Annotated in this window: 57 protein-coding genes (2 of these 57 cut by a window edge); 5 read left to right on the top strand and 52 right to left on the bottom strand. The window is 37.5% G+C overall.

The annotated features are described in order from the left end of the window. The 22 genes from sucC to VF726_RS11335 all read right to left on the bottom strand — a co-directional run. Positions 1 to 60: the beginning of an ADP-forming succinate--CoA ligase subunit beta gene (sucC, locus tag VF726_RS11440; RefSeq protein WP_016086604.1), read on the bottom strand. The gene continues 1,101 nt to the left of window position 1, outside the view; 60 of the gene's 1,161 nt are visible here — the first part of the coding sequence; its start codon is at positions 58 to 60; the stop codon falls past the left edge of the window. Between the two features lie 193 nt (positions 61 to 253). After that, positions 254 to 1,027, bottom strand: a complete 774-nt coding sequence (gene rnhB / locus VF726_RS11435; RefSeq protein ID WP_429599464.1) for a ribonuclease HII — start codon at positions 1,025 to 1,027, stop codon at positions 254 to 256. Between the two features lie 51 nt (positions 1,028 to 1,078). After that, the gene (ylqF, locus tag VF726_RS11430) at positions 1,079 to 1,969 is read right to left on the bottom strand and encodes a ribosome biogenesis GTPase YlqF (RefSeq protein ID WP_016135245.1); all 891 of its coding nucleotides are present in this window, start codon (positions 1,967 to 1,969) and stop codon (positions 1,079 to 1,081) included. Between the two features lie 20 nt (positions 1,970 to 1,989). Further along, positions 1,990 to 2,541, bottom strand: coding sequence for a signal peptidase I (lepB, locus tag VF726_RS11425; RefSeq protein WP_440168091.1), 552 nt, complete (start codon positions 2,539 to 2,541; stop codon positions 1,990 to 1,992). 101 nt (positions 2,542 to 2,642) lie between these two features. Next, positions 2,643 to 2,987 carry a 50S ribosomal protein L19 gene (rplS, locus tag VF726_RS11420; RefSeq protein WP_001186516.1) on the bottom strand — a complete coding sequence of 115 codons (345 nt, stop codon included), beginning with the start codon at positions 2,985 to 2,987 and terminating at the stop codon, positions 2,643 to 2,645. A 146-nt stretch (positions 2,988 to 3,133) separates the two neighbouring features. Further along, the gene (gene trmD, locus VF726_RS11415) at positions 3,134 to 3,868 is read right to left on the bottom strand and encodes a tRNA (guanosine(37)-N1)-methyltransferase TrmD (protein ID WP_440168088.1); all 735 of its coding nucleotides are present in this window, start codon (positions 3,866 to 3,868) and stop codon (positions 3,134 to 3,136) included. Next, positions 3,868 to 4,383, bottom strand: coding sequence for a ribosome maturation factor RimM (gene rimM / locus VF726_RS11410; protein WP_166702027.1), 516 nt, complete (start codon positions 4,381 to 4,383; stop codon positions 3,868 to 3,870). The genes trmD and rimM overlap by 1 nt, the downstream gene beginning before the upstream one ends. A gap of 120 nt (positions 4,384 to 4,503) precedes the next feature. Next, positions 4,504 to 4,731 (bottom strand): KH domain-containing protein, encoded by a 228-nt coding sequence (locus tag VF726_RS11405; RefSeq protein WP_087958605.1) that lies wholly within the window; start codon positions 4,729 to 4,731, stop codon positions 4,504 to 4,506. Between the two features lie 14 nt (positions 4,732 to 4,745). Further along, a complete protein-coding gene (gene rpsP / locus VF726_RS11400; RefSeq protein ID WP_000268750.1) occupies positions 4,746 to 5,018 on the bottom strand; it encodes a 30S ribosomal protein S16 in 273 nt (90 codons plus the stop codon). A 100-nt stretch (positions 5,019 to 5,118) separates the two neighbouring features. Then, on the bottom strand, positions 5,119 to 6,468 hold the full coding sequence (gene ffh / locus VF726_RS11395; protein ID WP_000863461.1) for a signal recognition particle protein: 1,350 nt from the start codon (positions 6,466 to 6,468) through the stop codon (positions 5,119 to 5,121). 12 nt (positions 6,469 to 6,480) lie between these two features. After that, positions 6,481 to 6,813, bottom strand: a complete 333-nt coding sequence (locus VF726_RS11390; protein WP_000891062.1) for a putative DNA-binding protein — start codon at positions 6,811 to 6,813, stop codon at positions 6,481 to 6,483. Between the two features lie 133 nt (positions 6,814 to 6,946). Next, positions 6,947 to 7,936: a signal recognition particle-docking protein FtsY gene (gene ftsY / locus VF726_RS11385; RefSeq protein WP_440168082.1), complete on the bottom strand. Its 990-nt coding sequence runs from the start codon at positions 7,934 to 7,936 to the stop codon at positions 6,947 to 6,949. Positions 7,937 to 7,951: 15 nt separating this feature from the next. Further along, positions 7,952 to 11,521, bottom strand: coding sequence for a chromosome segregation protein SMC (gene smc, locus VF726_RS11380; protein WP_440168080.1), 3,570 nt, complete (start codon positions 11,519 to 11,521; stop codon positions 7,952 to 7,954). A 146-nt stretch (positions 11,522 to 11,667) separates the two neighbouring features. Continuing rightward, a complete protein-coding gene (gene rncS, locus VF726_RS11375) occupies positions 11,668 to 12,405 on the bottom strand; it encodes a ribonuclease III (protein ID WP_001146870.1) in 738 nt (245 codons plus the stop codon). 58 nt (positions 12,406 to 12,463) lie between these two features. Then, positions 12,464 to 12,697 carry an acyl carrier protein gene (gene acpP / locus VF726_RS11370; protein WP_000786062.1) on the bottom strand — a complete coding sequence of 78 codons (234 nt, stop codon included), beginning with the start codon at positions 12,695 to 12,697 and terminating at the stop codon, positions 12,464 to 12,466. Between the two features lie 69 nt (positions 12,698 to 12,766). Then, positions 12,767 to 13,507: a 3-oxoacyl-[acyl-carrier-protein] reductase gene (fabG, locus tag VF726_RS11365; RefSeq protein ID WP_166702023.1), complete on the bottom strand. Its 741-nt coding sequence runs from the start codon at positions 13,505 to 13,507 to the stop codon at positions 12,767 to 12,769. Next, positions 13,507 to 14,451 carry an ACP S-malonyltransferase gene (fabD, locus tag VF726_RS11360; protein ID WP_440168075.1) on the bottom strand — a complete coding sequence of 315 codons (945 nt, stop codon included), beginning with the start codon at positions 14,449 to 14,451 and terminating at the stop codon, positions 13,507 to 13,509. The genes fabG and fabD overlap by 1 nt, the downstream gene beginning before the upstream one ends. Positions 14,452 to 14,465: 14 nt before the next feature. Beyond that, positions 14,466 to 15,458: a phosphate acyltransferase PlsX gene (gene plsX / locus VF726_RS11355; protein WP_000684108.1), complete on the bottom strand. Its 993-nt coding sequence runs from the start codon at positions 15,456 to 15,458 to the stop codon at positions 14,466 to 14,468. Continuing rightward, complete coding sequence (gene fapR / locus VF726_RS11350; protein ID WP_000747352.1) at positions 15,455 to 16,048, bottom strand: transcription factor FapR; 594 nt, start codon at positions 16,046 to 16,048, stop codon at positions 15,455 to 15,457. Before fapR ends, plsX begins: the two co-directional genes overlap by 4 nt. A gap of 88 nt (positions 16,049 to 16,136) precedes the next feature. After that, complete coding sequence (gene recG / locus VF726_RS11345) at positions 16,137 to 18,185, bottom strand: ATP-dependent DNA helicase RecG (RefSeq protein WP_440168072.1); 2,049 nt, start codon at positions 18,183 to 18,185, stop codon at positions 16,137 to 16,139. Positions 18,186 to 18,474: 289 nt separating this feature from the next. After that, complete coding sequence (locus VF726_RS11340; RefSeq protein ID WP_440168070.1) at positions 18,475 to 20,151, bottom strand: DAK2 domain-containing protein; 1,677 nt, start codon at positions 20,149 to 20,151, stop codon at positions 18,475 to 18,477. Positions 20,152 to 20,173: 22 nt separating this feature from the next. Continuing rightward, a complete protein-coding gene (locus VF726_RS11335; RefSeq protein WP_000021109.1) occupies positions 20,174 to 20,536 on the bottom strand; it encodes an Asp23/Gls24 family envelope stress response protein in 363 nt (120 codons plus the stop codon). 376 nt (positions 20,537 to 20,912) lie between these two features. On the opposite strand from VF726_RS11335, the gene rpmB reads away from it, so the two are divergent. After that, the gene (gene rpmB / locus VF726_RS11330) at positions 20,913 to 21,101 is read left to right on the top strand and encodes a 50S ribosomal protein L28 (RefSeq protein ID WP_000124776.1); all 189 of its coding nucleotides are present in this window, start codon (positions 20,913 to 20,915) and stop codon (positions 21,099 to 21,101) included. A gap of 73 nt (positions 21,102 to 21,174) precedes the next feature. Here the strand turns inward: rpmB and spoVM are convergent, their stop codons facing one another. The 17 genes from spoVM to VF726_RS11245 form a co-directional block, all read right to left on the bottom strand. Next, positions 21,175 to 21,255, bottom strand: coding sequence for a stage V sporulation protein SpoVM (gene spoVM, locus VF726_RS11325; protein ID WP_001213599.1), 81 nt, complete (start codon positions 21,253 to 21,255; stop codon positions 21,175 to 21,177). Between the two features lie 66 nt (positions 21,256 to 21,321). Further along, a complete protein-coding gene (locus VF726_RS11320; protein WP_440168065.1) occupies positions 21,322 to 22,002 on the bottom strand; it encodes a thiamine diphosphokinase in 681 nt (226 codons plus the stop codon). A 99-nt stretch (positions 22,003 to 22,101) separates the two neighbouring features. Then, a complete protein-coding gene (gene rpe, locus VF726_RS11315; protein WP_087958595.1) occupies positions 22,102 to 22,746 on the bottom strand; it encodes a ribulose-phosphate 3-epimerase in 645 nt (214 codons plus the stop codon). 2 nt (positions 22,747 to 22,748) lie between these two features. Continuing rightward, positions 22,749 to 23,630 (bottom strand): ribosome small subunit-dependent GTPase A, encoded by an 882-nt coding sequence (gene rsgA, locus VF726_RS11310; RefSeq protein WP_063221142.1) that lies wholly within the window; start codon positions 23,628 to 23,630, stop codon positions 22,749 to 22,751. Positions 23,631 to 23,898: 268 nt separating this feature from the next. Continuing rightward, entirely contained in the window at positions 23,899 to 25,872 is a 1,974-nt protein-coding gene (gene prkC / locus VF726_RS11305; protein WP_440168062.1) for a serine/threonine protein kinase PrkC, read from the bottom strand. 8 nt (positions 25,873 to 25,880) lie between these two features. Further along, positions 25,881 to 26,633: a Stp1/IreP family PP2C-type Ser/Thr phosphatase gene (locus tag VF726_RS11300; RefSeq protein WP_440168060.1), complete on the bottom strand. Its 753-nt coding sequence runs from the start codon at positions 26,631 to 26,633 to the stop codon at positions 25,881 to 25,883. Positions 26,634 to 26,637: 4 nt separating this feature from the next. Beyond that, positions 26,638 to 27,726 (bottom strand): 23S rRNA (adenine(2503)-C(2))-methyltransferase RlmN, encoded by a 1,089-nt coding sequence (gene rlmN / locus VF726_RS11295; RefSeq protein WP_001978968.1) that lies wholly within the window; start codon positions 27,724 to 27,726, stop codon positions 26,638 to 26,640. Between the two features lie 4 nt (positions 27,727 to 27,730). Further along, positions 27,731 to 29,065: a 16S rRNA (cytosine(967)-C(5))-methyltransferase RsmB gene (rsmB, locus tag VF726_RS11290; protein ID WP_440168058.1), complete on the bottom strand. Its 1,335-nt coding sequence runs from the start codon at positions 29,063 to 29,065 to the stop codon at positions 27,731 to 27,733. Continuing rightward, positions 29,062 to 30,006: a methionyl-tRNA formyltransferase gene (gene fmt, locus VF726_RS11285; RefSeq protein WP_440168056.1), complete on the bottom strand. Its 945-nt coding sequence runs from the start codon at positions 30,004 to 30,006 to the stop codon at positions 29,062 to 29,064. The genes rsmB and fmt overlap by 4 nt, the downstream gene beginning before the upstream one ends. A 23-nt stretch (positions 30,007 to 30,029) precedes the next feature. Further along, entirely contained in the window at positions 30,030 to 30,500 is a 471-nt protein-coding gene (def, locus tag VF726_RS11280; protein ID WP_048530546.1) for a peptide deformylase, read from the bottom strand. Between the two features lie 11 nt (positions 30,501 to 30,511). Further along, on the bottom strand, positions 30,512 to 32,917 hold the full coding sequence (gene priA, locus VF726_RS11275) for a primosomal protein N' (RefSeq protein ID WP_440168054.1): 2,406 nt from the start codon (positions 32,915 to 32,917) through the stop codon (positions 30,512 to 30,514). Next, the gene (coaBC, locus tag VF726_RS11270; protein ID WP_440168052.1) at positions 32,914 to 34,119 is read right to left on the bottom strand and encodes a bifunctional phosphopantothenoylcysteine decarboxylase/phosphopantothenate--cysteine ligase CoaBC; all 1,206 of its coding nucleotides are present in this window, start codon (positions 34,117 to 34,119) and stop codon (positions 32,914 to 32,916) included. Before coaBC ends, priA begins: the two co-directional genes overlap by 4 nt. A gap of 172 nt (positions 34,120 to 34,291) precedes the next feature. Next, positions 34,292 to 34,504 (bottom strand): DNA-directed RNA polymerase subunit omega, encoded by a 213-nt coding sequence (gene rpoZ, locus VF726_RS11265; RefSeq protein ID WP_429606839.1) that lies wholly within the window; start codon positions 34,502 to 34,504, stop codon positions 34,292 to 34,294. A 2-nt stretch (positions 34,505 to 34,506) separates the two neighbouring features. After that, positions 34,507 to 35,124, bottom strand: coding sequence for a guanylate kinase (gene gmk / locus VF726_RS11260; RefSeq protein WP_001257740.1), 618 nt, complete (start codon positions 35,122 to 35,124; stop codon positions 34,507 to 34,509). A gap of 13 nt (positions 35,125 to 35,137) precedes the next feature. Continuing rightward, entirely contained in the window at positions 35,138 to 35,401 is a 264-nt protein-coding gene (gene remA / locus VF726_RS11255) for an extracellular matrix/biofilm regulator RemA (protein WP_001251456.1), read from the bottom strand. A gap of 67 nt (positions 35,402 to 35,468) precedes the next feature. Further along, positions 35,469 to 36,344 carry a YicC/YloC family endoribonuclease gene (locus tag VF726_RS11250; RefSeq protein ID WP_440168048.1) on the bottom strand — a complete coding sequence of 292 codons (876 nt, stop codon included), beginning with the start codon at positions 36,342 to 36,344 and terminating at the stop codon, positions 35,469 to 35,471. Between the two features lie 99 nt (positions 36,345 to 36,443). Then, positions 36,444 to 39,167 (bottom strand): calcium-translocating P-type ATPase, SERCA-type, encoded by a 2,724-nt coding sequence (locus VF726_RS11245; RefSeq protein ID WP_440168046.1) that lies wholly within the window; start codon positions 39,165 to 39,167, stop codon positions 36,444 to 36,446. Between the two features lie 103 nt (positions 39,168 to 39,270). On the opposite strand from VF726_RS11245, the gene VF726_RS11240 reads away from it, so the two are divergent. Together VF726_RS11240 and VF726_RS11235 are read left to right on the top strand one after the other, a co-directional pair. Beyond that, positions 39,271 to 40,980: an Rqc2 family fibronectin-binding protein gene (locus VF726_RS11240; protein WP_440168044.1), complete on the top strand. Its 1,710-nt coding sequence runs from the start codon at positions 39,271 to 39,273 to the stop codon at positions 40,978 to 40,980. 342 nt (positions 40,981 to 41,322) lie between these two features. Next, entirely contained in the window at positions 41,323 to 42,393 is a 1,071-nt protein-coding gene (locus VF726_RS11235) for a M24 family metallopeptidase (RefSeq protein WP_440168042.1), read from the top strand. 42 nt (positions 42,394 to 42,435) lie between these two features. Here the strand turns inward: VF726_RS11235 and VF726_RS11230 are convergent, their stop codons facing one another. Both VF726_RS11230 and VF726_RS11225 read right to left on the bottom strand, forming a co-directional pair. Further along, positions 42,436 to 42,804, bottom strand: coding sequence for a YoqO family protein (locus VF726_RS11230; RefSeq protein WP_440168040.1), 369 nt, complete (start codon positions 42,802 to 42,804; stop codon positions 42,436 to 42,438). Positions 42,805 to 42,819: 15 nt separating this feature from the next. Next, on the bottom strand, positions 42,820 to 43,185 hold the full coding sequence (locus VF726_RS11225) for a YoqO family protein (RefSeq protein ID WP_440168038.1): 366 nt from the start codon (positions 43,183 to 43,185) through the stop codon (positions 42,820 to 42,822). Between the two features lie 166 nt (positions 43,186 to 43,351). Here VF726_RS11225 and VF726_RS11220 point away from each other — a divergent pair, with 166 nt between their 5' ends. Beyond that, a complete protein-coding gene (locus tag VF726_RS11220; RefSeq protein WP_440168036.1) occupies positions 43,352 to 44,737 on the top strand; it encodes a hypothetical protein in 1,386 nt (461 codons plus the stop codon). 165 nt (positions 44,738 to 44,902) lie between these two features. Then, complete coding sequence (locus VF726_RS11215) at positions 44,903 to 45,154, top strand: YbeF family protein (protein ID WP_088313483.1); 252 nt, start codon at positions 44,903 to 44,905, stop codon at positions 45,152 to 45,154. Positions 45,155 to 45,269: 115 nt separating this feature from the next. Here VF726_RS11215 and pyrE read toward each other — a convergent pair whose 3' ends face one another. The 11 genes from pyrE to VF726_RS11160 form a co-directional block, all read right to left on the bottom strand. Further along, positions 45,270 to 45,902 (bottom strand): orotate phosphoribosyltransferase, encoded by a 633-nt coding sequence (pyrE, locus tag VF726_RS11210; protein WP_000711449.1) that lies wholly within the window; start codon positions 45,900 to 45,902, stop codon positions 45,270 to 45,272. Further along, on the bottom strand, positions 45,899 to 46,615 hold the full coding sequence (gene pyrF / locus VF726_RS11205; RefSeq protein WP_000083496.1) for an orotidine-5'-phosphate decarboxylase: 717 nt from the start codon (positions 46,613 to 46,615) through the stop codon (positions 45,899 to 45,901). The genes pyrE and pyrF overlap by 4 nt, the downstream gene beginning before the upstream one ends. Then, positions 46,600 to 47,529, bottom strand: a complete 930-nt coding sequence (gene pyrD / locus VF726_RS11200) for a dihydroorotate oxidase B catalytic subunit (protein WP_029443129.1) — start codon at positions 47,527 to 47,529, stop codon at positions 46,600 to 46,602. The genes pyrF and pyrD overlap by 16 nt, the downstream gene beginning before the upstream one ends. Continuing rightward, positions 47,526 to 48,305: a dihydroorotate oxidase B electron transfer subunit gene (pyrK, locus tag VF726_RS11195; RefSeq protein ID WP_000983359.1), complete on the bottom strand. Its 780-nt coding sequence runs from the start codon at positions 48,303 to 48,305 to the stop codon at positions 47,526 to 47,528. Before pyrK ends, pyrD begins: the two co-directional genes overlap by 4 nt. Continuing rightward, positions 48,302 to 51,520 carry a carbamoyl-phosphate synthase large subunit gene (carB, locus tag VF726_RS11190; protein WP_440168031.1) on the bottom strand — a complete coding sequence of 1,073 codons (3,219 nt, stop codon included), beginning with the start codon at positions 51,518 to 51,520 and terminating at the stop codon, positions 48,302 to 48,304. The genes pyrK and carB overlap by 4 nt, the downstream gene beginning before the upstream one ends. After that, the gene (locus VF726_RS11185) at positions 51,505 to 52,602 is read right to left on the bottom strand and encodes a carbamoyl phosphate synthase small subunit (RefSeq protein WP_000828678.1); all 1,098 of its coding nucleotides are present in this window, start codon (positions 52,600 to 52,602) and stop codon (positions 51,505 to 51,507) included. Before VF726_RS11185 ends, carB begins: the two co-directional genes overlap by 16 nt. Beyond that, complete coding sequence (gene pyrC, locus VF726_RS11180) at positions 52,599 to 53,885, bottom strand: dihydroorotase (RefSeq protein ID WP_001108374.1); 1,287 nt, start codon at positions 53,883 to 53,885, stop codon at positions 52,599 to 52,601. The genes VF726_RS11185 and pyrC overlap by 4 nt, the downstream gene beginning before the upstream one ends. Beyond that, positions 53,869 to 54,783: an aspartate carbamoyltransferase gene (gene pyrB, locus VF726_RS11175; protein WP_440168028.1), complete on the bottom strand. Its 915-nt coding sequence runs from the start codon at positions 54,781 to 54,783 to the stop codon at positions 53,869 to 53,871. The genes pyrC and pyrB overlap by 17 nt, the downstream gene beginning before the upstream one ends. Positions 54,784 to 54,931: 148 nt before the next feature. Next, positions 54,932 to 56,215 carry a uracil permease gene (gene uraA, locus VF726_RS11170; protein ID WP_440168026.1) on the bottom strand — a complete coding sequence of 428 codons (1,284 nt, stop codon included), beginning with the start codon at positions 56,213 to 56,215 and terminating at the stop codon, positions 54,932 to 54,934. Between the two features lie 146 nt (positions 56,216 to 56,361). Beyond that, entirely contained in the window at positions 56,362 to 56,904 is a 543-nt protein-coding gene (pyrR, locus tag VF726_RS11165) for a bifunctional pyrimidine operon transcriptional regulator/uracil phosphoribosyltransferase (protein ID WP_001156490.1), read from the bottom strand. Between the two features lie 203 nt (positions 56,905 to 57,107). Continuing rightward, a protein-coding gene (locus VF726_RS11160) for an RluA family pseudouridine synthase (RefSeq protein ID WP_001980601.1) crosses the window boundary here: on the bottom strand, positions 57,108 to 57,671 show its 3' portion. The gene runs 345 nt beyond the window's last position; the window shows 564 of its 909 coding nt (coding positions 346–909); the start codon falls outside the window, past its right edge — the gene reads right to left on this strand; its stop codon occupies positions 57,108 to 57,110.

Here is a 57,671-nt window from a genome sequence, read left to right as displayed (position 1 = left end):
CGGAACGCTAACCCCATAGCTTCTAAGGACTGCCTTACCTTGGTACTCATGGATATTCATGGTCCCATCCTCCCCTGTTTTCCTGTTTTACTCGAAAAGTTTTTTAATGTTTAAAAAACATTACATTGCCATTGTATAAGATGATTGGCACGCTGTCTACAATAAAGTGTCAGAAAACTGAAATCGCTTTATTCTTTTTTGAAAATAGTAATGTTTATATGTCAAAATAAAAAATAAGCTGCGAAAACACAGCTTATTTTTGAATCATATCTTTAATTGGTGCAAACGATTTTCGATGTTCTTCTAATATTCCATGCGCTTCAATCGCTTCTAAATGTTGTTTTGTGCCGTATCCCATATGTTGTTCAAATCCATATGCAGGATACTTTTCTCCAAGCTCTTTCATCATACGATCTCTCGTTACTTTCGCAATAATAGATGCAGCTGAAATAGAGATGCTTTTCGCATCACCTTTAATGATGGATGTTTGCGGAATTGGTGTAGGGAGTTTCATCGCATCAATTAATAAATATTCTGGTGTACAAGATAAATTCGCAACAGCATCTAGCATTGCTTGTTTTGTCGCTTGATAAATGTTTATCTCATCAATCACTTGCGGTGATACAATTCCAACTCCAATGGCAATTGCTTGTGCTTTAATCTCATCATAAAAACGCTCTCGCTTCGCCTCACTCAGCTTTTTCGAATCATTTAACCCTGGAATATAAAAATCTTCCGGAAGGACAACAGCTGCCGTCACAACAGGCCCAGCTAGCGGTCCACGACCTACTTCATCTATACCTGCGATATATGTGAGACCTTTTTCACGTAACGCATTTTCATACTTAGACATTTCTAAAAATTTTTCTTTTTCCTTTTGTGCTAACTCTTTTTGTTTATACCACTTCAAAATGAGCTTTTGCACCCCTTTTCGCTCATCTTTCATTAAAATTTGAAAACGGTCGTCCTCTTCACTTATAATTTCTTGTAGTAAATGTTCCGCTTCTTGAATAGTCACTTTTTGCATTCATGCCACTCCCTTTATATACAAAAAAGAAAAGACGTACAAACGCACGTCTTATACTTCTTCTACTTTTTCTACATCTTCTGTTTGCTCTGCAAACTCTTCTGGTGTTTCAAACGTCATTTTTCCAAGTTTGCCACCTCGAAGCTCACGAAGTACAAGTTCAGATGTTTTATCATAATCAATCATTCCGCCGCCCATTAAACAGCCTCTATTTTTTCCAATTGCATCGAATAACTCCACAATATCTTCTGGGATCTCATTTAAATTATATCGCTCTTTCAAACGTTCTGGATAATGTTTCTCCATAAAACGTAGTGCGTAAACAGCAACATCTTGCAAATTTAAAATTGAATCTTTAATTGCGCCCGTTGTCGCTAATCGAAGACCCACTAATTGATCTTCAAATTTAGGCCATAAAATACCAGGTGTATCTAACAGTTCCATTTCTTTCCCAACTTTAATCCATTGTTGAGCTGTTGTCACACCAGGACGATCTCCTGTTTTAGCAATATTTTTCTTTGCTAATTTATTAATTAAAGTAGATTTACCAACATTCGGTATACCTACGATTAATGCACGAATCGCTCTCGGTCTAATACCTTTTGCAACCATTTTATCAAACTTCTCTTTCACTAACACTTTACAAGCCGCTGCAATTTCCTTCATACCTTGTCCAGCTTGTGCGTTAATTGAAATTGCCATATGACCTTTTTCTTTAAAATATGCGATCCATTGTTTTGTTAAACGATCATCCGCCATATCCGCTTTATTTAAAACAACAAGCCTCGGCTTATGTGTAATAATCTCATCAATCATCGGATTTCGAGAAGATAAAGGTAATCGAGCATCTACAAGCTCAATTACAACATCAATTAACTTTAATTTTTCTGTTACTTGGCGTCTAGCCTTTGCCATATGTCCCGGGAACCATTGGATTACCATGTTGCCACCTTCTTTTTCTTTTATTTCACAATACGAGCGTCTTTTAACGGCCAATATAGTATATTTGCTTTTCCGATTACTTGGTCCATTGAAATTGTACCAATCGAACGGCTATCTTTACTAAAACGACGATTATCACCTAAAACAAATAACTGACCTTCTGGAACAGTTTTCTTCCCTGTCATTTCTTCAAGAGTAAAATCATATGTAAGCGGTCCATCAGCAAGTTGCTTTTTCTGCTTGTCTAAATACGGCTCCTCATAAGCCTTTCCGTTTACATACAGTTTATCATTACGATACTCTATTTCATCGCCTGGAAGGCCGATAATACGCTTAATATAATCCTTATCTTCCGTTGCTCGGAATACAATAATATCAAATCGTTTCGGGTCTCCTATGTGATAACCAATTTTATTGACAATCATTCGATCGCGATCATGTAAAGTAGATGCCATCGATACTCCATCTACGAGAATTGGCGCAAAGAAAAACTGTCTAATAACACCCGCTAATACAACAGCAATCAAAATTGCCTTAACCCATTCCCAAAGTGAACTCTTTTCTTTCTTCATGCATTTCCCCTCCACGATTATGTAAGCTGCTCGTATTATATCAAAATTTTATATAGATTGGAAAAAGGGAGCTTGTGCATTTACAAGCTCCCATACATGTCTTATCGAATTTCTTTAATACGTGCTTTTTTACCGCGAAGGTTACGTAAGTAGTATAACTTAGCACGACGTACTTTACCACGGCGAAGTACTTCGATTTTCGCGATTCTTGGCGTGTGAACTGGGAATGTACGCTCAACACCTACACCGTAAGAAATCTTACGAACTGTGAATGTTTCACTGATTCCGCCACCACGACGTTTAATTACAACACCTTCGAAAAGCTGAATTCTTTCACGAGTTCCCTCAACTACTTTTACGTGTACACGTAAAGTGTCTCCAGGACGGAATGAAGGAAGGTCAGTTTTTAATTGGCCTTTTGTAATTTCTGCGATTAATTGTTGCATATTAAATTCTCTCCTTTAAACAGATGCTCTTATAAAGTCTTAATAAATTACAGCGGAACATCGTTAATACGGCCACTGATTTCAGCAGCACAATTGTTATAATAGCATATTGCTAGGACTGTTGCAATAGAAAATATATCAAGCCCTTATTTGCCTTCTTTAATCTGTTCTAGCCATTGCTTTTCTTGCTTAGACAATTCTCGTTCTTCCAGTAAATCCGGTCTACGCGTGTACGTACGACGTAGTGATTCTTTATGTCGCCATTCATCAATATTTTTATGATTTCCTGACATTAATACATCCGGTACCTTCATTCCACGAAAATCAGCTGGGCGTGTATAATGAGGGTGCTCTAATAAACCTGTACTAAACGAATCCTCGACTTGCGAAGCATGATTTCCTAGCACCCCTGGCAAAAGACGTACGACACTATCAGTGATAACCATAGAGGCTAACTCTCCACCTGTTAATACGTAGTCGCCGATAGAAATTTCATCTGTTACGAGATGTTCGCGAATTCGTTCATCGTACCCTTCATAATGACCACACACAAAAATAACATGCTCTTCTTCAGCAAGCTCTTCTGCCTTCTTCTGCGTAAAACGCTCTCCTTGTGGACACATTAAGACAACTCTCGGTTTACGTTCTGTTTCCTTCGTTAACTCTTCCACTGCATCAAAGATAGGCTGAGGGGTTAGCACCATCCCAGCACCACCACCATACGGATAATCATCTACGCTATTATGCTTACTCGTTGTATAGTCGCGGAAATTGACAACACGAAGCTCTACCGCTTCTTTTTCTTGTGCTTTCTTTAAAATTGAAGATCCAAACACACCTGTAAACATATCTGGAAACAATGTTAAAATGTCAATTTTCATTATAGCAGCCCTTCCATTACATGAATGGTTACTAATTTATTCTCAATATTAACTTGAAGTACAACATCATCAATATAAGGAATTAACAGATCTTGACCTTTTGGACGTTTAATTACCCAAACATCATTTGCACCAGGAGATAAAATTTCTTTTATTGTTCCTAACGCTTCTCCTTCTTCCGTTACAACGTTGCACCCAATAATCTCATGATAGTAGTATTCACCTTCAGCTAGTTCGCCTAACTGCTCTTCTGGTACTTTTATTAAAGAACCTTTAAACTTCTCTACTTCATCTACATTGTTGTATCCTTCAAGTGTTAATAAATCAAACGTCTTATGTTGACGATGAGAAGTGACCTTTACCGGAAGGTAGTCTGTACCTTTCTCATCGCTTATGTATAACGTGTTTCCTACTTTATATCGCTCTTCTGGAAAATCAGTACGAGAAATAACACGAATTTCTCCTCTTACGCCATGAGTATTTACAATTTTCCCTACGTTAAACCATTTTGTCATAAATAGTATGTCACCCCTGGTTTCTATATAAATTAAGCATCTCCATTTCATATATGGAACATGCAACTTCTCTTTAAATGTTAAAAAAGGGAGAGGAATAACTCCTCGCCCTTTTTACGTTTATTGAATTTCCAGTGTTACTTTTTCATCATTATGATGTCCCACTGAATACAAGAGCATTCGAATTGCTTTCGCAACTTTCCCTTGCTTTCCAATGACTTTTCCAACATCCTCAGGATGTACAGTTAATCGATACTTGATCTCTCCGTTGTAAAGTTCCTGTGTAACATTTACATCTTCAGGATGATCGACAAGAGGCTTGACAATCGTCTCGACTAACTTCTTCATAGTCATTGCCTCAATTACTTACCTTGTTTAGATAAGTGGAATTTCTCCATGATACCTTGGTTAGAGAATAAGTTACGAACTGTATCAGATGGTTTAGCACCATTTCCTAACCATTTTAATGCTGCTTCTTCGTTGATCTTAACTTCAGCTGGTTGAGCAACCGGATTGTAAGTACCGATTTCCTCAATGAAACGTCCGTCACGAGGAGAACGAGAATCTGCAACAACTACACGATAGAAAGGAGTTTTTTTAGCTCCCATACGTTTTAAACGAATTTTAACTGCCATTTATAAAGCACCTCCGAATTTATTTCACACAGATAATTATATTAGCAAAAAGACTATTGCTTTGTAAAGTATTTTTTCTTAACAGAGCCATCTTTTTTCCTTACATGAATGGAAACTTCAATCCACCTAGTCCTTTTTTCTTACCTTTTTGCATTCCAGTCATCGTTTTCATCATCTTTTTCATATCATCAAATTGCTTGATTAAACGATTGATTTCTTGTACCGTTGTACCGCTACCTTTGGCAATGCGCTTTTTGCGACTAGCATTGATTATTTCCGGTTGTTCTCGTTCTAATTTAGTCATAGAACGAATAATTGCCTCAATATGCCCAATTTGTTTTTCATCAACTTGCGCATTTTTCAGCCCTTTAATTTTATTTGCACCAGGAAGCATTCCTAACAATTCATCAAGCGGTCCAAGTTGACGCACTTGTCCAAGTTGTTCTAGGAAATCGTCAAGCGTAAACGAAAGCGTACGCATTTTTTGCTCAAGTTCTTTTGCTTTCTCTTCATCAACTGTAGCTTGCGCTTTTTCAATTAATGTTAAGACGTCTCCCATCCCTAAAATACGGGATGCCATACGTTCTGGATGGAACGCTTCAAGTGCATCTAGTTTTTCACCCATACCAGCAAATTTAATTGGTGTATTTGTAACAGCTTTAATAGATAATGCCGCACCACCGCGCGTGTCACCATCTAATTTCGTTAATACAACCCCAGTTAAACCTAACTGTTCATGGAAACTTTGTGCAACATTTACCGCGTCTTGTCCCGTCATCGCATCGACAACAAGGAAAATTTCATCCGGTTTCGCAACTTCTTTCACTTTCGCTAATTCATCCATTAGTTCTTCATCAATATGCAGGCGACCTGCTGTATCGATTAAAACATAATCGTGATGATCTTCTTTTGCTTTTGCAATCGCTTGTTTCGCAATTTCAACAGGACTTACTTGATCTCCTAAAGAGAATACAGGCATGTCCAATTGCTTCCCTAATGTTTCAAGCTGTTTAATCGCTGCAGGACGGTAAATATCCGCTGCAACAAGCATTGGTTTACGATTATGCTTTTTACGAAGCAAATTCGCAAGCTTACCTGTCGTCGTTGTTTTACCTGCACCTTGCAGACCAACCATCATAATAACAGTCGGTGGCTTATTAGCAACAGCAATTTTGCTTTGCTCTCCGCCCATAAGTTCTGTAAGTTCTTCCTGTACGACTTTAATTACTTGTTGTCCAGGTGTCAAACTTTTCATTACATCTTGTCCGACAGCACGTTCAGACACACGCTTTACAAAATCTTTTACTACTTTAAAGTTAACGTCTGCTTCTAAAAGAGCTAGACGAACTTCTCTCATCATTTCTTTCACATCGGCTTCAGAAACTTTTCCTTTGCCGCGGATTTTTTGCATCGTCTGTTGAAGTCGGTCGGCTAATCCTTCAAATGCCATATTGCCGCCCTCCTAATCTAATTTTTCGATAGCTTCAACAACTTGTTTCATTTCTTCATTCACATGCTCTTCTTCGCTGATTAGCTGTTTTAGCTTTGCAACAAGTCGCTGTCGCTCTTGAAACTTTTGAAGTAATACTAATTTTTCTTCATATTCTTCAAGCATCGCTTCAGTCCGTTTAATGTTATCATACACGGCTTGGCGACTTACATCAAATTCTTCCGCAATTTCACCAAGAGATAAATCATCTAGATAATAAAGCGACATATAACTTCTTTGTTTTTGCGTTAACAACGATTGATAAAAATCAAATAAATAGTTCATTCTCGTTGTTTTTTCGAGCATGTTGGATCATCCTTTGTTAAGTGATTTCCCTTTACATGAATTAGTTTACATGGAGTACAAAAGAGTGTCAAGTTTTTTTCTTAACATCACATATTTTTATAGAAAAAGAAGCGGAAAATACCGCTTCTTTCACTTATACTTCTTCCGTTTCTACTAAGTTCGCAAATAAACCATACACATATTGTTCTGGATCGAACTGTTGCAGATCATCCATTTGCTCTCCTAATCCAACAAATTTCACTGGTACATCCATTTCGTTACGAATCGCTACTACAATACCACCTTTAGCAGTTCCATCTAACTTCGTTAAAACAATACCTGTAACATTTGTTGCTTCACGGAATGTTTTCGCTTGACTTAAACCGTTTTGTCCTGTTGTAGCATCAATAACAAGTAATACTTCATGAGGAGCTCCTGGTACTTCACGCTCAATTACACGCTTTACTTTCTCTAACTCTTTCATTAAGTTCACTTTATTTTGTAAACGCCCTGCTGTATCACATAGTAATACGTCTACGTTACGTGCTTTTGCAGCTTGTACAGCATCATACATAACCGCGGCTGGATCAGACCCTGATCCTTGTTTAATCACTTCTACGCCAACGCGATCGCCCCATACTTCTAATTGTTCAATCGCTCCAGCACGGAACGTATCTCCTGCCGCTAATAAGACAGACTTACCTTCTGATTTAAACTTATGAGCCATCTTACCAATTGTTGTCGTTTTACCTACACCATTAACACCAACAAACAAAACAACTGTCAAGCCATCTTTTTGCATATTAATTTCATTAGTAAAATCGCTGTCGCCTTTATAAATTTCTATTAGTTTTTCTGAAATAACAGCTTGTACTTCTCTTGGATCTTGAATGTTACGGCGTTGTACTTCTTCTTTCAATTGATCGATTAATTCCATCACTGTTGAAACGCCAACGTCCGCACCGATTAAAATTTCTTCTAATTCTTCAAAGAAATCTTCATCTACTTTACGGTAACGAAAGACTAAATCATTTACTTTATCCGCAAACGAATTTCTCGTTTTTTCTAATCCTTGTTTAAACTTCTCTGTTACCGTATCTGTTTGTTTCGAAATTTTTTCTTTTAGTTTTTTAAAAAAGCTCATACTGTCCCATCCTTCCTATTTGCTTGCAACTAGTTCTTCTCCATCATCTAAACGAACCGAGACAAGTTTAGATACCCCCGACTCTTGCATTGTTACACCGTACAATACGTCAGACTCTTCCATTGTACCTTTTCTATGTGTAATTACAATAAACTGTGTCTCATCACTAAATTTCTTTAAATACTGGGCAAAACGGGCAACGTTTGCCTCGTCAAGAGCAGCCTCTACCTCATCTAGTACACAGAATGGGACTGGGCGTACTTTTAAAATACCAAATAACAGCGCAATTGCTGTTAAAGCACGCTCTCCACCTGAAAGTAAACCTAAGTTTTGCAGTTTCTTCCCAGGCGGTTGCGCTACGATATCAATACCCGTATTTAATAAGTCCTCTGGATTTGTCATGACTAAATCCGCTCTACCGCCTCCGAATAATTCAGAGAATACCGATTGAAACTCCATTCGAATTCCTTCAAACGTAGTAGAAAAGCGTTTTTTCATTTCTTCATCCATTTCAGTGATCAGTTGGTGCAATGTCGTTTTCGCTTCTTCTAGGTCTTCTTTTTGCTCTAGTAAGAATGTATGACGCTCCGCTACACGCTCATACTCTTCAATTGCGCCTAGATTTACTGTACCTAGTTCTTCGATGGATAGCTTAATTAGTTTCACCTTTTTACGTGCATCCTCGGCAGGCATCACCATTGTATACTTCAGTTTTGCCGCTTCAAATGAAATCGTATATGTTTCACGTAAATGTTGTAATCTATTTTCTAACTCTACATCAAGTCGGTTAATTTTAACTTCTTGATCTTTCAACATCTCAAGAATGTATTTATGTTTACCTGTTGTTTCTTTCAAATTACGCTCTAAATGTTCTACTCTCTCTTGTAACGATACACGTTGTTCTCGACGAGAGCGAATTAACTCTGAAGTTTGATTACGATCATATGCTTTCTTCTCAATCATATTCGTAATTTGCTCTTCACCACTTGAATTCGATGTCATTTCTTGTTTTAAGAATGCTAAATCCTCTTTTGTTTTGAGAAGCGTTGCATCCGTTTCTTCTTTTTCCTTCGTCAATCGTTCAACTTTTTCTTTTTGATTAGATAAGCGTTGTTGCTTTTCAGCTGCCAACACTTTTAATTCAGTCATTTCTTTTTGAACTTTTTCTTTCGAAGAATGCTGCTCGCTTTTTTGTTTTGTTAAAGCTGCGATTTTGCTATCTAATTCCGTAATCTCAGCTTGAAGAGTCGCTAAAATCTTTTCTAACTCTTCTTTACGCCCTTGCATTTTCACTTGATCTTGCAAGAACCCTTCAATCTCTAAATCATAAATAGATAAACGATCATTAATACGATGTTCTTCTAATTCCAAGCGACTAATTTCTTCTCTTAAGTTCTGTTCATCTACACGCTCTGCTTCTACACTTTGTCTCAGTTCACGTATTTGCACTTCTTTTTCTTGAATTTCTTGCTTTACTGCTTTAACAAAGTTTTCTAACTTCGTCGTTTTTTCTTCCATATCAGTTAACTTATTCGTCCACTCTTCTAGCTCACGTTGACGCCCTAATAAAGAAGATTTCGCCTGTTTTACTGCTCCACCTGTCATAGAACCGCCAGGGTTCACTACATCACCTTCGATTGTTACAATACGATAACGGTATTGTAGTTGTTTCGCCAACTCATTCGCCCCGCGTAAATCTTTTGCAACAATAACAGTACCTAATAAATTCGAAACTACATTTTCATATTTATTGTTATATTGCACAAGTTCTGCCGCTACACCTACAAACGATGGGTGTTGATTTGCAATACGCAATTGCTCAAATGATAACGATCTACCTTTAATAACAGCTTGTGGTAAAAACGTTGCTCGTCCATGTTTATTTTGTTTTAAAAATGCAATTGCATTACGAGCATGCTCTTCTTTTTGTACGACAATATGTTGCATCGCTGCACCTAGAGCAATTTCCATTGCAACTTCATATTCTTTCGGTACCGTTAGCAGTTCTGCAACAGCACCCTCGATACCTTGCAACCTATTTTCTCTAGCTTTTAATACTTCACGTACCCCTTGATAGAAACCTGAGTAATCTTCTTGCATCTCTTCTAACATTTCTTTTCGAGAACGTGCCTGTTGTACAAATTGATACGCTTGGTACAGTTTTGTTTCGTTTTCACTATACTGCGTCTTGCATTTCCCAAGTGCCGCTTCTGTCTTTTGTATATTTGAAAGGATTCCAGCTACTTTTTCTTTCACTTGTTCATAACTTTCCACAAGTTTCGTCTTTTTCGCTGTAATTTCCATACGCATTTCTACATATTTCGCATTTTCTTCATCAAGACGTTCATTTTTAGAGTTTTGTTGCTTAGATTGCTCTTCAATCATAGATAACTCATTACGATGACTAGCTTGTTGATTTAAAAGTTCAATATAGTCACCTTTTAAATTCTCAATTTGTTCCTCTAAATTGTCGGCAAACGTTACAAGCAATTGCTCATTATCATGCAATTTCGTCTCCAACTCTTTTACTTGATTTACAAATTGCATCAACACTTCTGTACTTGATTCTATTTCACCATCATAACTTGTAGCTTTCGCTGTTAATTCAACAATTAACTGTTCGAGTTGCGCACAATGCGTCGTTGCATTTTGCTTTCTCTCTTTTAATAGCTCACGCTGCCCTTCCAACTTTTCTAGTTCTTTACTAGAAAGAAGAAGTACTTCTTGCAAGGAATCTACAGACTCATCTACTGCTTGCAATTGGCCTCGTAATTCCTCTAGCTCTTCTTCACCTTTTTGTAAATGCGTTGACATTTTCGCTTCTTCGTCTTTATTATGCCCAAACTGATTTCGAAGCGCTTCCCATTTCTCATGTAATTCTTCAATTTCATGTACAATAAGCGCCGCTTCTACTTTCTCTAACTCTTCTTTCTTTTCCAGATAATCTTTCGCAATAGAAGCTTGTCTTTCTAAAGGCTCTACTTGACTACTTAATTCGTGAATTATATCTTGCACACGATTTAAGTTTTCTTGTGTGTCTGCTAATTTCCCTTCAGCTTTCTTTTTACGAAGCTTGTATTTCAGCACTCCTGCCGCTTCTTCAAATACACCGCGACGTTCTTCCGATTTACTACTTAAAATCTCTTCAACTTTCCCCTGGCTAATAATCGAAAAAGCTTCTCTTCCCATACCAGAGTCCATAAATAAATCGATAATATCTTTCAATCTACATGATTGTTTATTAATATAAAAGTCACTATCACCAGAACGAGATACACGACGCGTTACACACACCTCATTATATTCAATCGGTAAACGTTGATCTTCATTATTTAAAGTTATCGTTACTTCAGCAACATTAACTGCTCTTCTCGTATCACTACCTGCAAAAATAATATCTTCCATCTTTGCACCACGTAATGATTTTGCCGATTGTTCACCAAGTACCCAGCGAATGGCATCAGTAATATTACTTTTCCCGCTCCCATTAGGTCCTACTACAGACGTTACACCTGGGACGAAATCAACAGATACACGCTCAGCAAAAGACTTAAATCCTGCTATTTCTAATCTTTTTAAAAACACGAAAGGCCTTCCTCCTATTCTCCGTTGCCATAAATGTTGTTTATACAAAACAAACTATTATACGGATTTCCTTTCCTTTCATTTACAAACAAAAGGAAAGTTTCATTCTATGCATAAGGAATCCCCCTCATTCAAAGGGGGATTCCTTATAGTTGTTCTTTTAATTTTTTCAACGCTTCTGCAGCAGCTTGTTGCTCTGCTTCTTTTTTCGACTTCCCACTACCAAGACCTAATGCCACATTATTTAACGTAACACGTGACACAAATTCTCGATTGTGAGCCGGCCCTTTTTCTTGCAGAATTTGGTATTCAATATTACCACTACCATCACGCTGAATCAATTCTTGTAATTGACTCTTATAATCCATCACATGAGAAAAAGCACCTTCATTAATTTTCGGATATACAACTTCTTTTAAGAATCCCCAAACTGTTTCTAGCCCTTGATCAAGGTAAAGGGCTCCAATAAACGCTTCAAAGACATCCGCTAATAAAGCTGGTCGTTCACGTCCACCCGTCATTTCCTCACCTTTTCCTAATAAAACAAGGCTACCAAATGACAACTCGTTTGCAAAACGAACAAGAGATGGCTCACATACAATAGCTGCACGTAATTTTGTTAACTCTCCTTCGCTCATTGTCGGATATTTTTGAAACAGATACTGTGATACAGTGAGTTCCAATACAGCATCGCCAAGAAATTCGAGACGCTCATTGTCCTCATGCGGTTTTTTTCGATGCTCATTCACATACGATGAATGCGTAAATGCTTGAATCAATAATTTTTCATCTGTAAACGTAATACCTATCTCTTCTTGAAATACTTTAAACGCTTCACGATATTTTGTTTCGTATTTTTTTTCTCTATGTTTTCGGTACGGCATAGGTCCCTCCAGATATAAGCCGAGAAGCCCCGCTAAAAAACGGGACTTCACTTAAGCATTATAGATGACTCTCTATGTAAGTCACAGCATCGCCAACAGTAGCAATCTTTTCAGCATCTTCATCAGAAATTTCCATTTCGAATTCATCTTCCAATTGCATTACAAGTTCTACTACATCTAGGGAGTCTGCACCTAAATCTTCTTTAAAGCTCGCAGCTGGTACTACTTCAGTTTCTTCTACACCTAAACGATCAACGATGATTTTTGTTACACGCTCTAAAACATCTGCCATTCCATTCACCTCCCCTCAAATATTATATTAAATATTAGCCAAAAAAACTAGTTGAAATCAATTCTTTTATTACATTACCATACCGCCATCAACATTTAACGTTTGACCTGTAATATATTTGCTTTGATCAGAAGCAAAAAACGTTACAGCATTCGCGATATCTTGCGCTTCACCAAACTGAGCTGCAGGAATTAATTTTAACATTTCAGCTTTTATATTTTCATCTAATACGTCTGTCATATCTGTCGCAATAAATCCAGGAGCAATTGCATTTACAGTAATATTACGGCTCGCTAACTCTTTTGCTGATGTTTTTGTTAATCCAATTACACCTGCTTTAGCAGCAACATAGTTTGCTTGTCCTGGATTACCCGTTACTCCAACAACAGAAGCGATATTAACAATACGTCCATGACGTTGACGCATCATATATCGAGATACTGCCTTTGTACATAAGAATACACCTTTTAGGTTTGTATTAATAACTGTATCCCATTCTTCTTCTTTCATACGCATTAATAAATTATCTTTTGTTACACCTGCATTATTTACAAGAATATCAACTTGTCCAAATGTATCTACAGTTTGTTTCACCATATTTGTAACGTCTTCAGCATTTGCAACATCTGCTCTTACTGCAATTGCATCCGAACCTAATTTCTTGATTTCATCAACTACTTCATTTGCCTTTTGCTCATTACCAGCATAATTTACTACAACATTTGCCCCTTGTTTCGCTAAATCAATCGCAATCGCACGACCAATTCCACGTGAAGCACCAGTTACTAATGCTACTTTCCCTTTTAACATCAGTTTTCTCCTCTCAAATTTGAAATGGTATCTTTCAATGTTTCTTCATCGTATATCGCATATGCTTTCACTGATGAATTAATTGACTTCATAAGTCCAGCAAGTACTTTCCCAGGTCCAATCTCAATAAATGTATCTACCCCTTGATTCACCATATATTCAATGGATGGGTACCATAAGACAGGCGAATAGAGCTGCTCGATTAACTTTTCTTGAATATGTGCACCACTTGTAATAACGTCCGCTGTTACATTTGCGATAACCGGAATATTCGTATCTTGAATTGTAATTTCATTTAAGACACTTTGGAATTTCTCCGCTGCTGGCTTCATAAGCGAAGAATGGAACGGTCCACTTACCTTAAGCGGAACAGCTCTCTTTGCACCATTTTCTTTCGCTCTTTGAGAAGCAATCTCGACTCCTTGCTTTGTTCCAGAAATCACAATTTGCTTCGTACTATTCATATTAGCAATTTGTACTGCATATCCTTCACTTGTTACTTCTTCTGTAACTTGTTTCAGCATATGTGGATCAGCACCTAAAATAGCTGCCATTGCACCTTCTCCGCCAGGAACAGCTTCTTCCATATATTCCCCACGTTTCCTTACAGCATATACAGCATCTTCAAAAGTTATTGCACCCGCTGCCACAAGAGCGCTATATTCACCTAAACTATGTCCTGCGACAAAGTCTGGTGTAATATCATACTCTTTCAAAGCTGTCAAAATAGCAAAACTCGTTGTTAATAAGGCAGGCTGCGCATTTGTCGTTAACGTAAGCTTTTCCTGCGGCCCTTCAAAAATCACTTCCGAAAGTGAATCTTGCAACACCTCATCTGCTTTTGCAAATACATTTGCAACCTCTTTATTATTCTCTGCTAACTGTTTACCCATTCCTACTGCCTGTGAACCTTGGCCCGGAAAAAGAAATGCTAGTTTTCCCATTTCAAATCCTCCTCTTATTGGAGTGGCTCTTTCTCCATTACGCTTGAAATAGTAGGAATAACTTCTTTCGCTACCATTTCTCTCGTTTGACGAATCGCACTAAATATCGATTGATCATTGGAAGAACCGTGAGCCTTAATGACAGGAGCTTTCAATCCAAATAATGCCGCCCCTCCATACTCCGAATAATCCATTTTATCTTTTAATACCATAAGTTTTGGTTTTAATACCGCTGCTGCTAATTTGCTCGTAAACGAACTCATTAACTGCTCTTTTAACATAGAGAATAATGCAAGCGCTGTTCCTTCTAATGATTTCAGCGCTACATTGCCTGTAAATCCATCACATACAACAACATCTGCTACACCTTGCAATAAATCTCTTGATTCAACGTTCCCAACGAAATTAATCGGGGCATCCTTAAGCATTGCAAAGACTTGTTTTGAAAGTTCATTCCCTTTTCCATCCTCTGTTCCAACGTTTAAAAGTCCAACGCGAGGATTTTTAATTCCTCTTACTTTCTCTGCGTATACAGATCCCATTACTGCATATTGATATAAATGAATTGGTTTTGCATCAACGTTCGCTCCAACATCTAACATAACAAAACCTTCTCCATCAACAGTTGGCATTGTAGGGGATAAAGCTGGTCGCTCAATTCCTTCCATACGACCTACAACAAACAATCCAGCCGCCATTAAAGCTCCTGTACTACCAGCTGATATACAAGCATCCGCTACACCGTCTTTCACTTGCTGCGCCGCTAGTACCATTGAAGCTTGTTTTTTTCGACGAACCGCTCTTACTGGTTCATCTGTCGATTCAATTTTTTCATCTGTATGAAGTATTGTAATTCGTTCTTCACTCGTTAAGTATTGACGAATTTCCTCTTCTTTCCCTACTAACGTAATATGTAAATCAGAATATTCCTTAATAGCTTTCATTGCTCCTAGTACGACAGCCTTTGGAGCATGATCGCCGCCCATTGCATCTATTGCGATTTTCATAAGTTGTTACCTTCCTCACTATAATTACTAGATCGATACATTTCAAAAGTGCCTGTAAAAACAAGTTCTTCTCCAACAAAGCTACGCACTTTGACAACCGTCCGTCCTTTATCATTCTCTACATCTTCAACGCGCGCTTTCGCAACGACACGCTCCCCTAATTTTACAGGACGAATGTAGCGAATGGTAGACTTTGCAGTTAAAGCTAATTCTTCATCAATAACCGCAACAGCTAGTGAGTTTGCTTGTGCAAACAAATGATGCCCGCGGGCAATTTGATTTCTTTTAAATACGTGTTCTACCTTCACTTCAAAGATAGAAATCGCATGTCTATCTAATTCTATATCGATAATTTCTCCGACAACCTCTTCTAACGGTAAAGATTTCACATCTTCTTCATGTTGCTTTGTAGCTACATGTTTAATTCTTTCTCTTAATTCAGGAATAGATAATTCCATACGATCAAGACGTACGGTTTGTATACTCACTTGAAATTTTTCTGCTAAATCTTCATCCGTTATAAAAGGATTCGTTTCTATAGTTTGTTGTAATAATTCTTGTCTTTCTTTTTTGCTTCTTCTTTTTTTCATACCGCACCATCCATTTTTATGACTAGGTACTAACAGTAGTATATAATCATTAAAAGTAGAATGCAACAAAAACTTTCGTTGCATCCCTTTAATCGAGCTTCTCTCCCTGGAACACACCTGTTCCGTCCAGATACGTACGCAGCGAAGCATATTGATCATTATGCCAAAATGCTTCTGAATCTACTAGTAACGCCGCATCTTGTCTAGCTGTTTCTAACGCTCGATAATCATGTACCATATCAGCAACCTTGAATTCTGGTAAACCACTTTGCTTACTTCCAAAGAAATCTCCAGGACCTCTTAACTCTAAATCTTTTTCTGACAATACAAATCCATCATTCGTTTCGGTCATAATACGCATTCGCTCTTTTCCCGTTTCCGATTTTGGATCCGCGATTAATAAGCAATACGACTGTTCACTACCACGGCCAACACGCCCTCTCAGCTGATGAAGCTGCGATAAACCAAAACGCTCCGCATCATAAATAACCATTACAGTCGCGTTCGGTACGTTCACTCCTACTTCAACTACTGTTGTCGATACAAGAATTTGCACTTTATTCTCACTAAATTGTCCCATTATCTCTTCTTTTTCTTGAGATGATAATCTCCCATGCATTAATCCGACTTGACATTTCCCTTGATAATGATGAGTCAGCATACTATGTAAGTCGATTGCATTTTGTACATCAAGTTTCTCAGATTCTTCAATAAGGGGACAAATAACATATGCTTGTCTTCCTTTTTTTATCTCCTTCTCCACAAAACCGAGAACTCGATCTAACATATCATGTTTTGCCCAGTATGTTTCAATTACCTTTCTACCAGCTGGCATCTCATCGATTATAGAAACATCCATCTCCCCAAATGCAGTAATTGCTAACGTACGCGGAATTGGGGTCGCCGTCATAAATAATACGTCCGGACTTTCACCTTTCTCTCTTAAAACTCGTCGCTGAGCTACACCAAATCGATGTTGCTCATCAGTAATAACAAGACCTAACCTATGAAAGATAACTTCATCTTGAATTAAAGCATGTGTTCCAACAAGGATATCTATTTCTCCTTGTTCTAATTTTGCCAAAATCTCTCGACGTCTTACACCTTTAACTGAACTTGTTAACAATTCAACTTTCATACCAAAGTGTGAGAACGTCTCTGCGAGCGATTGATAATGTTGTTCTGCTAAAATTTCTGTAGGAACCATTAAAGCGCCTTGATAGTGTGCTAATTTCGCTGCATAAAGACCAATTGCTGCAACAACCGTTTTACCAGAACCTACATCACCTTGTAACAAACGATTCATTCGATAAGGAGATGTCATATCTTTCATAATTTCATCTACAACCCGGCGTTGCGCACCAGTTAACGGAAACGGAAGTGCATCGATAAACTCTTGCAATTCTGCTAAAGGAATTTCTTTTTTCGTCCCTTTCGAATTTTCCCTCTCCATTTTCCGTAATGTTTGCATTTTCAACTGAAATAAGAAAAATTCCTCATATACAAAACGGCGACGCGCTTGTTTTAAATCTTCCTGCCCTACCGGGAAATGAAGCGCCTTGAGCGCTTCATAACGTGGCAGTAATTTATATCGACTTAGCAATCCATCAGGCAACACTTCGACTATAGAGTCTCCATACTCCTTTAACGCTTGTGCAATAAAGCGGCGCATCTGTTTTACTGTAAGTTTCCCTTTCACTGAGTATACAGGTTCAACTTCTTGTTGACGTACAACAGGTCCAAAATGAAGCTCAGATACCGAAATCGTTTGACGGTGTTGATCCCATTTACCTGTTATCGTTACCGTTTCATCTAAAGTTAACTTCTGCTTATAGTACGGTCTATTAAAACATACAGCTGTAATTAAATAACGACCGACGAGGACACGAACCGTAAGGCGCGACTTTTTCTTCCCATAATATTGCAGTAAAGGAGCACTATGAACTTTTCCCTCAACTGTTACACGTTCATCATGCTTGACTTCAGCAAGATCTTTCATCGCATAATCTTCATAACGGTACGGAAAATGTTCTAATAGATGAGAAACTGTATAAATTCCCATCTCGTGTAATAACTCAGATGTTTCTCCTCCGATTCCCTTTACATCCGTAACAGGAACTTGTACAACTTCATTCAAGATTCTCACGCTCCGTCACATTATTTTCTTTGATACATTATCGATTAGCACGATTGACATCTGTAATCGCTCTCTTTCACCTTATATATTCTATCATAGGCATTCTAAGAGAAACTACTCAAATACCTCATAAGCAACACGAAAGAAAAGAGCCTCACTATTAGCAGCAAGGCTCTTTTTTATCTTCAATATGCTAGCCTTTTGAATAAAAACTAGTAATAAACTTCATATTACTACTTCTTATCCATTAGCAAGTAAGTAATCCATTTATTTTCAAAACGAATTTTTCTTATTCTACAGAGAAGATGAAAGAATACACCGGTTGGTTTCCAGCATGTACTTCTACTTCTGCATCTTCAAATTTCTCTTCTACAAATTCAACTAACTCAGCTACTTCTTCATCAGTTGCATCTTCACCTTGTAGAATCGTTACAATTTCAGAATCTTCATCAATAAGTGCTTCTAGTAATTGCTTCGCAGCTCCTACTTTTTCCGCATTTGTTGATACGATTTTTCCATCTGCAATACACATGAAATCATCTTTTTGAATTGCTACACCATCAATTTCCGTATCACGTACAGCATACGTAATTTGACCAGTTTTCACATGAGATAAAGCTTCTTTCATGTTTTCTTCATTTTCTTCTAACGTTCCAGCTGGATTAAATGCTAACATTGCAGCCATACCTTGAGGAACTGTTTTTGAACGAACTACAATCACTTCTTGATCCACAACTGACGCTGCTTGTTCTGCTGCCATCACGATATTCCCGTTATTCGGTAAAATAATGATTTTTTCAGCGTTCGCTTCTTCAATCGCCTTCACAATATCCTCCGTACTTGGATTCATCGTTTGGCCACCTTCGATAACTTTCGTCGCGCCAATACTCTCAAATAAAGTTTTAATACCCGATCCCATAGCTACAGTTACGATACCGTACGGTTGCTTCTCTTTAGACTGACTAATTGGCTCAGGCATCATAGCAGGCTCATCTAATAAAGCAGTATGCTGTTCACGCATATTCTCTACTTTAATCTTGATTAAACTACCGTAACGTTGTCCGTAGTTCATAGCGTCTCCAGGATGCTCTGCATGAATATGAACTTTTACAATTTCATCATCAGATACAACTAGCAGAGAATCGCCATACACACTAATATCTTCACGGAATTTTTGTTCAGAGAAATTATGCTCTTTCACTTTTTCAGCCTCTAATTTCACCATGAACTCCGTACAATATCCATACTTAATATCTTCTGTACTCAATTGGCTTTGTACACTACGGTGATGTTCTGCTCGTACCATCTCATTCATAGATGGTTGGGCAGGTGCATCAGAAGAAATCGTTTCTCCTTTTAAGTCAGCTAAAAATCCTTCATATACTACTACAAGACCTTTACCACCGCTATCTACAACGCCAACTTGTTTTAATACAGGTAATAAATCTGGCGTACGATTTAACGATGCGTTTGCTTCTTTCACAACGTCTTCCATAAACAAAACAAAGTCGCGCTGTTTTTTCGCAACTGTTACTGCATATTTACCCGTTTCTCTTGCAACCGTTAAAATCGTTCCTTCAATCGGTTTCATAACCGCTTTGTAAGCCGCCTCTACTCCAGCTTCTAAAGCTGCAGCAAAATCAACTGTTGTTAATTCTTCTTTTTGTTCAATGGATTTTGAGAAACCACGGAATAACTGAGATAAAATAACTCCAGAGTTACCACGAGCTCCCATTAATAATCCTTTGGCTAAACTTACGCCGACTTTACCAGCATGTTGTGAAGGATTTGCTTTCACTTCACGTGCGCCTGAAGTCATAGATAAGTTCATGTTTGTACCGGTATCGCCATCTGGAACTGGAAATACGTTTAATGCATCAACAAGCTGAACATTATTTGTTAAATTATTCGCTCCTTGCATGATCATTTGTGATAAACGTTTTCCATCAATTTTTTGAATTGACACAGATTTTCCTCCTTAATGCACATTACAAGTTTATTACTTTAACTCCTTGTACGTAGATGTTTACAGAATCTACTGCTAGTCCTACAGTTTGATCTAATGTATATTTCACTTTCGTCTGCACGTTATGTGCTACTTCTGAAATTTTCGTACCATAGCTCACAATAATATACATATCAATATGTACTTCATCTTCATCTTTACGAACGATAACACCTCTAGTGAAGTTTTCTTTTCGTAAAATGTCTGTTAATCCATCTTTTAACTGATTTTTTGATGCCATACCTACGATACCGTAGCAATCTACCGCGGCACCTCCAGCAATTGTTGCAATTACATCTGTACTAATATCAATTTGACCGTACTTCGTTTTAATTTCAATTGACATCTCGTTTTCCCCCTTCATAAATGGTGAAAGTGAGTTAGACTACTTTAGTTACTATCATATAATCTTTTTAAAGAAAATTCCATCGTTCTTTCTTTTCACTCTCATATTTTATGTTTCAAATCACATTTTTTATGATGAGCAAAATAGTCCATTGTTATTATACAACATGTACCACTATAATATGTCAAGCAATTTTTCTTGATTTCAACTTTTCTTCATTGACATATAGTGTCAAGTAATTTTTCTTGATTTCTTTTTTCTACAGTGTTGCATTCTCTTTTTAGTTGTGTTAAATTATAGTAGTGTTTTTAGCATCGCATAAAAGACTAACATTGAAAAATTACGTATGGTAAGGTATCAAGGGAGGGAAATATAAATGGCTCGTGTTTGTGCTATTACTGGAAGAAAAGCTCGTTCTGGTAACTCTCGTTCTCACGCAATGAACGCTACAAAACGTAAGTGGGGCGCTAACCTTCAAAAAGTTCGCGTACGCATCGACGGAAAAGTTCAACGTGTTTACGTTTCTGCTAGAGCATTAAAATCTGGCAAAATCGAACGTGTTTAATAATAAAAAAAAGAGCCGCTAGGCTCTTTTTTTACTATACCAATGAAAAAAGCACCGGTAATAGGTGCTTTTTTTAATCTTTTTTGAAGGTATTTAACATGGCACGAACAATTCCACCAAGAAATTTAGGTAACTTAATTGTATAAAATCTCATGGTTTCCCTCCTAATCCCCATTACTCCACTTGTTCACTATATGATGTAAGGAGCAAAATTGTTTCTTTAATCAGTGCTTCTTATCACCATTAATATGCCAGAAGTAAATGAAAAAGTACCTTTTTCCTCAACGAGTTCATTACTAATACAAAGTGTTGATCCCCACTCTATTGTTTTGTTAGTTAGAGGATACTTAAAACCAAGTAATGTAATCCCTTCCACTATTTCAGTAACTGGCACAAAAGATACATAAGGGAAATTTTTATTTTCTTCAATTATATGTGTACCCACTTTTTTTACGCTTATTTCATTTTTATTGTCGACAATACACATTTCTATCCCGATTTCTAACCCTTTTAAAAGCATCTGTATATTTGCTAAACTGTGATCCATCCTTCCGCCGGTAGCACCAAAAATACGAATCAATGTCGGATTTTGTTCTAACGCCCAGTTAATCGCAATTTCTAAATCCGTTTGATCTTTTTCACGAGGAACAATATGTAAGTCATTTGTTTGCTGCCCCATCCATACTAATTCCTCTTCAGTAACCGAATCGTAATCTCCAAACGCAACAGTTGGAGTAATTCCGCCTTTTAATAAACGATATACTCCTCTATCAACTGCCGCCCACACTACTTTCTCATTTTCATATCGAGAAAAATCTGCACAATATTCCGCAGGACCTCCCGCTAAAATATGAATAATCATGTTTCCTTCCCCTTCTATTGTAAAAAGGCAATCTGCCATTCGGTAGATTGCCTTTTTACATATTTTTTCTCTATCCTTTATAAATAGTGAAAACTTACTACACTAGAAGATTCACTGGGATAAAGACTCGCTCATTCATTATCCACGAATGACACGAATTGCTTCACCGCGGTCTTTTTGATTGTATACTGCTGATCCAGCTACAAGTACATTTGCCCCTGCTTCCACACAAAGCCTTGCTGTTTCAGCGTTTACACCACCATCAACTTCAATTTCTACGTCTAGATTGCGCTCTTTAACCATTTCTGCAACTTGTTTAATTTTCGGTAATACAGAATGGATAAATTTCTGTCCGCCAAATCCAGGGTTTACTGTCATAAGTAATACCATATCGATATCCTCTAATACATGCTCAATCGTTGAAACTGGCGTATGCGGATTTAATACAACTCCCGCTTTAATGCCATGAGATTTAATTAACTGAATTGTACGATGCAGATGAGGGCACGCCTCTACATGAACAGTAATAATATCTGCTCCCGCTTTTGCGAAAGTCGGGATATAGTTATCAGGATTCTCAATCATTAAATGTACATCTAACGGTAACGATGTAATCGGGCGGATCGCCTCTACAATTAATGGTCCAATCGTAATATTTGGTACGAAATGTCCATCCATTACATCGACGTGAATGTAATCCGCTCCGCCTTTTTCTACATCTTTAATCTCTTCCCCTAATTTTGAAAAATCTGCTGATAAGATCGATGGTGCAATTTTAATCATAACTAATACCTCGGCTTTCTCTCTCTAATTTCTTCTACGAATTGTTTGTAATTCTTATAACGATATTCTGTAATCTTCCCTTCTTCAATCGCTGCCTTCACAGCACATTTCGGTTCAGAAAGATGTGTACACCCTCTAAATTTACAGTATTGGCTCGCTTCTTTCAACTCTGGAAAACAATATGTAAGATCTTCTACTTCAATATCTATGAAATCAAGTGAACTAAAACCAGGTGTATCTGCAACTAGTCCGCTTCCAATCGCAATTAATTCCACGTGTCTTGTCGTATGTTTTCCGCGCCCTAAATGAGAGGAAATATCATTCGTTTTCAGTTCTAATTCTGGGCGCAAAACGTTCAGCATAGAAGATTTCCCAACACCAGATTGTCCTGCAACGACAGAAACACAACCTTCTAAGAACGGTTTTAAAATATCAATACTTTCCGAAGTGTTGATAGAAGTAAATAATACATCATATCCCATCTCACGATAGTCATTTGCATAAGATTCGACAGTCTCTCTCATTTTTTCATCCACTAAATCCATCTTGCTAATGCAAATAATCGGCTTAATGTTATGATATTCAATCAGCACTAAAAATCGATCTAACAGTCCCGGATTAAAATCTGGTTCTACTGCAGAGAAAACGAGAATTGCTTGATCAACATTAGCAATAGGAGGCCTAACAAGTTCATTTTTTCGATCGAATACTTCAAGCACGTATCCTTCACTTGGATTATCTGCTTGAAAGACAACTTGGTCTCCTACCAGTGGTGTAATTTTATTTTTTCTAAACACACCACGCCCGCGACATTGTGTAATCCCTTCTTCATGCTGCACATAATAAAACCCACTTAGAGCTTTTACAATTTTTCCTTCTGGCATATAATTCTCCTTTATTTTATATAAAGTGAAGCTGTAATTCATATTGAATGGATTAAAATCCTTTACATAATGATTTTAAAATCCGTCATATACAAAAGTTAATATAGTTAATCTACCATCAAATTTAAAATATTATTTATAACAGTATCACTTTTATAGCTTTTTGAATCATATATTTTTGCCTGTTATACAGTCCACTATATGTAGAGAGCATAACAGGCAAGAGTCATACATCCCATCTTCTTCAAAAAGAAAATAGAATTCATTATTATTGAGTTGGATATGGTACTTCTTTGTCGATAATCGTTACACCATCTCGTACAATTTTATAATGTCCTTTTGTACCTTCTTGAATTATAAATTCTAAAGAAATAGTTGCCGACTCTGAAATTGTTCTAGTTTCAATTGGTCTATCCATTTTTTGTTGCATATCTTCTTTATAAATTTCTATCGTTTGCGGTTTTTTCTCACCTATTATAGAAGACTCATAAGGAATAGAAATATTATCCACTTTCACTGTTTTTGTTACTTTCGGCTTAGGACCCTCTGAGATGATAATCGTCACTTTATCTCCTTCTTTTAACGGCGTTCCTGGTTTTGGAGATTGCGAAATTACAAGTCCTTTATCAACAGTATCGGAATACTCTCTTTTTATATCTGGCGTTAATTTTCTCTCATTCAAATAACCATTTATGCTATTTTCAGTCCATCCTGAAAAATCACCTGGTCTAATTTGATATGGACCTTTACTTACCCAAATTTTCAGTTCTTGTTCCGCTTCTACTACCATTTGATCCGGCGTCGGAATTTGCTCAACGATTTCACCTTTTGGCCTATCATTTTCAATATAATTTATTGTAACTTGTTTATATTTTTCTTCTAATTCATTCCTTATACTCTCAAAATCTTTTCCTGTGAGATCACTCATCTTATTTTTCTTTTTTCCACCTGATTGATAGATAGTAATTTTAGAGTTTTCTTTCACAACTCTTCCTGCTACAGGGTCTGTTTTTAGAACACCACCGACCTCTACATCATCTGTATATACAATATTAGGTTCCGTAACCTCAAAACCCTTTTCAACTAATGTATTTACTGCAGTTGTGTATTTCATACCAGCTACATCAGGGACTTTTACATCTTTTGGAATAAAGAATCCTGGAATAACAGTAAGCGCTAACGTTATTCCAATCGCTAAAAGTAAAAATGTTGTAATTAAAATTTTGAGCCATTTATTACTTCGTTTTTTCTTCTTATTTAATTCTGCTTCTTCGTTCCTTGTCTGTTCATCCACTTTACTTCCTTTTAAAACAATTGTTTCATCAGTTACATTTTCGAATAATTGTTCTTGTTGAATAATCGGAATCGCTTTCGTCGCTTCCATATCTTCCGGTATGTAAAATGGCTGCTCATTTATCCTCTCTGGATATAGCGCAGTTTCAATATCTCGTTTCATCGCATTGGCAGATTGGTATCGATGAAATGGATCTTTCGCAGTTGCCTTCAATATAATATTTTCGACACTTTGCGGAATATTTTCATTCCATCTTTTTGGAGATGGAATTTCACTTTGTAAATGTTTTAAAGCTATAGCAACAGCAGATTCGCCAGAAAACGGTTGTCTTCCTGTTAACAACTCAAACATAACAATCCCTAGGGAATAAATATCTGATTGTTTATTTGCTATCCCGCCGCGTGCTTGTTCTGGTGATAAGTAATGCACCGAACCGAGTACTGAATTTGTATGTGTAATTGTTGTTGCACTTGTAGCTGTCGCAATTCCAAAATCTGTTACTTTTATTACTCCATCAGCTCGAATTAAAATATTGTGCGGTTTAATATCACGGTGCACAATTTCAAAATGATGGGCGTGTGCCATGGCGGATGTTAACTGCTCCATAATATCAAGAGCTTCTCCTATCGGTAACATCCCTCGCTCAATTATGTATTGCTTCAATGTTTGTCCTGGTACATACTCCATTACAAGATAATATATACCATCTTCTTCTCCGACATCATACATATTCACAATATTTGGATGCGACAACGTTGTAACAGACTGCGCTTCTCGATGGAAACGTTTAATAAACTCTTCGTTATTTGAATAGTCGAGTCTTAATATTTTCACCGCTACATCTCGGCCTAGTATATCATCATGAGCTAAATACACATTGGCCATTCCACCGCCACCAATCATTTTCAGTAGCTTATAACGGTCATTTAAGCGTTTTCCAATCAGCACGTTGCACTTCACCTACTTTCGTTTGTCGAACCCGCATAATCAATAAGAACAAGGGTGATATTATCTTCCCCGCCACGATCATTCGCCAATTGAATGAGACGTTGTCCCTTAGTTTCTAGCTGTTCATTTAACTGTAAAACTTGTTGCATATCAGCAATAGAAACTTTGTTAGATAGTCCATCAGAGCAAAGAAGTAACTGGTCATCTTCCTCAAGTACCAATGTTTTCACATCTAATCCGACTGTTTCTTCTGTTCCTAATGCTCTTAACAAAACATTCTTTTTCGGGTGATATTCTGCGTCTTCTTTTGAAATTTCACCATGTCTCACAAGTTCATTGACAAGTGAATGATCTTCCGTTACAAGCGAGATTTTTCCCTCTGATACCATATAACAACGACTATCTCCTATATGACCTATCGTCACAAAGTTTGGTGTACAAATCGCTATTATAAGTGTTGTTCCCATTCCGTTACATTCTACATGTTGCTTAGAGTATTCATATATACGCTCATTAATAATCCCAACACTAGTATGTAACCACTCTTCTACTTTTTTTGGCTCATTCATATTATGTGTTTGCTTCCAATAATCATGGAATAATTGAATGGTCATCGAGCTAGCAACATCACCAGCTCGATGACCTCCCATTCCATCTGCTACTACCGCTAAAATATTTCCATCTAAATTGTGAAAAACTCCTGCACTATCTTCATTATGTTGACGAACTTTTCCTTTATCTGATAGAAACACGGCTTTCATCTCGTCACCTCGTCTCTTCTTTGCGCTCCTTCGCACGCAACTGACCGCAGGCTGCATCAATATCATGACCTTGTTCACGGCGAATCGTTACATTTACTCCACGATCTTTTAACGTCTTTTCAAATAAGAAAATTTGTTCACGTGGCGTACGTACATAATCACGTTCTGGTACGTAGTTTACCGGAATTAAGTTTACATGACATTTTACACCTTTTAAGAGCGCAGCAAGCTCTTCAGCGTGCTCAACTTGGTCATTTTCTCCTCCAAATAGTCCATATTCAAAAGTAATACGACGCCCTGTTCTATTTACATAGTATTTAATAGCTTCCATTAAATCAGGAAGCTTATAAGCACGGTTAATTGGCATTAATTTTGAACGTAATTCTGAGTTTGGAGCATGCAGTGAAATCGCAAAATTAATTTGTAAGTCTTCTTCAGCGAACTTATAAATTTTCGGGATAATTCCACTTGTCGAAACTGTCATATGTCTCGCACCAATATGAAGTCCTTTTTCATGGTTAATGATACGTAAGAATCCCATTAAATTATCGTAGTTATCAAATGGCTCTCCAATTCCCATAACAACAAGAGAACTTACACGCTCTTCTGATTCATCAAGTGCACGCTGAACTTCTACTACTTGTGCTACAATTTCTCCAGCTTCTAGGTTTCGTTTTAAACCACCAAGCGTTGAAGCACAGAAGGTACATCCAATACGACAACCTACTTGCGTTGTTACACAAATTGAATTTCCATATTCATGTCGCATTAATACCGTTTCAATAGAGTATCCATCGTATAGCTGGAATAAGAATTTAATTGTTCCATCTGAAGACGTTTGTTTTACTAACGTGTTTAAAGTAGTAATATCAAAGGAATTCGACAATTTATCACGCAATCCTTTAGAAAGGTTTGACATATCCTCATAATTTTTTACACGTTTTTTATATAGCCAGTCAAAAATTTGTCCAGCACGGAACTTTGGCTCTCCTTGCTCTTTTAACCAATCTTGCATTTCATGAAGTTGTAAAGAGTAAATTGATGGTTTTTTCGTTTCTAAATTTTTCTTTTGTTTTCTCACAGTCGTTTCCACGATGCTACACCTTCTTCCTTAAACAAGCAATATAAAAGCCATCTGTTGCAAAATAATGCGGTAAAATTTGTACTTGACCTTCATCAATATACGGACTTAGCTTTTCTGGCATACGCTCTTTTATCGTAGTATCCCACTCAAATTCAGGATGCTCTTGTAAAAAACGCTCTATTACTTGTTCATTTTCTATTTTCTCAATTGTGCACGTACTATAAACAAGGCGACCACCTTGTTTTAATAACGGTGCGATTTTTTCTAGTATTGCAAGTTGAATCGTCGATAATCTTTCACTATCGCCTTTATTTTTACCTAACTTAATATCAGGCTTACGTCTAATTACACCAAATCCAGAGCACGGTGCATCTACTAATATTTTATCAAACGTTTCATTTGCAAAATGCTCTTGCACTTTTCTAGCATCTAATGTCTTTGTTTCGACGTTTTCTAAACCAAGTCGCTCTGCTTGTTGTTTAATTAAACGTACTTTGTGTGCATGTAAATCAAGGGACATGACTTGACCAGTTCCTTTTAATCGCTCTGCAATATGCGTTGTTTTTCCGCCTGGAGCAGCACAACTATCAAGAACTACATCTCCCTCATCTGGTTCTAGAGCGCGTGCTACCAGCATAGAACTTTCATCTTGAATAGAAAGAAAACCTTTTTTAAACGCATCTGTGTGCGCTACATTCCCTCTTTCAATTTGAATCGCATCATCTGATAAATCGCCACGCTTCGCTTCTATACCTTCACTAGCCAATAATTTAATTGCTTCTTCTACTGTTATTTTATCAACATTTACACGCGCTGTTGGTACAGGCGGTAACATGTTCACTTCACACATTTTCTCAGCAGTTTCTAAACCATATTCTGAAGTCCACTCTCGGACAAGCCAAACTGGATGGCTTGTTGCAATTGCCAAACGTTCTACTGGATCTTTGATTTCATCTACAGAAGGTACCCCTTCTCTTTGAATCGAACGTAATACACCGTTCACCATACCAGCAATCCCTTTATGCCCGCGACGCTTTGCAATCTCAACCGCTTCATGAATAGCCGCTCTTTCAGGCACTCGGTCTAAATAAATCATTTGATATAAAGATAAGCGAAGCAATACTCTTACCCACGCCTCAACCTTCTTTTTTAAAAAAGGCTGTAAATAATAATCTAATGTGTCACGACGTTGAATCGTTCCATATACAATTTCAGTTAATAAACCAATATCTTTTCTATCAATTGTACTTTTTTCAATTAGATTATTTAAAAGTAAGTTACTGTATGCACCACTTTTTTCTACTTGAATTAAACCATCAAGAGCTAATTCACGAACATTTTGTCTCATGCATTTTCTCCTAACTTCGTTCCAATTTCAGGTTTTGTGCCACGTAAAAATTGCGAACAACTCATACGCTTTTTACCAGAAGGTTGCAATTCAGTAACTTTAACACCCGTTTCATTACCTGTCGCTACAACAAAACCATCTTCTTCAATCGCAACAATCGTACCTGCTTCAGCTGATTTCGTTCCAGGTACTTTTTCTCCCCACCATACTTTAACAACTTGTCCTGCTAAAGTTGTATAAGCAACTGGCCATGGATTCAATCCGCGAATGTGATTGTATACTTCTTCACCTGTTTTTGTCCAATCAATTTTCTCTTGCTCACGTTTTATATTATATGCAAACGTTACTTCTTCTTCATTTTGTTTAATTGGTTCTAACTTACCTTGAATTAGTAAAGGTACTGTTTTAGATAAAAGATGTGCCCCTGCTTCGCTTAACTTATCAAATAACGAACCTGTCGTTTCACGTTCTTCAATTTCTACTTCTACTTGCGTTAAGATATCACCAGCATCCAATTTCTCTACCATATACATAATTGTAATGCCTGTTTTTTCTTTACCTTCCATAATTGCATAATGGATCGGTGCACCACCACGAAGTTCAGGAAGTAAAGAAGCGTGGACGTTAATACAGCCATACTTCGGTGCCTCTAAAATTTCATTTGGTACAATCTGACCGAACGCAGCTGTTACAATTAAATCTGGCTCTAATGCTAATACTTTTTCATATTCGTCTTTTTCACGAATTCTTAACGGCTGTAACACTGGAATACCATGTTTTTCTGCCTCCACTTTAACAGGTGTAGGTGTTAATACCTTTTTTCTACCTACCGGACGATCTGGTTGCGTCACAACACCTATTACATCATAGCCATCTTCGATAAGACGACGAAGCACCGGCACTGAAAAGTCCGGTGTTCCCATAAATACTACTTTTATCATTTAAAAACCGCTCCTTTTAATACCTATTCTAATTCGTTTTCCTCATAATATCTTGTCACTTTCGATGTAAATAACACACCGTGTAAATGATCGATTTCATGTTGAATTGCACGCGCTAAAAATCCTTCTGCTTCTAGTAAAAATACTTTACCTCGGCGATTTTGCGCACGTACTTTAATATAATCCGCACGTTCCACTTCACCATAAAGTCCCGGGAAGCTTAAACAGCCTTCGGGACCTACTTGTTCACCACGTTTTTCTAGTATCGATGGATTGATTAACTCGATTTTCCCACTATCATCACCGATATCAACTACCGCCACTTGCAAGCTTACACCTACTTGAGGCGCAGCTAAACCGACTCCGTCCGCAATTAACATTGTTTCATGCATATCTTTCAACAATTTCACTAACTTTTTATCAAAGTTAATTACTCTTTCACACGGTGTTTCTAACACTTCATTTGGATGCTTTACTATTTCTAAAACTGCCATATTTCCCTCCGCTACATTAACATTGTTGGATTAAAATCAATTGAGATTTGTAGCTCTTTTTGCATTTCTGCTTGATAATGTTCATTTACCATTTTGAGCACGTTCTTTAAGTTTGGTTCCCGTTTGTATTTTATCATGCATTGATAACGATATCTATCTTTTATCCTTGGAATTGCTGAAGCAACCGGTCCTAACACCATTGTTTGCTGTGAGCAGCGCGAACGTAAATGACCGACAATTTTTTCCGTCACTTGTACTGCCTTTAATAATTCCGGGTGAGATACCGTTACAAGTACAACATAGTAATAAGGTGGATATTGCCTTGTTCGTCTCATTTGCATTTCTTGGTCAAAAAACACATCATATTGTTGGTTCTTTGCTAACTCTATACTGTAATGTTCTGGTGTATACGTTTGAATTATAACTTCCCCTGGTAATTCATGCCTGCCTGCTCGTCCGCTTACTTGCGTCAATAGCTGATAAGTCTTTTCACTCGCTCGAAAATCAGGTAAATGAAGCATTGTATCTGCAGTTAAAACCCCGACAAGCGTTACTTTAGGAAAATCTAATCCTTTCGCAATCATTTGTGTTCCAAGTAATATATCTGCTTTTTCTTCCCCGAATGCCTTTAATAATTTTTCATGCATTCCTTTACGACTTGTCGTATCTACATCCATTCGAATGACTCGTGCCTCTGGAAATAGTTTTGTGATTTCTTCTTCTACCTTTTGTGTACCTGTACCAAAGAAACGAATGTATGTACTTTGACATGCAGGACACGCAGTCGGCATATTCTCTTCATAGCTGCAATAATGACATTTTAAACGATGGTTCATTTTATGATATGTCAGCGAGATATCACAATGTGGACATTGTACAACATACCCACAATCACGACACATAACAAATGTAGAATGACCTCTTCTATTTAAAAAGAGCACCATTTGTTCTTTCTTTTCTAACCGATCTGCTATTTTTTCATGCAATGCCTTTGAAAACATGGAACGATTCCCGTCACGAAGTTCTTCACGCATATCAACAATCTCTACTGTCGGTAAAGCTTGTTCATTCATACGCTTTTCCATCGTCAGTAATTCATACACACCTTTTTTCGCTCTTGCAAACGATTCAAGTGTCGGTGTTGCACTACCAAGAACGATAGGACATTTATGATATTGCCCCCTCCACACAGCTACATCCCTTGCATGATATCTCGGATTATCTTCTTGCTTATAGCTCGATTCATGTTCCTCATCGATAATAATAATCCCTAAATTTTCAAAAGGAGCAAATACAGCTGAACGCGCACCAACTACGACTTTCACTTCTTTTCTTAAAATCTTACGCCATTCATCATATTTTTCTCCAACAGACAGCGCACTATGAAGAACTGCAACTTGCGAGCCAAATCTACCTTTAAAACGATCTACCATCTGAGGCGTTAGTGCAATTTCAGGAACAAGCACAATAGCTTCTTTTCCTTTCTTGAGCACCGCTGCTATAGATTGTAAGTATACTTCTGTTTTTCCACTTCCTGTAACACCATATAGTAAAAATGGATTGTAAGTTTCATTTGTAATTGATGATAAAATTGGTGCAATAACTTCTTGTTGTTCCTCCGTAAGCGGAAATGGTTTCGTTTGTTCAAAATCATCATCGTCATACGGATTCCGATATACTTCCACATACTTTTCTGAAATTAGCCCCTTTTTAACAAGTGCTTTAATCGGAGCATCAGTTATTTGCAACTCTTCTGTTATCACTTTCAACGGCACACTTTTATAATTTTCCACAAAATAATAGAGTACATCTTGTTGTTTTTTACTTTTCAGTTCAAAGGCTGCTAATTCTAATTTATCTTCTGGCAACTCCGGTTGCACAACTCTTTGTTTCTTCTTTTGTACTTTATCTTTTACTTGATAAACAACTTCAATCGTGCCATGTTTAATTTCTTGTTGAATCGTACGATATAGATGTGGCTGCGTCTCAATCGCTTCCCAATCTATCGATTCTTTGTCCTGAAATAAAAACAGTAGTTCAGGTGCTATTTCTTCTTGCTTGCGAAGTTGTAGACGCTTTTTATACGTTGCTTTTATCGCCGTTGGAAGCATGACTTGAAAAGCTGAAATCATATAACATAACGTTTCACTCGTAAGCCAATATCCAAGCTTTAATAACTCCTCGTTTATAACCGGTGTTACATCTAATATTTCATGGATTGCCTTTAACTTTTTACTTTCTACTTCAGCCGAATCTTTGATCCCAATAATAAAACCTTGCAATTTCCTTGGACCAAATGGAACTACTACACGCATGCCTGTCTGGATAATATCTTCCCACTTTTTAGGGATAATATAATCAAATGGTCGATCTGTCTGACGTGCGGGTACATCAACAATTACACTTGCAAATTTCATAGACGATCATCTTCTAACATCATTTCAATTTGCTTTAATATTTCACGAGCAACCTCTTTCTTCGTTAAAAGTGGCAACTCTATAGTTTCTCCATCTTTTCTATACATTGTTACAATGTTCGTATCTGTACCAAATCCAGCTCCTTGTGCCTTTACATCATTCGCAACAATCATATTCGCATTTTTCTCACGTAATTTTTTCGTTGCATATTCCTCTACGTTTGTCGTCTCAGCTGCAAAACCGATAAGTAACTGTTTGTCCTTCATCTCACCTAACGTTTTTAAAATATCTACTGTTCTCTCGAGTTCAATTACAGCATCACCATTTTTCTTTTTCATTTTATTATCATGAACATATTTCGGGCGATAATCTGCAACTGCTGCTGTTTTAATAACAACATCTACGTTTGGATAATGTTGCAGAACTGCCTCTAACATATGTTGTGCAGATTCCACTTGCACTGTAGTTACATGTAATGGTGGATTTAATGCTGTCGGTCCCGAAACGAGTATGACATCAGCCCCTAAGTTCGCTGCCACTTCTGCAATCGCATATCCCATTTTTCCCGAAGAAAAATTTGTCATAAAACGTACTGGATCAATCTTTTCACGAGTTGGGCCAGCCGTTATTAATATTCTTTTTCCTTGCAATGGTTTTTGTTCTGAAAAAGCCTCTTCTAACTGTGCAATGATCGCTTCAGGCTCTTCTAATCTTCCCTTCGCTACATAACCACACGCTAAAAAACCTTCTCCAGGCTCAATAAATGTATACCCTAACGTTTTTAGCGTCATCATATTTTTTTGAACAATTTTATTTTCATACATATGCACATTCATAGCAGGTGCAATCCACACTGGAGCTGTAGTAGCTAACAAAGTAGTCGTAATCATATCATCTGCAATACCGTTAGCTAACTTTCCAATACAATTGGCTGTAGCAGGTGCAACAAGTACAACATCTGCCCAATCTGCTAAATCGATATGAGCAATAACAGCTGAATCTTTCTCATCGAATGTATCCGTATATACATCATGGCGAGAAAGCGCTTGGAATGTAAGAGGTGTAACAAACTTCATTGCCGACTCACTCATCATTACTTTTACAATGGCTCCAGCTTGTGTCAATTTACTCGTTAACGCAGCCGCTTTAAAGACCGCAATGCCTCCTGTTACACATAGAAGTATCTTTTTCCCTTTTAGCATATGGCTCGTCCTCTTTCTTTTTCAAACTTATCATACTGAAACAATATTCTCAGCTCATCAGTACCAATATTTCTTCCCTACCGTAAAAAAATAACAACCTACTTGTAAATAGGTTGTTACCGTTACATAGAAAATTATAAAGTCTATGTTTTGAATTGTCGAAGACAAAGTCTTATTCAGTTACTTTGTCTTCACTTGGTACGTAGCTTAACACTTCTACATCGATTTCTTCCAATGCTTTACCTACACATTTATGAGAAACAGGTTGTTCGATAACACAGTTATTAGCAAGTTGCATTTCACGCGCACGTTTTGCAGCTACTGTTACAAGTGTATATTTAGAATCGATTTTTGTTAATAATGAATCAATTGATGGATTTAACATAATTATAGACCCTCCGTCATTTCTTTATAATATTTTGCTACTCTTTCGCGGCGGCAATGTTCGCCAACCACAATTGCTTTAATTCTTTCACAAGCTAATTCAACTTGATCGTTTTCTACAACGTAGTCGTAAGCGTCCATCATTTCAATTTCTTCTTTCGCTACCGTTAAACGATTTTCAATAACATCTTCAGTTTCTGTACCTCGACCGACAATTCGGTTCTTTAGTTCAGATAAACTTGGAGGTGCTAAGAAAATGAATACACCTTCAGGGAAAGCTTTCTTAACTTGAATTGCTCCTTGCACTTCAATTTCTAAGAATACATCTTTTCCTTCTTGTAATGTTTTTTCAACATAGTCAATCGGTGTTCCGTAATAATTACCTACGAACTCAGCCCACTCAAGTAATTTTTCATTACGAATCATTTCCTCAAACTCTTCTCTCTCTTTAAAGAAATAATCCACACCATCCACTTCACCTTCACGTGGCTTACGTGTCGTTACTGAAATGGAGTACTGAAAACGTGTATCCTCATGACTAAACAGCTCTTTTCGAACCGTTCCTTTACCAACCCCAGAAGGTCCTGAAAGAACGATGAGCAATCCTCTTCTACTTCTCATAAATATGTAAAACCTACCCTTCCTCACTTAAATCTTCTTTATTATTCAAACGATGTGCAATCGTCTCTGGCTGAATTGGACTTAATACTACATGCCCATCATCCATAACAATAACCGCCCTTGTTTTTCTCCCATACGTAGCATCCAGCAAAGCATTATGTTCGCGTGCTTCCTGTACTGTTCGTTTAATAGGAGCTGATTCCGGACTTACAATAGCAATAATTCGATGAGCAGATACAATATTTCCGTATCCAATATTTAAAAACCGCATGGCCATAGTTTGCGCCTCCTAGTAAGTCTATCCGATTTCTCCACCACGTATAACTTTATATATTTTTTGAAAGCTACTCAATATTTTGTACTTGTTCACGAATTTTTTCAAGGTTATTTTTCATTTCTACAACATATTTTGAAATTGTTAAGTCATTTGCTTTCGAACCAATCGTATTAATTTCTCTATGCATCTCTTGCACGATGAAATCCATTTTTCTTCCAACAGGTTCTTCAATCTGCAGTGTTTCACGAAATTGCTCTAAATGACTTTGCAAACGAACTAACTCTTCGTGAATATCACAACGCTCAGCAAAGATTGCAACTTCTGTTAACAATCTTTGTTCATCTAACTCTTGATTATGTAATTCTTTTAAGCGATTTTCTAATCGTTCACGATATTTTCGTGTAACAATTGGTGCATGCGGAATAATTGCATTTACACAATTGTGAATCTCTTGTAAACGATACGCTATATCTTTATGTAATCGTTCTCCTTCGCCATCTCTCATCGTTTTTAACATTTGAGCAGCTTGGCGAACAGCCTCATATAAACTGTTCTCAAATTGTTCATTTACATTTTCCACTTCTTCAATCGCTGTTACTTCTGGCATTGCCATTAATTGCTGAAGTGTAATAGAATCTTGTAATTGAAATTTTCCTTTTATATCTTTCATAATCGATTGGTACTGCTCAAGAAGCGACCAATTCACACTTAATTTTCTTTCAACAAGCCCTTCACCCGTTATACTAATAGACACTTCAATACGACCGCGCCTAACTTGTTCCGCAATTATTTTACGAATTTTGTCTTCAAATACCATCATCTGCTTCGGAAGTCGAATACTCATCTCTAGAAAACGGTGGTTCACCGATTTCATTTCTACTGTAATTTGAAAAGTATCAGTTTCTACTTTCGACCTTCCAAATCCTGTCATACTACAAATCATTTTTATCACATCCAAGCCATGAAATAACTCAATGAAAAAGGTAATAGAGACAAGGCTCTACTACCTTCTGTAAATTATATCACATTTTCATATCATTGACTATTTCAAGTTTAATCCCTTCTTATATAATACTGGCTTTTCCTTCTTCCCCTTTTTCCCCGTTAACAAGGAACCTACTAGTAAGAAGGTCGGAATTGATGATAAACCTCCAATTAACAACCAGTCTCTTGCTTGTATTGGCATCGTACTAAAGATTGGTTGTAACGGTGGATAATATATAACTACTAGCATGAGTAGTAATGAAATGATAACCGCTCCAACTAAATACACATTTCCAAACGGATTACGATGGAAAACAGAATGCTCACTTCGGCAATCAAATACATGAATAAGCTGAGCAAGTACCAACGTCGCAAACGCTACAGTTTGTGCATATTTCAGTTCATTTGGATGTTGATTATATGCAATAATAAACGCTACTAAAGTCACTGCTCCAATTAGAAAACCACGACTTATAATTTTCCAGGCAAGCCCTCTAGCAAATACCCCTTCTTTCGGATGACGCGGCGTTCTCTTCATAACGTCTCCTTCGGCCTTATCTAAACCTAATGCCATCGCCGGTAAACCATCAGTAACTAAGTTCACCCATAAAATTTGAATTGGAACCATCGGCAGCGGTAATGCAAGTAACATTGCAAATAACATGACTAAAATTTCGCCTACGTTCGATGCTAATAAATAACGAATAAACTTACGTATGTTCTCGTATATATTTCTACCTTCTTTAATTGCTGATTTAATCGTAGCAAAATTGTCGTCCAGCAATACAAGAGAAGACGCTTCTTTCGCAACGTCTGTCCCTGTAATTCCCATCGCTATTCCAATATCCGCTGTTTTTATAGCTGGAGCATCGTTCACACCATCACCTGTCATCGCTACTATATGCCCTTTATTTTGCAACGCTTTAACAATTTTCAATTTATGTTCTGGTGATACACGAGCAAATACATACGTATCTTCTACAACATTTTCTAATTCTTCTACATCCATATTTGCAAGTTCTACTCCTTCAACAACACGTCCACCTGGCGGTAAAACCCCTAATTGTTCTGCAATCGCCATTGCAGTCACTTTATGGTCCCCTGTAATCATAACTGTTCGAATACCAGCTTCTCTGCACTCTTTTACAGCCTGCTCTACCTCTGGTCTTGGCGGATCAATCATCCCTTGTATCCCAACCAACATAAAATCTTTTTCAACATCTCTTTCATGTTCAGTAGAATCTGTTACTTTTAAAGGCTTAAAGGCAACTGCAATTGTTCGAAGAGCTTGACTACCTAAGCTATGAATAGCCGCCTGTACTTCTTTTCTATACAACTCACTTAACGGTTGTTGCTTATCCCCCCACAAAATTGTTTGGCTCATTTGCAAGAGGACATCTGGTGCTCCCTTCGTAACAAGAAACTTTTTCCCTTCTCTATCTCGCACAATAACACTCATCATTTTTCGAGTTGAATCAAATGGAAACTCACGAATAATTTCAAATTTCCCTTGCAGTGCCTCACGCGTTATCCCCGCTTTCATTGCTGCAGCTACAAGCGCTCCCTCAGTTGGATCTCCATCTAATACATACGCCTTCTTCTTTTTAATAATATTTGCGTTATTACATAGCGAACCAAATGTAAGTAGTTGATAAAGCGCTTTCGTCTTTACTGGATTAATTTCTTTATCACCTTTTACAAAAGAGCCATTAGGTTCATACCCTTGGCCTGTTACTTTCCACAACTCTCCACCTGACCACATGTGTGTTACCATCATTTTGTTTTGCGTCATCGTTCCTGTTTTATCAGAGCATATAACGGAAGCACAACCTAACGTTTCTACTGCTGGCAACTTCCTTACAATTGCTCTCTTTTTAATCATACGCTGTACACCAAGCGATAATGCTACTGTAACGATTGCTGGTAATCCTTCTGGAATAGCAGCAACAGCTAGCGACACGCCAGCTAAAAACATATGATACACTTCATTCCCTTGATACACACCGGCTAATACAACAAGAGCTGTCAAAACAAGAGCCACTATAATTAATATTTTTCCAAGTTGCTCTAATCTTCTTTGCAGTGGTGTTTCCATTTGCTCTGCATTTTGTAACATATTTGCAATTTGGCCCATCGCTGTATTCATACCTGTTGCTACAACGACTCCTGTTCCAGTCCCCCGTGTAATCATCGTACCCATAAAAGCCATATTTTTTTGATCACCAATTGAAACATCTTGCCCTTGCAATGCTTCTACTTTTTTCTGCACCGGTACTGACTCTCCTGTCAAAGCTGATTCTTCGATATATAAACTCGATGCCTCAACAAGACGTACGTCAGCACCAATTCGATCGCCACTAGAAAATTTTATAACATCACCTAAAACGAGCGCTTTAGACGGTGCCTTTATCCACTTTCCATTCCGCAGTACAGTAACTTGCGGGGCGGCTAGCTCTTTTAAAGCTTCCAATGACTTTTCAGCCTTTCTTTCTTGGAAAAAGCCGAGAATACCGTTGATAATAACAATTGCAATAATCGCAATAGAATCAATATATTCCCCTAAAAAAGCCGAAACGATTGTTGCACCAAACAAAACAAGTACCATGAAATCTTTAAATTGCGCTAAAAAGACCATTAGTGCAGAAGGCCTTTTCGCTTCATCTAATTCATTTGTACCAAATTTCTTTATTCGCCCTTCTGCTTCTTTCTCTGTCAGTCCAACCTTTACATTCGTATTCGTTCTTTCTTCCACTTCATGTGCGCGCATTCCATACCAGTTCATCCTGCTATCGACCTCCTCATTCCAGACATACTCTATTGAAAGCTTATTCAGCCTCGTCCAAAAAAATGCTATAATTAACTTTTAGTTAGAAAGGAGTGTTTTTATGGCATTCGATGGATTATTTACAAGAGCAATTACACATGAAATTGCAAATTCTCTTTACACGGGGAGAATTTCAAAAATATATCAACCTTCAAAATATGAGATTTTATTACATATTCGAGCAAACGGAAAAAATCAAAAACTGATTCTTTCCGCTCATCCGACATATGCACGTTTACACTTAACAAATCAAAATTACGATTCACCTGCACTTCCGCCAATGTTTTGTATGCTTCTTCGTAAACATTTAGAAGGTGGATTCATTGAAAAAATTGAGCAAATTGATTTAGAGCGTATTATTCAAATTACTGTGCGAAGCAGAAATGAAATTGGTGATGAATCACTAAAAACATTAGTAATTGAAATAATGGGACGACATAGTAACATCATTTTAGTAGACACAAAAACAAATAATATTTTAGATAGCTTAAAACACGTTTCTTTAGCCGTAAACCGACATCGAACTGTATACGCTGGAGCTGAATATGTTGCGCCACCAGCACAACATAAAATTAATCCCCTTCAGATTGAAACAAATGAGGAATTTATTAGACCATTAGACTTTCTATCTGGAAACATGGATAAACAGCTTGTCGGCACCTTTACGGGAATATCACCACTATTCGCAAAGGAAGTAGTGAAAAAAGCTGGTATGGTAAATGAAAAAGCATTAGCAGACGCATTTTTCTCCATACAAAAGCCATTATTAACTCATACATATTCACCAACGATGACTACTTCAAATGGAAAAGAATTCTTCTACCTTTTCCCTCTTGCGCACTTAGCCGGGGCAGACAAGACGTTCTCATCTGTTAGTGAATTACTAGACCGTTTCTTTTTCGGAAAAGCAGAGCGCGACCGTGTAAAACAACAAGCTTATGATTTAGAGCGCTTTATGCAAAACGAAAAAAATAAAAATGAGAAAAAACTCATTAAACTAGAAAAAACATTACAAGATGCTGGAAAGGCAGATAAATATCAATTATTTGGTGAACTACTTACAGCCAATATGTACGCTTTGAAAAAAGGTGATAAAGATATTGAAGTCGTTAACTATTACGATGAAAATGGCGGAACTGTAAAGATTACATTAGATCCTTTAAAAACGCCATCTGATAATGCGCAACGCTATTTCCAAAAGTATCAAAAAGCGAAAAATTCAGTTGTTGTTGTAGAAGAGCAAATCGCAAAAACAAATGAAGAAATTCTTTACTTTGATAGCTTACTTCAACAAATGGAAGCTGCTTCTTCAAAAGATATTGAAGAAATTCGCGAGGAATTAGCTGAAGAAGGTTATATGCGCAATCGTAAAACGAAAAACACAAAGAAAAAGCCTACTAAACCAGTATTAGATAAATATTTAGCAAGTGATGGCACAGAGATTTTCGTTGGTAAAAACAATAAACAAAATGATTATTTAACAACGAAATTTGCCCGTCGTGATGAAATTTGGTTACATACGAAAGACATACCTGGTTCTCACGTTGTCATTCGTTCTTTAGAGCCTGCTGAAGAAACTTTACTAGAAGCTGCCAAAATTGCTGCCTATTATAGTAAAGCAAAAGAATCTAGCTCTGTACCTGTTGATTTCACCAAAATACGCCATGTCAAAAAACCGAGTGGTGCAAAACTTGGTTTTGTTACGTACGACAATCAGCAAACTGTTTATGTAACACCAGATGCTGATACTGTAATGAAATTAAAAGCGTAAATACAAAAATGCGTTGCTTATAAGCAACGCATTTTTTATATGTTTTTAATTTATTTGCTACATCCATTCCATATTGTCAAAAAAATTGACAGCTTCATTTCATATTTGTATAAAATTTTTTACACCATGTAAATAACATACAAATGCAATTCCAATCAATATTTTTTCATCCCCTGCTATTTACTGAAGCAATTTGGATTTTATGAACAAACCGTCTCCCACAAATTGCGGACTATTTTTTTATCTCCCCTAAAATATATGTTGTCCCTACTATTTTTTCTTCAAATATACATTTTGGCACACTATTTGCTTTATTCAATACTGTGAATAGGGGGAATTAACATGACTTTAAAAATTAATAAAATCCAAAATCAACTACAAAACTATGAAATTGACGGATTGCTTATTACAAAAAAAGAAAACCGCCAATATGCAACTGGCTTTACAGGTAGCGCTGGCGTCGTCTTACTCTCTGCGGATAAGGCTGTTTTTATAACTGATTTTCGCTATGTTGATCAAGCGAAATCACAAATAAAAGGTGCTGAAATTATTATGCATCAAGGAAATTTAGAAAAAGAAATTGCAAATCAAGTATCGAAATTAAACATTCAAAAACTCGGAATTGAAGAAAACAACATGACATTGCAACAATATAAAAATTTACAAAAATACGTACATGTAGAAATGGTTCAAGTGTGCGAAATCATCGAAAATATTCGTATTATTAAAGACACACCTGAAATAGAAACAATGAAAATCGCAGCTAATATCGCAGACGAGGCATTTCACCACATCCTTACGTTTTTAAAACCGGGAATAAGTGAAAATGATGTACGAGATGAGTTAGAATTTTTCATGCGAAAAAAAGGGGCTACATCCTCTTCATTTCAAATTATTGTAGCTTCTGGCGTTCGCTCTTCTCTTCCTCATGGAGTTGCATCAAATAAAATAATCGAACGAGGCGACGTCGTTACATTAGATTTCGGTGCACTTTACGATGGATATTGTTCTGATATAACTCGTACTGTAGCAATCGGGGAACCATCAGAAGAATTCAAAAAAATATACAGTGTTGTACGAGAAGCGTTAAAACGCGGGACTGAAGCAATTAAGCCTGGAGAAACTGCGAAGAGTATCGATGATATAACGAGAGATTACATTACAGAACATGGATACGGTCAATATTTTGGACACTCTACCGGTCATGGTCTTGGGTTAGAAATACATGAACCTCTTCGCCTATCCCAAGAAAGTAAGGCTACTTTAGAAGAAGGTATGGTTGTTACAGTTGAACCTGGTATTTACATCCCAAATTGGGGCGGTTGTAGAATTGAAGACGATATCGTTATTACAAAAGACGGATATGAAGTGATTACGAAATCAAATCGAGAACTTATTGTTATTCCTTGTTGAAATCATAGAAAAAAATGCCACCCAATAAGGTGGCATTTCCTTTTATTCATTAACGAATAACTTTTCGTTTACTTTTTTAGCGATTACCGCTACAGACATTACTATACATATTAAATATAGCAATTTCGCAATAAATAACCACCCTTGAAACATTACAATTCCGTCTATGATCTCATTTCCTTTCAATAACAAAAACGGAATTGTGCTAATGATAATGACAAACTCAATGCTGAAAACAATTTTCTTTTTTCGACTATAAGCTTTCCATTCATTCCAGCGATACATAGGTGCAAAAATCAATGCTCCTATACATAATATAGCTGGTATCCATTCACTTTTAAGAAATTGCCCTGAAATACCTGATACTAGTAAACAAACGAGCACACCGTAATACCCTATTTTTTCTCTCATTCGTACTCCCCTATTCTACTTCTCCTTTAATATGTAACTTGCTATACTTATAACAATTCTTAGAAAAATAACAACCACAATTATAATATAAAGACCTTTTGCAGAAGACATCCATTCTTGAAAAATAGACATTTTCTCCATTTGCTTCTGCCCTTCTATTAAAATAAATCCTACAAAAAGTGAGCAAACAACAATGATACCTATCATAATTCCAATACTTTTCTTACTATATTGTTTCATATCATCCCCGTTATATAAAAGCATAAATACAAACCCGAAAACAGGTATGATACTCATCCATTCATTGTTTGTAAACAGATTTAAAATGATTAATAGACTACAAGATATAACGAATCCCCAAAATCCAATTTTTTTGTGCATAAGCCCTCCTTAAATTCCATTTTTAGGATTAATTGTATTGTAACATCCATTTTCCGTTCTTACCATTACAGTACATGAAATTTCACTTTTTTCTTTTTCCTATACTCACATACTTTCACTGCTTTCATACAATAAACTACACGAACGCCTAAAGGATGTGAATGTTATGGGAGTTGAATTAACGCTGTTGCATGCTCTCTATATTCTTTGTTTACTCACTATCATCACCTTTTTTATTCTCCGGAAAGATACGACGATTATTTGTATCCTTTTTATCTTTTTATTAGCATTAACTGCTACAAGTTCTATCCCTCTTGCCATTAGCGGTATTTTTCAAAGTTTCATTTATGCTATTACTGAACTATTACCAACTATATTAATCATCTCCATTATCGTATCAATGAGCAATCTACTCGTTCATACTGGCATAAATGATACGATGATTTCACCATTCACAAAGATGATTCGTACCCCTACCCTCGCCTATTGGATTATCGGCCTTTTAATGATGACAATTTCTTTCTTCTTTTGGCCTTCTCCAGCTGTCGCTTTAATGGGAGCTATTTTATTACCCGTCGCTGTACGCGTCGGCCTTCCTCCAATTGGAGTTGCCATTGCTATGAACTTATTCGGACACGGCATCGCTTTATCCGGTGACTTCGTTATTCAAGGTGCACCGAAATTAACTGCGGATGCTGCTGGTCTTCCTGTTTCTAGCGTTGTTTCTGCCAGTGTTCCTCTCGTAATTGTTATGGGCATTGTGACAACTTCCGTCGCATTTTTCTTCTTACGAAAAGAATTTCATATAGGATTAGCTATACAAGAATCTATTCCATCAACTGCGTCTTCTAAAACGATTACTTCATTATCTCCTCGGACAAAAAAATGGCTCGCTATTTGCATTCCGATCGTATATGCCATCGATATCCTTTGCATGATTCAATTTAAACTACAAGGAAGCGACGCAACTGCACTTATCGGCGGGACGACTGTTATTATGATTATCATCATTTCTCTCATCTCCTACAAAGGAAATGGACTAAATAAAACGACAGATTATTTTATAGAAGGGCTCCAATTTGGCTTTAAAATCTTTGGTCCAGTTATCCCAATTGCTGCACTCTTTTATTTAGGAGATAGCGGTTTTGTAAAAATTATCGGAGACTATTTACCGAAAGGTTCACACGGAATCATTAACGACTTAGGAATCGCTTTGTCTCAAACAGTTCCTTTAAATCAATATGTATCGGCGGGAACACTAACTATCGTTGGTGTCATAACAGGATTAGATGGATCTGGCTTTTCTGGTATATCACTTGCTGGTTCAATTGCTAATCTTTTCGGTACAGCACTTGGGCATGGAACAGCTACATTAACAGCACTCGGACAAATTGCTGCCATATGGACTGGAGGCGGTACTTTAATTCCTTGGGCACTTATTCCTGCCGCTGCCATTTGTAAAGTGGATCCATTTGAACTCGCACGCCGAAACTTTTTACCAGTTGTAATTGGCTTAATTGTCACCACGATCGTTGCGATGTTTATTCTATAGCGTAAGCAAGCTTGCTCTTGCTTACGCTTTTTATTATGAAATCCAGCATTTATTACTGACTTTCAAAAGGGATTATATACATGTTAGCGAAGTTATATTAAGAGAGTATTTTTTAAAAACGTTTACGAGAAACAGATTACTTCCATTAGAAAAGGGGACATAACTATGAATGAATTGATTTTCGTCTTATTAATTTGTCCATTACTTATCTTTATCGTTTCTGTTATTGGAACACGGAAGACGAAAACGTATTACGTAATGCCGATTGTAACGTTTGCTAGTTTTTTAATAATAGGTGTTATCGCCTTCACTCCAAAATTCTTCTTTTGGGTTGGCATGTACAGCATCTTTTCATTTATTGTTTCTTATATGACTCTATTGTTTGTAAGAGGTTATGAGGTTGCGGCAAAACGCTAAATAGTTGTTAGCAAGGAGATTATCATATAATTTTCTTTGATATTAAGGGAACTTACATGAAGCTTTAACAATAATATAAAAAATGACCGCGTTCCCCCGCGGTCATTTTTTCGTGTTACGCTGTGATCCAAGCTTCGTTAGCTGGATTTTTACGCCACTCTTGTAATTTTTTCGTTTCAGCTTGTCCAATCATACCTTTTTCTGCCGCTACTTCAGTTAATGCACTGTAGTCGCTTAAAGAGTATGATGCTACGTTAGCTGCTTCTAGTTTTTCTTTTCCTGCTTCAAGCTCGTATGTGAAGATTGATACGATTCCTAATACTTCACAGCCAGCTTCGCGAAGTGCTTCTACACATGTAATTGCACTACCGCCAGTTGAAATTAGATCTTCTACTACTACTACTTTTTGACCTTTTTCAGCTTTTCCTTCGATTTGGTTCCCTTTACCGTGACCTTTTGCTTTACTACGTACGTAGCACATTGGTAAATCCATACGATCGCTTACCCATGCAGCGTGCGCAATACCAGCAGTTGCTGTTCCTGCAATAACTTCTACAGTTGGGAAGTGCTCTTTAATTAACTCTTCTAATCCAGCTGCAATTGCTTGACGTACTTTTGGATAAGATAAAGTTAAACGGTTATCACAATAAATTGGTGATTTCATACCTGAAGACCAAGTGAATGGATCATTCGGTTGTAAAAATACTGCTCCAATTTCTAATAAATGCGATGCGATTTCTTTTTTCATACTGTTACACCTTCCCACTGTTGTTTTACTGTTTTATACGCTTCAAGCGGATTTTCTGCTTTTGTAATACTACGTCCAACTACGATATAGCTTGAGCCAAGTTCCCTCGCACGTTTCGGTGTTGCTACGCGCACCTGGTCATTTACATCATCGCTTGCAAGACGAATCCCCGGTGTTACTGTTACAAATTCATTTCCGCATACTTCACGTAGTTTTGGAACTTCAAGCGTTGAGCAAACAACGCCATCAAGTCCACTTTCTTTCGTTAGTTTTGCATAATGAGCAACCGCTTCTTCTAACGTTTTCTCAATGCCAATCTCTTTTTTCATCATAGCTTCCGAAGTGCTTGTTAGTTGTGTAACTGCAATACAAATCGGTCTCTCTTTTCCTTCTTGCTTACCTTCCTCTAATCCCTCAATCGCAGCTTTCATCATACTGCTTCCCCCAGCAGCATGAACATTTACCATATCAACATCTAGACTAGCTAGGCTACGCATAGCGCTTTTTACTGTATTCGGAATATCATGAAGTTTTAAATCTAGAAAAATCTTATGTCCTTTTTCTTTTAAGTACGTAATAATCGCAGGGCCTTCTTTGTAAAATAACTCCATACCAACTTTGACAAATAACTCTTCCCCTTCAAAGTGGCGCAAGAATTGTTCTACATCTTGTTTCCCTGGAAAATCTAATGCAACGATTAACGACTGTGACATGTTTGCTTCCAGCTCCTTCCTTGACATTCCGAAATGTGATCAAATCCTAATTCATCTAGTAATACTGGTAACTCTTCAATAATTGTCGGACATACGAACGGATCAATAAAGTTCGCTGTACCTACTGCAACTGCGCTTGCACCAGCGTAGAAGAATTCAATTACATCTTCCGCTGTTTCAATACCACCCATTCCGATTATTGGAATGTTAACCGCTTGACTTACTTCATGTACCATACGAATTGCTACTGGCTTAATCGCAGGACCTGATAATCCACCTGTACGGTTTGCTAAAATTGGTTTAGCTGTTTTTAAATCTAGACGCATACCAAGCAATGTATTAATCATCGTTAAACCATCTGCACCTGCATTTTCAATCGCTTTTGCAATTTCCACAATGTTTGCCACGTTCGGTGACAACTTCACGTATACAGGTACTTCAGAAACCTCTTTTACTCGCTTCGTTAAATCAGCAGCAATTTCAGGATTTGTACCAAAGGCGATACCACCTGTTTTTACGTTCGGACAAGAAATATTTAATTCTAGTGCATGGACATTAGGCGCTTTAGAAATTTCTTTTGCTACCGCTACGTAATCCTCAGCTTGTGAGCCTGCAACGTTCGCAATGATTGGAAGATCAAATTGTTCTAACCATGGTAATTCAGAATTCATTACTTTTTCTAACCCTGGGTTTTGAAGTCCAATTGCATTTAACATGCCGCCCGGTGTTTCAGCAACACGAGGCGTCGGATTTCCATAACGTGGTTGTTCTGTCGTCGCTTTAATCATGATTGATCCTAGTACACTTAAATCGTAAAACTGTGCATATTCACGACCAAATCCAAAGCATCCAGATGCCGGTATAATTGGATTTTTTAATGATAATCCCGGTAATTCAACTTGCAATCTGTTCATAGTACAACCTCCCCGATTGGAAATACTGGTCCGTCGCTACACACCTTCTTGTAAGAATGCCCACTTGGATCTTCTTGTAAGTGGCATACACATGCGAAACAAGCTCCAATACCACAGCCCATACGTTCTTCTAAAGAAATATAAGCTTTTTTCTCTTTGTAACGTCCTTCTAATGCACGAAGCATCGCTAACGGACCACATGAATAAAGAATATCAAAGTCAATTCCGTAATTATCAATTACATCTGTGACAAATCCTTTTGTACCGTGTGTACCGTCTACTGTCGCAACGTACGTATCACCAAGTTCTGCAAATTTTTCTTCATAGAAAACTACATCTTTCGTTTGAAAACCTAGGATGTGAATAACACGTACACCTTTTGCAACGAGGCGCTGTGATAATTCATAAAGTGGTGGTACACCAATTCCCCCGCCTACTAGTAAAGCTGTTTGACCAGCTTCTGCTTCTTCTACAGGAAAACCGTGTCCTAGTGGTCCTAGCACGTCTACCATTTCACCTTGTTTTCTAGTTGCTAATGTTTTTGTCCCTTGCCCTTCCGCACGGTATAGCATTGTAAATTCGTTCTTCTCTTGATCTACATTACAAATACTAATCGGGCGGCGCAGAAGGGGCGCAATGCCCTCTGCTACCTTAATGTGTACAAACTGCCCTGGTTCGTTCATTTGCTGTACTAACGTTCCTTGAAGCACTAATTCGTAAATGTTTTTTGCGATTTCTTTTTGGTTAACGACGATCATATTTTGCTTTTGCATCATGCATGTACCACCTCGTGACGCTTTGTTTGCGTAATTTCTTTCATTGAATGAGCTGAGAATGTCATAGATTCTAATACTCGTAAGATTGCTCTCGTTGTATCAAGTGATGTTAAGCAAGCTACACCATTTTCTACTGATTCACGGCGAATGCGGAAACCATCACGCGCTGGTTGTTTACCTTTTGTTAGCGTATTGATTACAAACTGTGCTTTTCCTTGACGGATAATATCTAGTAAGTTGTAGTCTTCAGAATCAATTTTGTTTACAACTTGTACTGGGATATTTTGTTCTGCTAACGATTGTGCTGTTCCAGCTGTTGCTAATAAGTTATAACCGATTTCGTGGAAACGTTTTGCAATTTCCATTGCCTCTTCTTTATCTTTATCCGCTACAGTAATGATTACTGATCCGTGCGTTGGGATGTTAATTCCAGAAGCAACTAATCCTTTATATAATGCTTTTTCAAGCGTTAAGTCTTTACCCATTACTTCCCCTGTTGATTTCATTTCAGGTCCTAATGTTGTATCAACTGAGCGTAGTTTCGCGAATGAGAATACCGGAGCTTTTACATATACTTCTTTCTCTTCTGGGTGATAACCAGTTCCGTATCCTTGCTCTACTAGGTCTTGCCCTAAAATAACTTTCGTTGCAACGTTCGCCATTGGTACACCTGTAATTTTACTTAAGAATGGTACTGTACGGCTCGCACGTGGGTTTACTTCAATTACATACACTTGATCTTCGAATACTACAAACTGGATATTTAGTAATCCAACAATGTTTAATCCTTTTCCAAGTGCAATTGTATGTTCAATAATTTGTTCTTTTAATTTGTCAGATAAGCTTTGTGGTGGATATACTCCAATTGAGTCACCAGAGTGAACTCCAGCACGTTCAATATGTTCCATAATACCTGGAATGAATACATTCTCACCATCTGAAATTGCATCTACTTCAATTTCTTTACCAACCATGTAACGGTCGATTAATACTGGGTGATCAGCGTGAACTTTAACTGCATTTTTCATGTAGTGCAACAGTTCTTCTTGACGATATACGATTTCCATCGCGCGTCCACCTAGTACGTAAGATGGTCTTACTAATACTGGGTAACCAATTTTGTCAGCGATTGCTACTGCTTGCTCTACAGTCGTTGCTGTTTTACCAACTGGTTGCGGGATACCAAGCTGTGTTAGCGCTGCTTCAAACTTATCGCGATCTTCTGCGCGGTCTAAATCTTCAAGTGATGTCCCTAAAATTTTCACACCGTGAGCTTCTAATTTAGCAGCTAAGTTAATTGCCGTTTGTCCACCGAACTGAACGATAACACCTTCTGGTTTTTCTAAATCGATAATGTGCATTACATCTTCAATCGTTAATGGTTCAAAGTATAATTTGTCAGAAATACTGAAGTCTGTTGAAACTGTTTCTGGGTTGTTATTAACAATGATTGCCTCATATCCAGCTTCTTTAATTGCCCACACTGAGTGAACTGTTGCATAGTCAAACTCAACACCTTGACCGATACGGATCGGACCAGATCCTAGAACTACTACACTCTTACGATCTGTTCTAACCGATTCATTCTCGTCACCATATGTGCTGTAGTAGTATGGTGTTGCAGATTCAAACTCTGCCGCACAAGTATCTACCATTTTATAAACCGGAGTTATATTGCTTTCTTTACGCATATCGTAAATTTCACGCTCTGTTTTGTTCCAAGCATTAGCGATGTAATGGTCACTGAAGCCCATTTCTTTCGCAGTTTGTAGTACTTCCATATTTCCTACATTCGCTTTTATTTCGCGTTCCATGTTTACGATATTTTCTACTTTTTGTAAGAAGAAGAAGTCCATTTCACACCAATCGTTGATTTCTTCTTTCGTTACACCTTGACGAATTGCTTCTGCTACAATAAACAGTCGCTCATCATCAGCTTTAATAATGCGTTTTTTCATTGTTTCTTTATCAAGTTCTTTTAAGTGGTCTAATTCTAGGTGATAAATACCAAGCTCTAAAGAACGAATCGCTTTTAATAATGATTCTTCTAAGTTACGTCCGATTGACATAACTTCACCAGTTGCTTTCATTTGCGTTCCAAGTGTTCTGTTCGCTGATTCAAATTTATCAAATGGCCAGCGTGGAATTTTTGAAACAACATAGTCTAATGCTGGTTCGAAACAAGCGTATGTTTTTTGTGTTACTGGATTTATAATTTCATCTAACGTTAAACCGACTGCAATTTTTGCTGCTAGCTTTGCAATTGGGTATCCAGTTGCTTTAGATGCTAGTGCAGATGAACGACTTACACGCGGGTTTACTTCGATTACATAGTATTGGAAGCTATGTGGATCGAGTGCAAGCTGAACGTTACATCCACCTTCAATTCCTAATGCACGAATAATTCGTAATGAAGTGTTACGTAACATTTGGTATTCACGGTCACTTAATGTTTGGCTTGGTGCTACAACGATAGAATCACCTGTGTGAACTCCAACTGGATCGATATTTTCCATATTACATACTACAATCGCGTTATCATTTGAATCACGCATTACTTCATATTCAATTTCCTTACAACCAGCAATACTTTTCTCTAATAAACATTGTGTTACTGGACTATGTTTTAATCCACCTGATACGATTTCAATTAGTTCTTCTTCATTACTACAGATTCCGCCACCTGTTCCACCCATTGTAAATGCTGGGCGAACAATAACTGGATATCCAATTTCTTTTACAAATTCATGTGCTTCTTCTAGCGTATGAATAATTGTACTAGATGGAATTGGTTCATTTAATTCCTGCATTAATGTACGGAATAAATCACGATCTTCCGCTTGCTCAATCGCTGATAATTTTGTTCCTAAAATTTCAACTCCACACTCTTCAAGTATGCCTGATTTCGCAAGTTCAACAGCCATGTTTAAACCTGTTTGACCACCTAATGTTGGTAAGATTGCATCTGGACGTTCTTTACGAATGATACGGCTTACGAATTCTAGTGTTAATGGTTCTATATATACTTTATCTGCTGTTGCAGTATCTGTCATAATTGTTGCTGGGTTAGAGTTAACAAGGATTACTTTGTAACCTTCTTCTCTAAGAGATTGACAAGCTTGTGTACCAGAGTAGTCAAACTCCGCTGCTTGCCCAATTACAATTGGTCCTGATCCGATTACTAAAATTGTGTTAATGTCTAGGCGTTTTGGCATAACTCTTCCCCTTCTTTCTTGAAGTTTTCAATCATTGCTAAGAAATCTTCGAATAAATCGTTTGCATCTTCTGGTCCTGCTGAAGCTTCTGGATGATATTGTACTGTAAATGCTGGGAACTTCGTATGACGAAGACCTTCTACTGTTCCATCATTTAAAGCGACATGTGTAATTTCAAGTTCTGTATTTTTAACTGACTCTTCTTCTACTGCGTAACCATGGTTTTGAGATGTAATGGCTACTTTTCCAGTTGCAAGATGTTTTACTGGATGGTTTAAACCACGGTGACCGAATTTCAATTTACTTGTATTCGCACCAGATGCTAGCGCGAACAATTGATGTCCTAGGCAAATTCCGAATAAAGGAACCTTACCGATAATGTCTTTTAACATTTCAATTGCTTCTGGTACATCTTTTGGATCCCCAGGTCCGTTACTTAACATAATTCCATCTGGGCTAAGTCGTAAAATCTCTTCTGCTGTTGTGTTGTAAGGAACTACAATTACATCACAGTCACGTTTATTTAATTCTCGTAAAATACCATGTTTCATACCGAAGTCTACAAGTACAACGCGATGTCCGCGGCCTGGGCTTGGGTATGGATCTTTCGTTGATACGCGTTTTACATGATCTGTAAATACTGTCGCTTTTAATTGGCTCACGATGTATTCTACATCTGCATCCATGTTACAAAGGCGTCCGCGTAATGTACCGTATTGACGAATTTTTCTCGTTAATTTTCTCGTATCAATTCCTGCTAATCCTGGAATGTTTCTTTCTTTTAAGTAGTCATTTAACGAAATTTCATTACGGAAGTTTGATGGGTGATCACAAATTTCGTTTACGATTAAACCATTTACAGATGGGTGAATCGATTCAAAATCGTCACGGTTGATGCCGTAGTTTCCGATTAATGGGTACGTGAATGTTACAATTTGACCGCAATATGATGGATCAGATAATGTTTCTTGATATCCAGTCATTCCTGTTGTAAATACAACCTCACCTGACTTTTCGATTTCTCCTCCGAAACCTGTTCCAATTAATACTGTTCCATCTTCTAAGATAAGTTGTCTTTTCATACTAATGCACTCTCCTTTTGCCATGCGATCTTACCACCAACGATTGTCATTACCGGCCATCCTTGGCATTTCCAACCTGCGAATGGTGTGTTTTTTCCTTTTGATAAGAATGTTGTTGGATCAATCTCTTCTTCTTGTTCTAAATCAATGATTGTAATATCAGCTGTTCTACCTTCTTTCAGGCGACCTGCTTCTAAGCCGAATGTATCAGCTGGCTTTTCTGTTAAGAATTGAATTAACTGTTCTAGTGTAATAATTCCTTTTTTCACAAGGTTTGTGTATAGAAGTGGGAATGCTGTTTCAAAACCAGTAATTCCGAACGGTGCTCTTTCAATTCCTTGCGCTTTCTCTTCCGCTGTATGCGGTGCATGATCAGTTGCAATCATATCGATTGTTCCATCTAGTAAACCTTCAATTAGTGCTGCGTGATCTTCTTTTCCACGAAGCGGTGGGTTCATTTTAAAGTTAGGATCAGCTGATGGGATATCATCTTCACATAACACTAAGTGATGAGGTGTTACTTCTGCTGTTACTTTAATTCCAGCGCGCTTTGCATCACGAATTACGCGTACAGAGCCTTTCGTACTTACGTGACATACGTGATAGTGACAATCTGCCGCTTCAGCAAGCAATATATCCCTTGCAATATGTACAGATTCACATACTGATGGGATACCGTTTAATCCGTGTTTCTCAGAAAACTTCCCTTCATGTACACAACCTTTATTAATAAGAGTATTCTCTTCACAGTGTGCAACTACTGCCATATTTAATTTCGCTGCACGCTTCATAGCTGCTAACATCATGCTAGCATCTTGTACGCCTACACCGTCATCAGTGAAAGCAAATGCTCCAAGTTCTTTTAATGTTTCGAAATCTGTCATTTCAGAACCCGCTTGGCGTACTGTAATTGCTCCGTATGGTAGTACGTTGACATGCGCTTTCTCTTTAATACGATTTTGCAAGTCTTCCATATGTTCTCTGCAATCTGGTACTGGGCGTGTATTTGGCATTGCACAAATTGTAGTGAATCCACCTTTTGCCGCTGCTAGTGTGCCTGTTTCAATTGTTTCTTTATGTTCACCACCTGGTTCACGAAGATGTACGTGTACATCTACTAATCCAGGTGCGATTAACTTTCCGTTCACATCGATTACTTCAGCATTATCTGCCGTAATATTTTCTGCTACCTTAGCGATTTTACCGTCTTGTACGAGAAGATCTGTTGCTACGATTTTTCCTTCTTCATTCATATAACGACCATTTTTAAACAAGTAATTCATGTTTCATTCCTCCTAATACATTTGGTAAGGCGCGTTTTAGTACAGCCATTCTTACGTAAACTCCATTTTCCATTTGTTTAAATATGCGTGAACGCTCACACTCAACAAGTTCACTTGCAATTTCAACATCTCGGTTTACAGGAGCTGGATGCATAATAATGCTTCCTTCTTTCATACGTTTTTCTCTTTCCACTGTTAATCCGTGTTTCTCATGATACTCTTTCATAATGTCTGTTTCATAATGATCATGACGCTCATGTTGTACACGAAGTAACATCATTACATCCACTTCTGGAACAAGTTCATCTAATGCTTTGTATGTTCCAAATGTGCTGTCTTCATCTTTCCACTCTTCTGGACTTGCAAAATAAATTGTTGCACCCAGTTTCGTTAATGCTTCTGCATTAGAACGTGCTACTCGGCTGTGACGAACATCTCCTACTATCGCAATCTTTAATCCTTCAAATCTTCCAAACTCTTGTTTAATTGTAAGAAGATCGAGTAGGCACTGCGTTGGGTGGTTTCCACATCCATCTCCAGCGTTTAAGATTGGGATATTTACCTGATCTTTTAGTTCATCGAAGTAGCGATCTTGCTCATGGCGGACGATTACCGCTTTTGTTCCGATTGATTCTAGTGTTCTTATCGTATCGTATAAAGTTTCTCCTTTTTGTACGCTAGATGCATCAGCTGAAAAGTTTAAAACTTCAAGTCCTAATCTCTTCTCAGCAACTTCAAAGCTAAATCTCGTTCTCGTACTATTCTCAAAGAACAAGTTTGCAACAAAAGTTTGCTCTGTCGTTTTGCTCTCTTTTCCATTCGCGAAATCTTCTGCGTCTTTTAGGATTTCTGAAATTTCTACTTCCGATAATTCACTCATCGTTAACAAATGGCTCATCGTCATCCCTCATCTTTCTGATTTTTATGTTACCACTTTTGTATTTTCATAACAACTTTTGCATAAAAATACCCTAGTCATGTGAGACTAGGGTGCAAGAAAGAAGCCACCCTTTCCGGTCTCACAGGACTGAATTAAAAGGTTATTATTATGATGCAATCTGCTTAGATTGTTTTATTTGTTTCGTTTCCGGTAGTAGTAGATTTAATAGTACACCTATAATTGCTGCTAGTGCCATTCCTTCTACTTGGAACGATTCTCCTACGTGAAGTACCGCTCCACCAATACCGATTACTAGTATTACTGATGCAATCATTAAGTTTCGTTTGTCACTTAGGTCTGTTTTATCATCTACCATCATGCGTAATCCGCTTGATGCGATTACACCGAATAGTAAGATTGATACACCACCCATAACCGGTGTTGGGATCGAATGAATCAGTGCAGAAATCTTACCGATAAACCCGAACATAATTGCGAACACTGCTGAACCGATGAATAAGTATACACTGTATGCTCTCGTAATTGCTAGCACACCGATGTTTTCACCATACGTTGTATTCGGCGGTCCACCGATTAGTGACGCGATTAATGTCGCTACTCCATCACCGAAGATTGAACGGTGTAAACCTGGTTTTTCAATTAAATCTCTTTTAATAACATTTCCAAGTACAATTTGATGTCCAATATGCTCTGAAATTGTTACTAGTGCAACTGGTACCATTAGGAGTACAATCTTCCACGAAAACTCCGGAGTGTATGTTACAAATGGTACTGTGAAATCTGGTACAAGAAACCATTTTGCCTCAGCTATCGGTTTTAAGTCTACTAGCCCTTGGAAGTAAGCGAAGATATATCCGCCGATAATCCCTAGTAACACTGGTATGATACTGAAAAACCCTCTTCCGAATATAGAGCAAATAATTGTAATTGCTAACGTTACTAACGCTACTGAAAAGTGTGTAAAGCTATATTTGCCATCCGCACCGTTCATCGCCATGTTAACTGCTGTATGTGCTAAAGCTAAACCGATTACCATTACTACTGGACCGACTACGATTGGCGGAAGTAATTTCATGATCCACTCTGATCCTGACTTCTTAATTCCGAGTGAGATTAAGATGTACACAAGTCCTGCTAGCAAACCACCGAGCATTGCTGCTCCAGGTCCACCTGCTGTTTTCGCTGTTATTATCGGTGCGATAAAGGCGAATGATGATCCTAGATAGGCAGGTACTTGACCTTTCGTTATAAGAAGAAACGCTAGCGTTCCTAATCCACTTGATATTAATGCTACTGACGGATTCAATCCTGTTAAAAACGGAACAAGCACTGTTGATCCAAACATCGCGAACAAATGTTGTATACTTAAAAATAACCATTTTCCCGGTTTCGGTACTTCATTAACGTCTAACACTGGCTTTTGTTCCATTGTTACATCCTCCTTCAGTTTCATTCTTTGCAATAAAAAAACTCTTTGTGCCTGTGCACAAAGAGTCCTACACTTTCGTATGCCAAATTTGACATATGAAAGCCAAGACCCTTTGGCAGCCTCACAGGACTACATTTAAAAGGGCTTTACTTATCGTATATGCTTACTCGATCTTGTTGATCTGTCTCTTGCAAATCAACTTCGATACGCTCTTCACTTGATGTTGGAATGTTCTTTCCTACATAATCAGCGCGAATTGGTAGTTCACGATGACCTCTATCAACAAGAACCGCCAGTTGGATTTGTGATGGTCTACCTAAATCCATAAGAGCATCCATTGCTGCTCGAACTGTTCTTCCTGTATATAATACATCATCTACAAGGATAACTTTTTTCTTCGTAATATCTACAGGGATATCAGAACCTTTCACAAGTGGTTCTTCATTTTTCGATTGTAGTGTTAGATCATCACGATATAACGTAATATCTAGCTCTCCAACTTCCATTTCTTTTCCTTCAATTTGACCAATTCGTTCTGCCAAACGTTGTGCAATAAAAATTCCACGCGTTTTAATTCCGACAAGAACACAATTATCGACACCTTTATTTCGTTCCACGATTTCATGACTAATTCGTGTTAAAGCGCGGCGAATCATTTGGTCATCTAAAACGACTGCTTTCTCTTGCATGCTCTACACCTCCAAGCTTTTTTCTTGCGTGAGAGTAATGGTATAAAAAAAGTCCTCTCAGCGTGTGCGAGAGGACTTTTGAAAAAAGGGTACAGCATACCCTATGTATTTCAAACCGTTACCTTCTCAACCTCACGGGGTTGTGTTAAAGGATCATTATTTAACTGTTGTCAGTATCTCAGTTTTCTTATGATTTGTCAATACTATTTCCGTAAAATATTTAATGCATCTTCAAACACTTCTGGAATCGGTGCCTCAAACTGAATATACTCACCCGTGCGAGGATGGTCGAATCCTAAAATACCTGCGTGAAGTGCTTGTCCATTCATGTCTAATGTTTTCTTTGGTCCATACTTTGGATCTCCTGCAAGTGGATAGCCAATATATTTCATATGAACACGAATTTGGTGTGTACGTCCTGTTTCTAAGCGACATTCTACAAGTGTGAAATCTTTGAATCGCTCTAACACTTGGAAATGCGTAACAGCATGCTTACCATTTTCATCAACCGTCATACTTTGGCGTTCTTTCTTATCACGAGCAATCGGAGCATCAATTGTTCCCTTATCGTGCGGAATAACACCGTGTACAATCGCTTTGTAACGTCTTGTTACTGTTTTTGCTACAAGTTGATTTACAAGTGATTCGTGTGCCATATCATTTTTAGCTACCATTAATAGACCTGATGTATCTTTATCAATACGATGCACGATACCTGGACGCATTACACCGTTAATGCCTGATAAGTCTGTACAGTGGTGCATAAG

Source organism: Bacillus sp. Brlt_9 (genome assembly GCF_051948935.1).
In the GTDB taxonomy this organism is placed as follows: Bacteria; Bacillota; Bacilli; order Bacillales; family Bacillaceae_G; genus Bacillus_A.
This window is presented reverse-complemented; position numbering and strand designations above follow the sequence as displayed.

Bases quoted from the DNA above. Each gene is read 5' to 3' on its own strand.
- rnhB (WP_429599464.1), bottom strand. From the start codon at position 1,027: ATGCAAAAAGTGACTATTCAAGAAGCGGAACATTTACTACAAGAAATT.
- ylqF (WP_016135245.1), bottom strand. From the start codon at position 1,969: ATGGTAATCCAATGGTTCCCGGGACATATGGCAAAGGCTAGACGCCAA.
- lepB (WP_440168091.1), bottom strand. From the start codon at position 2,541: ATGAAGAAAGAAAAGAGTTCACTTTGGGAATGGGTTAAGGCAATTTTG.
- rplS (WP_001186516.1), bottom strand. From the start codon at position 2,987: ATGCAACAATTAATCGCAGAAATTACAAAAGGCCAATTAAAAACTGAC.
- trmD (WP_440168088.1), bottom strand. From the start codon at position 3,868: ATGAAAATTGACATTTTAACATTGTTTCCAGATATGTTTACAGGTGTG.
- rimM (WP_166702027.1), bottom strand. From the start codon at position 4,383: ATGACAAAATGGTTTAACGTAGGGAAAATTGTAAATACTCATGGCGTA.
- VF726_RS11405 (WP_087958605.1), bottom strand. From the start codon at position 4,731: ATGAAGAAGTTAGTCGAGACGATTGTCAAGCCTCTTGTCGATCATCCT.
- rpsP (WP_000268750.1), bottom strand. From the start codon at position 5,018: ATGGCAGTTAAAATTCGTTTAAAACGTATGGGAGCTAAAAAAACTCCT.
- ffh (WP_000863461.1), bottom strand. From the start codon at position 6,468: ATGGCATTTGAAGGATTAGCCGACCGACTTCAACAGACGATGCAAAAA.
- VF726_RS11390 (WP_000891062.1), bottom strand. From the start codon at position 6,813: ATGCTCGAAAAAACAACGAGAATGAACTATTTATTTGATTTTTATCAA.
- ftsY (WP_440168082.1), bottom strand. From the start codon at position 7,936: ATGAGCTTTTTTAAAAAACTAAAAGAAAAAATTTCGAAACAAACAGAT.
- rncS (WP_001146870.1), bottom strand. From the start codon at position 12,405: ATGCCGTACCGAAAACATAGAGAAAAAAAATACGAAACAAAATATCGT.
- acpP (WP_000786062.1), bottom strand. From the start codon at position 12,697: ATGGCAGATGTTTTAGAGCGTGTAACAAAAATCATCGTTGATCGTTTA.
- fabG (WP_166702023.1), bottom strand. From the start codon at position 13,507: ATGTTAAAAGGGAAAGTAGCATTAGTAACTGGTGCTTCACGTGGAATT.
- fabD (WP_440168075.1), bottom strand. From the start codon at position 14,451: ATGGGAAAACTAGCATTTCTTTTTCCGGGCCAAGGTTCACAGGCAGTA.
- plsX (WP_000684108.1), bottom strand. From the start codon at position 15,458: ATGAAAATCGCAATAGATGCAATGGGCGGCGATCATGCTCCAAAGGCT.
- fapR (WP_000747352.1), bottom strand. From the start codon at position 16,048: ATGAAAAAAAGAAGAAGCAAAAAAGAAAGACAAGAATTATTACAACAA.
- VF726_RS11335 (WP_000021109.1), bottom strand. From the start codon at position 20,536: ATGTCAATTGAAATTAAAACGAAGTACGGTCAAATTGATATTAGTACA.
- rpmB (WP_000124776.1), top strand. From the start codon at position 20,913: ATGGCTCGTGTTTGTGCTATTACTGGAAGAAAAGCTCGTTCTGGTAAC.
- spoVM (WP_001213599.1), bottom strand. From the start codon at position 21,255: ATGAGATTTTATACAATTAAGTTACCTAAATTTCTTGGTGGAATTGTT.
- VF726_RS11320 (WP_440168065.1), bottom strand. From the start codon at position 22,002: ATGGCAGATTGCCTTTTTACAATAGAAGGGGAAGGAAACATGATTATT.
- rpe (WP_087958595.1), bottom strand. From the start codon at position 22,746: ATGATTAAAATTGCACCATCGATCTTATCAGCAGATTTTTCAAAATTA.
- rsgA (WP_063221142.1), bottom strand. From the start codon at position 23,630: ATGCCAGAAGGAAAAATTGTAAAAGCTCTAAGTGGGTTTTATTATGTG.
- VF726_RS11300 (WP_440168060.1), bottom strand. From the start codon at position 26,633: ATGAAAGCCGTGTTTCTATCAGATAAAGGAAAAGTTCGTCAACATAAT.
- rsmB (WP_440168058.1), bottom strand. From the start codon at position 29,065: ATGAGACAAAATGTTCGTGAATTAGCTCTTGATGGTTTAATTCAAGTA.
- fmt (WP_440168056.1), bottom strand. From the start codon at position 30,006: ATGATAAAAGTAGTATTTATGGGAACACCGGACTTTTCAGTGCCGGTG.
- def (WP_048530546.1), bottom strand. From the start codon at position 30,500: ATGGCAGTTTTAGAAATAGTAAAGCATCCAAATGAAGTGTTAGAAACA.
- priA (WP_440168054.1), bottom strand. From the start codon at position 32,917: ATGAAATTTGCAAGTGTAATTGTTGATGTACCCGCACGTCAGACAGAT.
- coaBC (WP_440168052.1), bottom strand. From the start codon at position 34,119: ATGCTAAAAGGGAAAAAGATACTTCTATGTGTAACAGGAGGCATTGCG.
- rpoZ (WP_429606839.1), bottom strand. From the start codon at position 34,504: ATGTTAAATCCATCAATTGATTCATTATTAACAAAAATCGATTCTAAA.
- gmk (WP_001257740.1), bottom strand. From the start codon at position 35,124: ATGAGAAGTAGAAGAGGATTGCTCATCGTTCTTTCAGGACCTTCTGGG.
- remA (WP_001251456.1), bottom strand. From the start codon at position 35,401: ATGGCCATGCGGTTTTTAAATATTGGATACGGAAATATTGTATCTGCT.
- VF726_RS11250 (WP_440168048.1), bottom strand. From the start codon at position 36,344: ATGATTTGTAGTATGACAGGATTTGGAAGGTCGAAAGTAGAAACTGAT.
- VF726_RS11245 (WP_440168046.1), bottom strand. From the start codon at position 39,167: ATGAACTGGTATGGAATGCGCGCACATGAAGTGGAAGAAAGAACGAAT.
- VF726_RS11240 (WP_440168044.1), top strand. From the start codon at position 39,271: ATGGCATTCGATGGATTATTTACAAGAGCAATTACACATGAAATTGCA.
- VF726_RS11235 (WP_440168042.1), top strand. From the start codon at position 41,323: ATGACTTTAAAAATTAATAAAATCCAAAATCAACTACAAAACTATGAA.
- VF726_RS11230 (WP_440168040.1), bottom strand. From the start codon at position 42,804: ATGAGAGAAAAAATAGGGTATTACGGTGTGCTCGTTTGTTTACTAGTA.
- VF726_RS11225 (WP_440168038.1), bottom strand. From the start codon at position 43,185: ATGCACAAAAAAATTGGATTTTGGGGATTCGTTATATCTTGTAGTCTA.
- VF726_RS11220 (WP_440168036.1), top strand. From the start codon at position 43,352: ATGGGAGTTGAATTAACGCTGTTGCATGCTCTCTATATTCTTTGTTTA.
- VF726_RS11215 (WP_088313483.1), top strand. From the start codon at position 44,903: ATGAATGAATTGATTTTCGTCTTATTAATTTGTCCATTACTTATCTTT.
- pyrE (WP_000711449.1), bottom strand. From the start codon at position 45,902: ATGAAAAAAGAAATCGCATCGCATTTATTAGAAATTGGAGCAGTATTT.
- pyrF (WP_000083496.1), bottom strand. From the start codon at position 46,615: ATGTCACAGTCGTTAATCGTTGCATTAGATTTTCCAGGGAAACAAGAT.
- pyrD (WP_029443129.1), bottom strand. From the start codon at position 47,529: ATGAACAGATTGCAAGTTGAATTACCGGGATTATCATTAAAAAATCCA.
- pyrK (WP_000983359.1), bottom strand. From the start codon at position 48,305: ATGATGCAAAAGCAAAATATGATCGTCGTTAACCAAAAAGAAATCGCA.
- carB (WP_440168031.1), bottom strand. From the start codon at position 51,520: ATGCCAAAACGCCTAGACATTAACACAATTTTAGTAATCGGATCAGGA.
- VF726_RS11185 (WP_000828678.1), bottom strand. From the start codon at position 52,602: ATGAAAAGACAACTTATCTTAGAAGATGGAACAGTATTAATTGGAACA.
- pyrC (WP_001108374.1), bottom strand. From the start codon at position 53,885: ATGAATTACTTGTTTAAAAATGGTCGTTATATGAATGAAGAAGGAAAA.
- pyrB (WP_440168028.1), bottom strand. From the start codon at position 54,783: ATGAGCCATTTGTTAACGATGAGTGAATTATCGGAAGTAGAAATTTCA.
- uraA (WP_440168026.1), bottom strand. From the start codon at position 56,215: ATGGAACAAAAGCCAGTGTTAGACGTTAATGAAGTACCGAAACCGGGA.
- pyrR (WP_001156490.1), bottom strand. From the start codon at position 56,904: ATGCAAGAGAAAGCAGTCGTTTTAGATGACCAAATGATTCGCCGCGCT.